The sequence below is a fragment of the Cohaesibacter marisflavi genome (genome assembly GCF_900115225.1).
GTDB classification, from domain to species: domain Bacteria; phylum Pseudomonadota; class Alphaproteobacteria; order Rhizobiales; family Cohaesibacteraceae; genus Cohaesibacter; species Cohaesibacter marisflavi.
The window spans coordinates 57672-114966 of sequence record NZ_FOVR01000001.1 but is presented as its reverse complement, the minus strand read 5'-3'; the positions used below and the strand labels follow the sequence as shown (position 1 = coordinate 114966).

General features: G+C 54.4%; 56 protein-coding genes (2 of these 56 only partly in view). 23 read left to right on the top strand and 33 right to left on the bottom strand.

Features of this window, described 5'->3' with window-relative positions; translation table 11 throughout:
* Window positions 1-161 carry the 5' portion of a Na(+)-translocating NADH-quinone reductase subunit A gene (locus BM258_RS00540; protein ID WP_090067789.1) on the bottom strand. 1189 nt of this gene lie to the left of the window's left edge, so only the first 161 of its 1350 coding nucleotides appear in the window; its start codon is at window positions 159-161; its stop codon lies off the left edge, out of view.
* Between the two features lie 333 nt (window positions 162-494).
* Here BM258_RS00540 and BM258_RS00535 point away from each other — a divergent pair, with 333 nt between their 5' ends.
* Together BM258_RS00535 and nqrM are read left to right on the top strand one after the other, a co-directional pair.
* Window positions 495-1532, top strand: a complete 1038-nt coding sequence (locus tag BM258_RS00535) for an FAD:protein FMN transferase (RefSeq protein WP_210186607.1) — start codon at window positions 495-497, stop codon at window positions 1530-1532.
* Window positions 1533-1584: 52 nt separating this feature from the next.
* Window positions 1585-1845 (top strand): (Na+)-NQR maturation NqrM, encoded by a 261-nt coding sequence (nqrM, locus tag BM258_RS00530; protein WP_090067788.1) that lies wholly within the window; start codon window positions 1585-1587, stop codon window positions 1843-1845.
* A 99-nt stretch (window positions 1846-1944) separates the two neighbouring features.
* On the opposite strand, the gene BM258_RS00525 is transcribed toward nqrM, so the two are convergent.
* Window positions 1945-2181 (bottom strand): tautomerase family protein, encoded by a 237-nt coding sequence (locus BM258_RS00525; protein ID WP_090067786.1) that lies wholly within the window; start codon window positions 2179-2181, stop codon window positions 1945-1947.
* 229 nt (window positions 2182-2410) lie between these two features.
* On the bottom strand, window positions 2411-2602 hold the full coding sequence (locus BM258_RS00520) for a hypothetical protein (RefSeq protein WP_090067784.1): 192 nt from the start codon (window positions 2600-2602) through the stop codon (window positions 2411-2413).
* A 108-nt stretch (window positions 2603-2710) separates the two neighbouring features.
* On the opposite strand from BM258_RS00520, the gene BM258_RS00515 reads away from it, so the two are divergent.
* A complete protein-coding gene (locus BM258_RS00515) occupies window positions 2711-4114 on the top strand; it encodes an MATE family efflux transporter (protein ID WP_090067782.1) in 1404 nt (467 codons plus the stop codon).
* On the opposite strand, the gene BM258_RS00510 is transcribed toward BM258_RS00515, so the two are convergent.
* The gene (locus tag BM258_RS00510) at window positions 4096-4710 is read right to left on the bottom strand and encodes a DJ-1/PfpI family protein (protein WP_210186606.1); all 615 of its coding nucleotides are present in this window, start codon (window positions 4708-4710) and stop codon (window positions 4096-4098) included. The genes BM258_RS00515 and BM258_RS00510 overlap by 19 nt on opposite strands.
* 135 nt (window positions 4711-4845) lie before the next feature.
* On the opposite strand from BM258_RS00510, the gene BM258_RS00505 reads away from it, so the two are divergent.
* Complete coding sequence (locus tag BM258_RS00505; RefSeq protein WP_090067780.1) at window positions 4846-5739, top strand: DMT family transporter; 894 nt, start codon at window positions 4846-4848, stop codon at window positions 5737-5739.
* Window positions 5740-6258: 519 nt separating this feature from the next.
* Window positions 6259-7890, top strand: a complete 1632-nt coding sequence (locus BM258_RS00500; RefSeq protein ID WP_090067777.1) for an alpha-D-glucose phosphate-specific phosphoglucomutase — start codon at window positions 6259-6261, stop codon at window positions 7888-7890.
* A gap of 120 nt (window positions 7891-8010) precedes the next feature.
* Here the strand turns inward: BM258_RS00500 and BM258_RS24910 are convergent, their stop codons facing one another.
* Both BM258_RS24910 and BM258_RS00490 read right to left on the bottom strand, forming a co-directional pair.
* Window positions 8011-9171: a methyl-accepting chemotaxis protein gene (locus tag BM258_RS24910; protein ID WP_280141739.1), complete on the bottom strand. Its 1161-nt coding sequence runs from the start codon at window positions 9169-9171 to the stop codon at window positions 8011-8013.
* 51 nt (window positions 9172-9222) lie between these two features.
* Window positions 9223-9774 carry a PAS domain-containing protein gene (locus BM258_RS00490; protein ID WP_090067774.1) on the bottom strand — a complete coding sequence of 184 codons (552 nt, stop codon included), beginning with the start codon at window positions 9772-9774 and terminating at the stop codon, window positions 9223-9225.
* A gap of 496 nt (window positions 9775-10270) precedes the next feature.
* Here BM258_RS00490 and BM258_RS00485 point away from each other — a divergent pair, with 496 nt between their 5' ends.
* Window positions 10271-11182 carry an MBL fold metallo-hydrolase gene (locus BM258_RS00485; protein WP_090067772.1) on the top strand — a complete coding sequence of 304 codons (912 nt, stop codon included), beginning with the start codon at window positions 10271-10273 and terminating at the stop codon, window positions 11180-11182.
* Window positions 11183-11212: 30 nt separating this feature from the next.
* Here BM258_RS00485 and BM258_RS00480 read toward each other — a convergent pair whose 3' ends face one another.
* Window positions 11213-12094 carry a DUF1499 domain-containing protein gene (locus tag BM258_RS00480; protein WP_090067770.1) on the bottom strand — a complete coding sequence of 294 codons (882 nt, stop codon included), beginning with the start codon at window positions 12092-12094 and terminating at the stop codon, window positions 11213-11215.
* 181 nt (window positions 12095-12275) lie between these two features.
* Entirely contained in the window at window positions 12276-12866 is a 591-nt protein-coding gene (locus BM258_RS00475) for a flavodoxin family protein (protein ID WP_090068869.1), read from the bottom strand.
* Window positions 12867-13056: 190 nt separating this feature from the next.
* Between BM258_RS00475 and BM258_RS00470 the strand changes: the two genes are divergently transcribed.
* From BM258_RS00470 to BM258_RS00440, 7 genes are all read left to right on the top strand, one after another.
* Window positions 13057-14034, top strand: coding sequence for a LysR family transcriptional regulator (locus BM258_RS00470; RefSeq protein ID WP_175527849.1), 978 nt, complete (start codon window positions 13057-13059; stop codon window positions 14032-14034).
* A 41-nt stretch (window positions 14035-14075) separates the two neighbouring features.
* Window positions 14076-14597 (top strand): GNAT family N-acetyltransferase, encoded by a 522-nt coding sequence (locus tag BM258_RS00465; protein WP_090067765.1) that lies wholly within the window; start codon window positions 14076-14078, stop codon window positions 14595-14597.
* 549 nt (window positions 14598-15146) lie between these two features.
* Window positions 15147-17048: a sensor domain-containing protein gene (locus tag BM258_RS00460; RefSeq protein ID WP_175527848.1), complete on the top strand. Its 1902-nt coding sequence runs from the start codon at window positions 15147-15149 to the stop codon at window positions 17046-17048.
* A 497-nt stretch (window positions 17049-17545) separates the two neighbouring features.
* The gene (locus BM258_RS00455) at window positions 17546-18283 is read left to right on the top strand and encodes a helix-turn-helix transcriptional regulator (RefSeq protein ID WP_090067760.1); all 738 of its coding nucleotides are present in this window, start codon (window positions 17546-17548) and stop codon (window positions 18281-18283) included.
* A gap of 141 nt (window positions 18284-18424) precedes the next feature.
* Entirely contained in the window at window positions 18425-19078 is a 654-nt protein-coding gene (locus tag BM258_RS00450; RefSeq protein ID WP_090067758.1) for an acyl-homoserine-lactone synthase, read from the top strand.
* Window positions 19079-19112: 34 nt separating this feature from the next.
* Window positions 19113-19301 (top strand): hypothetical protein, encoded by a 189-nt coding sequence (locus BM258_RS00445; RefSeq protein WP_090067756.1) that lies wholly within the window; start codon window positions 19113-19115, stop codon window positions 19299-19301.
* Window positions 19302-20004: 703 nt separating this feature from the next.
* Window positions 20005-21276 (top strand): ABC transporter substrate-binding protein, encoded by a 1272-nt coding sequence (locus tag BM258_RS00440; protein WP_090067754.1) that lies wholly within the window; start codon window positions 20005-20007, stop codon window positions 21274-21276.
* Window positions 21277-21418: 142 nt separating this feature from the next.
* On the opposite strand, the gene BM258_RS00435 is transcribed toward BM258_RS00440, so the two are convergent.
* Both BM258_RS00435 and BM258_RS00430 read right to left on the bottom strand, forming a co-directional pair.
* A complete protein-coding gene (locus BM258_RS00435; protein WP_090067752.1) occupies window positions 21419-22294 on the bottom strand; it encodes a PHP domain-containing protein in 876 nt (291 codons plus the stop codon).
* Between the two features lie 157 nt (window positions 22295-22451).
* On the bottom strand, window positions 22452-23045 hold the full coding sequence (locus tag BM258_RS00430; RefSeq protein WP_175527847.1) for a CDP-alcohol phosphatidyltransferase family protein: 594 nt from the start codon (window positions 23043-23045) through the stop codon (window positions 22452-22454).
* A gap of 428 nt (window positions 23046-23473) precedes the next feature.
* Here BM258_RS00430 and BM258_RS00425 point away from each other — a divergent pair, with 428 nt between their 5' ends.
* A complete protein-coding gene (locus tag BM258_RS00425; protein ID WP_244544542.1) occupies window positions 23474-24085 on the top strand; it encodes a DUF2062 domain-containing protein in 612 nt (203 codons plus the stop codon).
* A gap of 138 nt (window positions 24086-24223) precedes the next feature.
* On the opposite strand, the gene BM258_RS00420 is transcribed toward BM258_RS00425, so the two are convergent.
* The 12 genes from BM258_RS00420 to BM258_RS00360 form a co-directional block, all read right to left on the bottom strand.
* Entirely contained in the window at window positions 24224-25213 is a 990-nt protein-coding gene (locus tag BM258_RS00420) for a lactate/malate family dehydrogenase (protein WP_090067748.1), read from the bottom strand.
* 397 nt (window positions 25214-25610) lie between these two features.
* Window positions 25611-26357 (bottom strand): SDR family NAD(P)-dependent oxidoreductase, encoded by a 747-nt coding sequence (locus BM258_RS00410; protein WP_090067744.1) that lies wholly within the window; start codon window positions 26355-26357, stop codon window positions 25611-25613.
* Window positions 26358-26438: 81 nt separating this feature from the next.
* Complete coding sequence (locus BM258_RS00405; RefSeq protein ID WP_090067742.1) at window positions 26439-27743, bottom strand: aspartate aminotransferase family protein; 1305 nt, start codon at window positions 27741-27743, stop codon at window positions 26439-26441.
* The gene (locus tag BM258_RS00400; protein ID WP_090067740.1) at window positions 27743-28798 is read right to left on the bottom strand and encodes a phosphotransferase; all 1056 of its coding nucleotides are present in this window, start codon (window positions 28796-28798) and stop codon (window positions 27743-27745) included. Before BM258_RS00400 ends, BM258_RS00405 begins: the two co-directional genes overlap by 1 nt.
* A 144-nt stretch (window positions 28799-28942) precedes the next feature.
* Window positions 28943-29605, bottom strand: coding sequence for a GntR family transcriptional regulator (locus tag BM258_RS00395; RefSeq protein ID WP_090067738.1), 663 nt, complete (start codon window positions 29603-29605; stop codon window positions 28943-28945).
* A 304-nt stretch (window positions 29606-29909) separates the two neighbouring features.
* Window positions 29910-30716 (bottom strand): ABC transporter permease, encoded by an 807-nt coding sequence (locus BM258_RS00390; protein WP_090067736.1) that lies wholly within the window; start codon window positions 30714-30716, stop codon window positions 29910-29912.
* A complete protein-coding gene (locus tag BM258_RS00385) occupies window positions 30716-31891 on the bottom strand; it encodes an ABC transporter permease (protein ID WP_090067734.1) in 1176 nt (391 codons plus the stop codon). Before BM258_RS00385 ends, BM258_RS00390 begins: the two co-directional genes overlap by 1 nt.
* Window positions 31888-32961, bottom strand: coding sequence for an ABC transporter ATP-binding protein (locus tag BM258_RS00380; protein ID WP_090067732.1), 1074 nt, complete (start codon window positions 32959-32961; stop codon window positions 31888-31890). The genes BM258_RS00385 and BM258_RS00380 overlap by 4 nt, the downstream gene beginning before the upstream one ends.
* A gap of 178 nt (window positions 32962-33139) precedes the next feature.
* Window positions 33140-34177 (bottom strand): ABC transporter substrate-binding protein, encoded by a 1038-nt coding sequence (locus BM258_RS00375; RefSeq protein ID WP_090067730.1) that lies wholly within the window; start codon window positions 34175-34177, stop codon window positions 33140-33142.
* Between the two features lie 94 nt (window positions 34178-34271).
* The gene (locus BM258_RS00370; protein ID WP_090067728.1) at window positions 34272-35621 is read right to left on the bottom strand and encodes an aspartate aminotransferase family protein; all 1350 of its coding nucleotides are present in this window, start codon (window positions 35619-35621) and stop codon (window positions 34272-34274) included.
* Window positions 35622-36163: 542 nt separating this feature from the next.
* A complete protein-coding gene (locus tag BM258_RS00365) occupies window positions 36164-36595 on the bottom strand; it encodes a RidA family protein (RefSeq protein WP_090067726.1) in 432 nt (143 codons plus the stop codon).
* Complete coding sequence (locus BM258_RS00360; protein WP_090067724.1) at window positions 36592-37809, bottom strand: pyridoxal phosphate-dependent aminotransferase; 1218 nt, start codon at window positions 37807-37809, stop codon at window positions 36592-36594. Before BM258_RS00360 ends, BM258_RS00365 begins: the two co-directional genes overlap by 4 nt.
* 441 nt (window positions 37810-38250) lie before the next feature.
* On the opposite strand from BM258_RS00360, the gene BM258_RS00355 reads away from it, so the two are divergent.
* The 5 genes from BM258_RS00355 (at window position 38251) to BM258_RS00335 (ending at window position 42683) form a co-directional block, all read left to right on the top strand.
* Window positions 38251-39231, top strand: coding sequence for a TRAP transporter substrate-binding protein (locus tag BM258_RS00355; protein WP_090067722.1), 981 nt, complete (start codon window positions 38251-38253; stop codon window positions 39229-39231).
* A gap of 116 nt (window positions 39232-39347) precedes the next feature.
* A complete protein-coding gene (locus tag BM258_RS00350) occupies window positions 39348-39890 on the top strand; it encodes a TRAP transporter small permease subunit (RefSeq protein WP_090067721.1) in 543 nt (180 codons plus the stop codon).
* Window positions 39890-41194: a TRAP transporter large permease gene (locus tag BM258_RS00345; RefSeq protein WP_090067720.1), complete on the top strand. Its 1305-nt coding sequence runs from the start codon at window positions 39890-39892 to the stop codon at window positions 41192-41194. The genes BM258_RS00350 and BM258_RS00345 overlap by 1 nt, the downstream gene beginning before the upstream one ends.
* A gap of 136 nt (window positions 41195-41330) precedes the next feature.
* Window positions 41331-41978 carry a GntR family transcriptional regulator gene (locus BM258_RS00340; RefSeq protein WP_090067718.1) on the top strand — a complete coding sequence of 216 codons (648 nt, stop codon included), beginning with the start codon at window positions 41331-41333 and terminating at the stop codon, window positions 41976-41978.
* A gap of 63 nt (window positions 41979-42041) precedes the next feature.
* A complete protein-coding gene (locus BM258_RS00335) occupies window positions 42042-42683 on the top strand; it encodes a GntR family transcriptional regulator (protein WP_090067715.1) in 642 nt (213 codons plus the stop codon).
* A gap of 74 nt (window positions 42684-42757) precedes the next feature.
* Here BM258_RS00335 and BM258_RS00330 read toward each other — a convergent pair whose 3' ends face one another.
* The 5 genes from BM258_RS00330 to pxpB form a co-directional block, all read right to left on the bottom strand.
* Window positions 42758-43909 (bottom strand): M24 family metallopeptidase, encoded by a 1152-nt coding sequence (locus BM258_RS00330; RefSeq protein ID WP_090067713.1) that lies wholly within the window; start codon window positions 43907-43909, stop codon window positions 42758-42760.
* Window positions 43910-44063: 154 nt separating this feature from the next.
* Window positions 44064-45299 carry a Zn-dependent hydrolase gene (locus tag BM258_RS00325; RefSeq protein ID WP_090067711.1) on the bottom strand — a complete coding sequence of 412 codons (1236 nt, stop codon included), beginning with the start codon at window positions 45297-45299 and terminating at the stop codon, window positions 44064-44066.
* Window positions 45300-45365: 66 nt separating this feature from the next.
* The gene (locus BM258_RS00320) at window positions 45366-46304 is read right to left on the bottom strand and encodes a hydroxyacid dehydrogenase (RefSeq protein WP_090067709.1); all 939 of its coding nucleotides are present in this window, start codon (window positions 46302-46304) and stop codon (window positions 45366-45368) included.
* Between the two features lie 126 nt (window positions 46305-46430).
* The gene (locus tag BM258_RS00315; RefSeq protein WP_090067707.1) at window positions 46431-47381 is read right to left on the bottom strand and encodes a 5-oxoprolinase subunit C family protein; all 951 of its coding nucleotides are present in this window, start codon (window positions 47379-47381) and stop codon (window positions 46431-46433) included.
* Complete coding sequence (pxpB, locus tag BM258_RS00310) at window positions 47378-48157, bottom strand: 5-oxoprolinase subunit PxpB (protein WP_090067705.1); 780 nt, start codon at window positions 48155-48157, stop codon at window positions 47378-47380. The genes BM258_RS00315 and pxpB overlap by 4 nt, the downstream gene beginning before the upstream one ends.
* Window positions 48158-48384: 227 nt before the next feature.
* Here pxpB and BM258_RS00305 point away from each other — a divergent pair, with 227 nt between their 5' ends.
* Window positions 48385-49158: a LamB/YcsF family protein gene (locus BM258_RS00305; protein WP_090067703.1), complete on the top strand. Its 774-nt coding sequence runs from the start codon at window positions 48385-48387 to the stop codon at window positions 49156-49158.
* Window positions 49159-49186: 28 nt separating this feature from the next.
* Window positions 49187-50041: a D-amino-acid transaminase gene (locus tag BM258_RS00300; RefSeq protein WP_090067701.1), complete on the top strand. Its 855-nt coding sequence runs from the start codon at window positions 49187-49189 to the stop codon at window positions 50039-50041.
* A 76-nt stretch (window positions 50042-50117) separates the two neighbouring features.
* Here BM258_RS00300 and BM258_RS00295 read toward each other — a convergent pair whose 3' ends face one another.
* A complete protein-coding gene (locus tag BM258_RS00295) occupies window positions 50118-51299 on the bottom strand; it encodes an amino acid aminotransferase (protein ID WP_090067699.1) in 1182 nt (393 codons plus the stop codon).
* Between the two features lie 373 nt (window positions 51300-51672).
* Here BM258_RS00295 and BM258_RS00290 point away from each other — a divergent pair, with 373 nt between their 5' ends.
* Complete coding sequence (locus tag BM258_RS00290; protein WP_090067697.1) at window positions 51673-52704, top strand: sodium:calcium antiporter; 1032 nt, start codon at window positions 51673-51675, stop codon at window positions 52702-52704.
* A gap of 118 nt (window positions 52705-52822) precedes the next feature.
* On the top strand, window positions 52823-53323 hold the full coding sequence (locus BM258_RS00285; RefSeq protein WP_090067695.1) for an MgtC/SapB family protein: 501 nt from the start codon (window positions 52823-52825) through the stop codon (window positions 53321-53323).
* Between the two features lie 72 nt (window positions 53324-53395).
* Here BM258_RS00285 and BM258_RS00280 read toward each other — a convergent pair whose 3' ends face one another.
* From BM258_RS00280 to BM258_RS00260, 5 genes are all read right to left on the bottom strand, one after another.
* Window positions 53396-54502, bottom strand: coding sequence for an alpha/beta hydrolase (locus BM258_RS00280; protein WP_090067693.1), 1107 nt, complete (start codon window positions 54500-54502; stop codon window positions 53396-53398).
* A gap of 208 nt (window positions 54503-54710) precedes the next feature.
* A complete protein-coding gene (locus tag BM258_RS00275; protein WP_090067691.1) occupies window positions 54711-55346 on the bottom strand; it encodes a cysteine hydrolase family protein in 636 nt (211 codons plus the stop codon).
* On the bottom strand, window positions 55343-56095 hold the full coding sequence (locus BM258_RS00270; RefSeq protein ID WP_090067689.1) for an N-formylglutamate amidohydrolase: 753 nt from the start codon (window positions 56093-56095) through the stop codon (window positions 55343-55345). Before BM258_RS00270 ends, BM258_RS00275 begins: the two co-directional genes overlap by 4 nt.
* 15 nt (window positions 56096-56110) lie before the next feature.
* Window positions 56111-57004 (bottom strand): branched-chain amino acid ABC transporter permease, encoded by an 894-nt coding sequence (locus BM258_RS00265; RefSeq protein ID WP_090067687.1) that lies wholly within the window; start codon window positions 57002-57004, stop codon window positions 56111-56113.
* A 2-nt stretch (window positions 57005-57006) separates the two neighbouring features.
* On the bottom strand, window positions 57007-57295 hold the 3' portion of the coding sequence (locus BM258_RS00260; protein ID WP_210186636.1) for an ABC transporter ATP-binding protein. It continues 416 nt past the right edge of the window; only the last 289 of its 705 coding nucleotides appear in the window; the start codon falls outside the window, past its right edge; the stop codon is at window positions 57007-57009.

Below are 57295 nucleotides of genomic sequence, written 5' to 3'. Positions count from 1 at the left end.
TGCCCCTTCTTGACCTTGTCTCCTTCCGCGACCAGCATCTTGGGCTTCAGGCCGATGAAGTCCCGACCATTCACAGCCACCTTCGTTATCTTTGGCCCCTCATGAATGGTCTGGACAGGAGCGCCTGTTATCGGCAGATCCAATCCTTTTTTTAGCTTCATAGCATACCTTGACTGAATGAGTTTTTCCGGCGCCCCTCGCGCCAACATACGGTGTTGTCCTAACAACACCACCCCTTTGCTAACGAGGGAAATCAAACAATTCAAGTTAATTTGCGCCCAGATGGTTGGCTTTTGCCATTGGTAGCAATTTGAATGGATAAAATGAAATAAATTTCCCCCGATCGTCACCATTCTAATCCTGCAAAGTGATTAAAAAGACCTTGACTTCAGTCAAAGAAGAGCCCAACTAACGCCACATGCCGCTTATTTAGGCGGAACCAGAAGTTCAGTCCCAGCGTCTGCAGCACGTTTTACCTGCATTGAGGCCCTCCATTGCGCTTGTTTTTCCGTCTCATCCCCGTTGTTATTGGTCTATTCGCTCTTGCCGGATGTGATCTTTTTTCCGAACAAACTGACGAATATCTGCTTCGTGGCAACACGATGGGCACCAGTTACACCATCAAGGCTCTGCATGCGCGCGGAAAAGTGGACGAAGAGGCCCTTTATTATGACATAAAGGCAACACTGGACGCCGCCAACGAGGCAATGTCGAACTGGAAAGACGAGTCGGAAATCTCCATCTTTAACATCAGTTCTTCGACTGACTGGCTAAGTACTTCTGACAGTTTTCATGAAGTTTTGCAGGAAGCTCAGACCATTCACGAATTGAGTGGGGGGCGATTCGATATTACGGTTTCGCCACTTGTCGATCTTTGGGGCTTCGGTCCGGAGGATAATGACAACCCGCCAACGGATGCACAAATCAGAGCTGCCATGGCTGACGTCGGCCAGAGCACCCTTCTGGATGTCAAATCCGATCCGCCGATGGTGCGCAAGAACAAACCGGGTGTAACCATCACGCTGGGCGCAATTGCCAAGGGATATAGCGCAGATTTGATCGGGCGCACTCTTGCGAAGCATGGCATTAAGAATTATCTCGTAGAGATAGGCGGTGACCTTATGGTTCATGGCCTTAACAGCATGGGCGAGCCTTGGCAGATCGGCATTGAAAAGCCTGACGAAGCCGGACGGTCCGTGCAACTTGTTCTTCCCGTTAGCGATATGGGTATCGCAACGTCGGGGGACTATCGCAATTTCTACTTCAATGATGAGGGGCAGCGCATGTCTCACATCATCGACCCGCTAACCGGGAGACCGGTTACGCACAATCTCGCTTCGGTCACTGTGCTGGCTCCAGATGGCATGCGCGCCGACGGAATGGCAACGGCGCTTTTGGTGCTAGGCGAGAAGGACGGTCGCGCTCTGGCTGACAAGTTGGACATTCCGGCCTATTTCATTCGCCGCGAAGAAAGCGGATTTGTGACATCGAGCAGCAAGGCCTTTGATGCTCTGATGGCGGCGAAAAAATGATCAACAACCTGCCCCGTGCTCAGGTGAGCCGGGTGGCACGGAGGGTATTTAGATGGCAACCTATCTTATCGTATTTGGAGCCTTTTTGGTAATTGTTGTTGGCATGTCCATTGGCGTCATGTTCAAGCGCAAACCGATTGCCGGCTCCTGTGGCGGCCTCAACGCAATTTCCGATGCGGATCATTGCCTGATCTGTGGCTCCGCCGTTGATAAGGACAGCCCGCTCAAGGAGCGCCTGCATGGGGAATGCCCTCGCAAGAAAGCGGCCCGCGAAAAAGCCGAACGCGAAGCGGCCATGAGCGCTGCGGAATAAATCAGCTCCGCACTTCAAGCATTATGTGAAAAAGGCACGCAATTTGCGTGCCTTTTTCACATCTGCCCTCCGGCAGACCTATACGATGTCCGCCTGTACTCAGGCAGAGACAATTTCATAACCCGGTTCCTTGAGCAAAGCCCCGGCGCGGGGCTGTACGTCATAATAATAGACCCGATCGACCCAGTCTGATGGCGTGAATTCAAGGAAGTCGATAGAAAGCTGCTCTTCGGGAACATCGAAAAGCTCTTTCATGGTACGGGTCATCTGATCAACAAATGCTTTCTTTTTCTCATCAGAACAGGTCTGTGCGATTTTAAGTGTCATATGAGGCATGATAGGTCTCTTCTGGTTTGCTGGATTTTTATCCATGTTTATGCCGCAAACCTAATCCCCGCGAGAATGGATACAATCCTGCCTGCAGTCCTACCACTCATGAATTGGGGCCATAAACCAGCACCATAATGAGGGCAGGTATATTCTGGATGACATGCTCAGAGTGGCGCCTTTTAATGCAATGCGAGACGACAGGCCACCGAGAGATAAAATAGCAGGAAACCGGCCTTCAGTGAGGCACAAAGGGAATGAAGGCCAGTGCCAGAAAGCAGAAAGTCGCCACGATTCCCGAGAGCCAGCAGTTGCGCTTCCAATGTGGCCCGGCTGCTTTCCAGTTATCGCGAAAAACTTTGCCTGACAGAACGAAAATGACAAGAACGGCGATCCCCAGATAGGGGCTGGAAATTACAAGATTGGACACGAGCAATCGCTTTCAGGATTTGGGGTCTTCTTCATTGGCATTGCGGGCAATTTAGCCTAATGTCCGCGCAACGCCAACCATTCGCAAATAGAAGATTTTATTATCCCCGTGTCAGCTACCCCTTCGCCCAAGTCTGCCTTGCTCGATCGCGAAACGCCGTCCATTCTCAAGTTGGCGGGTTTTCTGTCTCTGTCCGGGCTGTTTTCCACCTCGGCAATTCTGATTGACGCCAACATGGTGGGGCCGATTGGCGATGAAACGCTGGCAGGCCTTGGCCTGTGTGCGGGCCTGTATGGCGTCTTCATGGCGCTTTTGTTCGGACTGGGGTCGGGCGCGCAGATTCTGCTGACACGCGCTTTTGGTGCGGGGGATATGCACCTCTATTACAAGAGGCTCCTGCGCATGATGGCGCTGGGGCTTGGCCACAGCATCATTCTGGTTCTGCTCTTTCGCTTCAACATCAATTTTCTTGTTGACTGGCTGGCAACGACGTCCGGCATCGGCTTTGCCGCCAAGCGCTATCTTGCGCTCATGGTTTATGCCCTTCCCCTCAGCTTTGCGGCCTATCTCTTGACCATCAGTTTCGATGTACGGCGACAGGCACCGCGCGAATTGCGTGGCTTTGCCATCGAGTTGCCGCTCAATGTCATTCTCAATGCACTTCTGATCTACGGCTGGTTCGGTGCTCCTGAGTTGGGAATCAAGGGAGCGGCCATCGCCACCCTTGTCAGTCAAAGCGCGCGTCTCATCTATCTGATAGTGCTGACAGTACGCGACATGCGCGTGGCACTGCGGGACAAGGGCCCAGCAGAAACGTCAGGGAGCACAGACTATGACCGTGAAGCACTGCTGCCGCGTTCGGTTTTGATACCGGTCATGCTGAATGTGGCCGCGCTCATTGTGGGGGCCCAAGCCTATCAGTTGCTATTTGCCCAACAGCCCTATCTAACCTTTGCGGCTCTGGCACTGATGACACCGTGGTTATCCGTTGCCAATGTGCTCGGGCGTGCGGTTGCCATGTCGGCCACCCTTACCTGCGCGGATCTGGAGCCAGGCAGTCCGGAATTGCGCAAGGCGATCCGTTCGATTCTGACAGCCCTGCGCTTGCTGGCACCACGCCTTGCGCTGTTGTTTGTTGGCGTCACGCTGCTCGCAGACGCTCTCTCCTGGCATATCTCCGATTGGGTTCGAATCAATTTCCTGTTGCTGATCCCTTATGGAGGCTTGCTGGTTCTGGTGCGCACGGCATCAGTTACCATCGGCGCCATATTGCGTGCGACAGACCGGCCCAAATGGGTGTTCTGGGTACAGGTCGGGCTGCAATGGGGCTTCGGAGTGCCGCTCTTGCTCATCTGCACCCATGTCTTTGAGCTGTCGCTCTATATCGTCTACGGCATTCTCATTCTGGAAGAGGCGATGCGGCTCGGCATTATGGCGCTAAGGCTCAAAAGGCGTGCCTTTACCGAGGACCACAGCCCCAAAAGCGACAGCCCTCAGGTCAGAGCCGAATAAGGCGGAACCGGATCATATTGCATGGCCTTTTGCACGGCGCGCGCAAAGTCGGGGCCATACCACAAGCCCACGAGCCAGAGGCTCATATCGATACCGGCAGACACACCAGCACTGGTCACCAAATTGCCATCACGGATATAGCGATATTCCCCACGCACATCAGGCTTCTCAGGTCGCGCCTTGACCAGATCTAAAGCGCCGTGATGGGTTGTGATTTTCTTACCCTTGGTCAGACCGGCGGCGGTGAGCAGCAGTGATCCGGTGCATACGCTGGTTACCCATTGTGCCTCTTCACCGATTTCTGCAATCCAGTTGATAATGGCCGGATTATTCACCTCGCGTCGAGTCCCCTGCCCGCCGGGCACAAGAATCACATCGAGCCCATCCGTCTCGGCCATTGTCTTGTCCGGCAGCACTCGCATGCCTTTGGCGCAAGTGACTGGCTCGGCATCTGGCGCGATGAGCGCCATTTCGAAGAGAGCCTCTTCACCTCTAGCAACGCGAACGGCGTTGGCCATGGTGAACACCTCCCACGGCCCGACAAAATCGAGCTCTTCAACATCCTCGAATATCAATATCCCGATTTTCATACCCATAAGCGCCGCCTTGTCACTTCCATCACGAGAAAAACAGGCCCACTATGGAGCGTCTTTTTCCTTCCACGCAAGATCAAAATATGCGAAGGAGAAATCCTTCCTTGCAGTCTTCCTTTTTTATAAAAAGCACAATTCATGAAAAACAGTAATATTGCCGCCTATGCTCCCTTGGCCCTTGCAACCCTGTGCTGGGGTGGGAATGTTGTGATTGGGCGCGCCGTTCGGGGCGATTTGCCTCCGCTTGGCTTGTCCTTCTGGCGCTGGTTCTTCTGCTGCCTCATTCTTTTGTTTTTCACCGCTCGCAAGTTACCCGCCAACTGGCCGGTCATACGCAAACACTGGAAGCTGTTACTTGCCATGTCCGCCACGGGCATTGCCGCTTTCAACCCGCTGCAATATCAGGCCCTGCACAGCACCACGGCCATCAACTCGACGCTGATTCTGGCCACCTGCCCTGCCATCATGGCATTACTCTCGGTATTCATCCTCAAGGACAAACTCGGCTTTGCGCAAATTGCCGGAATTCTGATCTCCTTTTTCGGAGTCATCTTCGTCATCACCTCCGGTGAGCTGACAACCCTGTTCCATCTCACATTCACTGTCGGCGACATCTGGATGGTCGGGGCAGCTATTGTCTGGGCGCTTTATTCGATCACGGTCAAGTTACGCCCGGTAACGCTGGATCCGCTGGTCATGCTGATGGTGATTACCGGTCTCGGCGCGGCGATCCTCTTTCCGCTCTATATCTGGGAAACCCTCACCTATCAGCCAGTTACGATCACGCCAACGAATTTGGCCGCTATCGTCTATGTGACATTCATTGCCTCGCTTCTGGCCTATTTCAGCTGGAACAAGGGCGTTGGCCTCATCGGCCCTTCAAAGGCGGGTGTATTCATTCACCTGATGCCGGTCTGGGTGGCGATTCTCGCCTTCTTCCTGCTGGGCGAGCGCCTGCAGGAATATCATCTGGTGGGCATTGCCTTTATTGCTATTGGCATTGTGCTGAACAGTCGACGCGCGCGTGTGTGAATTCCTTGCATAACTGCATAGACAGCGCCATACCGCATAATATATAGTCTTCAAGCTACAAAACAATATTTCCGTTTGTTTTGACTTAGGTCGAGTGTGCTGCGGTTCCACGGATCCTCGTAAACTCCCCTTTCCCTTATTCAGCCGCCAAAGGTACAGTGTTGCACTTTAGTGCGCCCTGTTGCCTGCTGGTTTCGGTTCTATTGCCTGAGGCGACCAATCAAAAATCAGGCAACCTTTTTAATCGGGGGGCATGTGTGCTACCGTGCAACTATCATTGCCGATCAGGGGCAACATTGAGACTCTCGACTAAAGAAGTGTTCATTCTTTTGAAAACAACCCATTTTTCGGACTTCGTAAAAAGGACGTTATATTAAATAGTTAAACAGATCACCTGAGTCCATTTTTACGACACAAAACTTGAAAATGCAGATTTGCTATCCGCATTTGATCCATGTCTATGTTTATTGGTCAGATACACCAGTAATGTTCTGGTAACTTTGACCTGGAGGCTTCAATATGAAAATATCGACCATTTCCTGCGAACCTATTTCAGGCCAGAAACCGGGAACATCTGGACTCAGAAAGAAAACACGGGTCTTCATGGAACCCGGCTATCTTGAAAACTTCATCCAATCCGTTTTCAATGCTATTGGTGGCGCTGAAGGCAAGACCTTTGTTGTTGGCGGTGACGGACGTTATTTCAATCGCAGGGCAATTCAGGTCATTCTTTGCATGGCCGCAGCCAATGGCGCAGCCAAGGTGATCGTTGGCCAGCATGGCCTGCTTTCCACGCCAGCCGCATCCAACCTCATTCGCAAATACAAGACAGACGGTGGCCTGATTCTTTCAGCCAGCCACAATCCGGGCGGCATTGATGCCGATTTCGGGGTCAAATATAATGTGTCCAACGGTGGCCCAGCTCCTGAAAATGTCACCGAGGCAATCTATGAGCAGACCTGCTCGTTGACGTCTTACAAGATCCTGCAGAATGAAATGGTCGATCTGGGCTCCATCGGTAGCAAGAAGCTTGGCGAAATGGACGTCGATGTCATTGATCCGGTCAAGGACTATAAGGACTTGATGGCCTCTCTGTTCGATTTCGTTTCCATTCGCAACCTGATTGCGGGCGGCTTCACCATCGTGTTTGATGCAATGCATGCTGTGACCGGCCCTTACGCCAAGGCCATTTTCGAGGGTGCCCTCGGAGCGCCAGAAGGCACCGTGCTCAATGCCGAGCCGAGCGAAGATTTCGGCGGCGGACATCCAGACCCCAACCCGGTCTGGGCGAAAAGCCTGATGGATCTGATGATGTCGGAAAAGGCCCCATGTCTGGGCGCTGCGTCCGATGGCGATGGCGACCGCAACATGATTGTCGGGCGCGGCATCTATGTCACCCCATCTGACAGTCTTGCCGTTCTGGCAGCAAACGCCCATATGGCTCCGGCTTATCGGCATGGGCTTGCCGGTGTGGCACGCTCCATGCCGACCAGTGCTGCTTGCGACCGCGTGGCGGCCAAGCAGGGCATCAAATGTTTTGAAACGCCAACGGGCTGGAAATTCTTCGGCAACCTTTTGGATGCTGACATGGCTACGATTTGCGGCGAGGAAAGCGCAGGCACCGGCTCTAACCATGTGCGCGAGAAAGACGGGCTTTGGGCCGTTCTCCTCTGGCTCAATATTCTGGCCGAACGCCGTCAACCGGTAAAAACCATTCTCGAAGGGCATTGGGCCAAATATGGTCGCGACTATTACAGCCGCTACGACTATGAGGCCATCCCCATGGATGCAGCCAACCAGTTGATGGATGATCTGCGCGGTCAACTTGATAAACTCGCTGGTAAAACACTTGGCTCTCTCACGATTAAGAATGCCGACGAATTCTCTTATAATGACCCAGTGGATGGATCCGTCAGCAGTGGTCAAGGCATTCGCGTCTGGTTTGAGGGCAATGCGCGTGTTGTCTTCCGCCTATCCGGTACGGGCACAGACGGCGCCACCTTGCGCGTCTATCTGGAACAATATGTGGACACACACGGCAACCACAGCATGCCACCGGAACAGGCTCTCAAGCCGCTGGTCGAATCCATGTTGGAACTGACAGATCTGAAGGGACGCATCGGCCGCACAGAACCCAATGTGATCACCTGATCTCAAGAGAAACGGCGAGCAGCCCTTTTGGTGCTCAAGACGAACAAGATTCAAAATATAAAGGCGGCTCCCGATATGGGGCCGCCTTCTTTCTATCCATGCAGATTGTCACAGGGTGGTTCACCCCACCTTGCGCACTTCCCCCATGAAGCGAACCAGTTCTTCGCGTAAGTTGGCCAGACTGCCTTCCTGTTGAACCAGATTTTCGGAAACTGCCAGCACTTCCTTGGCGGTTTCTTCCGTAATCGTCGTTGCTTCCTTGACTTCGGAAACACCACGGCTGACATCCTGCGTGCCGACCGCGGCTTCTTCGATGTTTGATGAAATTTCCCGTGTTGATGCACTTTGCTGCTCGACGGCGGCCGCAATGGCGGTGGAAATTTCGCTCACCCGTTCAATCGTCTTGGAGATATCATCATTCGCACGCACCGCGCGTTCTGTCGCCTGTTGCAGCCCGCTGATCTGGCCCGAAATCTGCTCCGTTGCCTCGGCGGTCTGGGCTGACAAATTCTTGACTTCCTGCGCCACAATGGCAAAGCCCTTGCCAGCTTCTCCGGCACGCGCAGCCTCAATGGTGGCGTTCAGAGCCAGCAGGTTGGTTTGCGCGGCGATATCGGAAATAAGGGAGACGACTTCGCTGATCTGCTGGGAAGCTGTTGCCAGACTGGAGATCTCGCCACTCATATCATGCGATTTCTCAACAGACTGACGTGCGATGCTACTGCTATTGACCACCTGCGAGTTGATTTCCGCGATGGCATCGGTGAGCTGCTCGACAGCTTCTGAAACAGACTGCATGTTGGCTGAGGCCTGCTCGGCCCCGGACGCCACGATCAGAGATTGTTCCTGTGCGCCATGAGAGGCGGTAGACACTTTCTTTGATGCCCCCTGCAGATTGGAAATCATGCCGGTCATGCTTTCGACGATGTGGTCCAGCTCATGTTCGAATCTGGTACCCATTTCATCAAACTGGTCGTGGCGTTGCTTGATCTTCCATGTTGCACGGTTGATACTTTCAGCCGCACGCTTAAAATCACCCACCATGCCTTTTTCAGCGATCAGGCGAAAATGCTGGTTGCGCGACACATAGTCCAAACAGGCTTTTGATTCCCGGATGTAAGCGTCGGAGCGATCGATCATCTGATTGATCGCATGCATCAACTGGCCCATTTCTCCCTTGTCATCGATATTCGTGATGCGCACGGAAAAATCGCCATCTGCGACCGCCTTACAAACCTCCATCGCCTTTCTGATGGAAGCGGACTTCTTAACAAAAACCATCTGGTTTCTCCTCCGGAACATTAAACCGCTTGATAATGATATTCTCACCTATCAGCGGTAGCCCCGCCTCTTTTTCTGCCCCAAAGTTGCGATAAACTCATCATACTGAAGGCCCTTTTCAGCCAAAAGCGAATCGATGACCTGCATGCCGGCTTTCAGTCCATCCTTTCGGTTGGTAACCGATTTCTCAGCGGTGCGTATCTTCTCATAGAGCGGGATCACATGATTCTGAAGTATTTCCTGATCTGGCACTCGCCGATTGGAATGGAACCCGCTGACCTTGCCCTCATTGTTCCAACTGGGGGTCACATGTGCATAAACCCAGTAGTGATCGCCGTTTTTACAGCGATTATTGACATATGCAAAGATCTCGTGGCCGCTCTCGATGGAATCCCAGAGAAGTTTGAAGATGGTCCTTGGCATATAGGGATGGCGGATCAGATTATGCGGTTTGCCCAGGACTTCTTTTTCTTTGTATCCGGAAATATCGAGGAATATCTTGTTTGCATAAGTCAGGCGCCCCGATAAATCGGTCTTGCTGACGATGATGTCGTCATCACCAAAGAATCTTTCTACACCAGTTACTGACTGCTCAACAGACATGGGTCAGAAGCCTTTTTACTATAGTAATACTGTACAAATCCGACAATATTGCCCAATTTATTCAATAGGCAATATTAGCATGGTTAGTTTCACTTAAAGCCGGTTAATATTGACTAAACGGTAGAAATTAATTGATTTACCTATATTTTTAGCCATTTCTCGACATTAATGCGTGGAAAACTATGTAATTCAACGTAGCAAACAAAGGGTTACGCAAGCCTTTCTTGCAACGAAAGTTACTTCACAATTCCCTAATTTCCACAGGATTAGAGTATAAGAATCCATTTACACTTCATAATAATCATATTTGCTCAAAAACATTTCTTCTATACTATTCTTTTTTCCTATTCTTGCATGCGATCCTCTGGCTGTCATATAAGTGTTAAAACACGTCGGGATGGCCGAAAACCTTTGGTATTCTTGATATTTTGTCTTTGCGCCGAAGTAGGCTCATACCAGCCAAGCCGCTTGCAGCACATCCAGCAGGATCTCATAAATGGCAGACCTTAAATTCGACAGGGATTTCTCTCCTGCTTACGGTACAGCCGTAACGCTTGCCCCCGATGTCAGGCGTGTGACCTGCAACAACCCTGGCCCTTTCACCTTCATGGGCACCAACAGCTATATTGTTGGACATGGAAAGGTTGCGATCATCGACCCAGGCCCGGCCGATCGGCAGCATATCGATGCCCTGATGCAAGCCACAGCCGGAGAAACGATCACACATATTCTCATTACGCATAGCCATGCGGACCATTCACCCGGAGCCCGTCTTCTCAAGGAACGGTGTGGTGCCCCTGTCTATGCGGAAGGTATCCATCGCCCCACACGCCCTCTTCACAGGGATGAAGCCAATCCGCTCGATGCGGAAGGCGATGCCAATCTGGACATCGATCGGTTTTTGGGCGATGGAGATCTTGTGCAGGGCGATGACTGGGCGCTGGAAGTGGTGCACACACCAGGGCACACGGTCAATCATCTCGCCTTTGGCTTTACGGATGACAGCGGCTTATTTTGCGGCGACCATGCCATGGCTTGGTCGACTTCAATCGTCGCGCCGCCAGATGGCTCCATGGCGTCTTACATGCATAGCATCAGCAAGCTGATGCTGCGACAGGATCGGCACTACTGGCCTGGACATGGTGGCGTTATTACCAACCCGCATGCCTTCCTTGCCGGTCTCAAATCTCACCGGGAAAAGCGCGAGCAAGCCCTTATTGCACGCCTTCAAGCCGGCGAGAACACCATCCCGGACATGGTCACCACAGTTTACAAAGATGTTGATCCGTCATTGCATGGGGCCGCAGCGCTCTCCATGTTTGCACAAATGGAATATCTCGTAGCGCGGGGAATCGTGCGGTGTATGGATGCAGAAGCGACCCTTTCAGCCCGCTATCAGTTGGTGTAATCCTGTCAGAGGTCTTGAGATTTGGGCCCACTAGCCCGTGGCGCTCTGACCCAAATTCTCCGGTTTGGGGCGAGGAATGGGCCCCCTTTGCAGGCGACGCAATCGTTCAATTTCTTCCAACTTGAGTTCATAGCGCTGCGCATTGGTGTCCAAGCGGCTTTCAATGCCTGCGATGAAGCCCAGAATTCTGCGTGCATTCATGCCAAAGTCGCGAGGGCCCCACAGTGAGGCGGAACGCATATCAAGTCTGGTTTCATCTTCTCCGGCGGGACTGAGGCGGATGCTCACCACATAGCGCAATCCGGTAAAGACGGACCGTGTGTAGGCTTCGTAATATGCGCTACCGTCTTCTTCCTTCTGTTCTTCCGCACGCAATATCTGCCATTCATTCTTTGCCAATTCATCAGCTACCGCCAATTGCATGAGTGCGACTGACTGTGCGTAGCTTTGGCTTTTAAGAGCAGGATAAGCCAGCGCCTGCCGCTCTCGCATATCCAGCGAAGCCACGGACAAGGCATTGTCGGAATCGCCCCGCATTTGCCAGGCAGCAACAAATTCGGGTGGATCGAGTGGATTGGTGGAAAGATCGGAAAAAGGCGGCAGCGTGAAATAGAAATAGCCAAAAACCAGCGAGGGCAAAAGCACCACCAGACTGCGCAAAAATGCCCCCCACAGTGCCCGGCCTCCCTTTTGACCATCAAACCAGATGGCGTGGAAAGCAACCCAGCTTGTCAGAATGGACAACAGCGCCAGACAGACCGACGCTGCAAAACAATAAAGAGCGATCGAAGGATGCAAACCGCCAAACCGCATGAGCAGAAAGGACAGAATGGCCACGGGAATGGAGAGTCTGGCAAACCAGAGCGCCCGATGAGCAAGCCGGGAGGTTTTGAATTTATAAATTCCTGCCATAGCTTACCGCTTCAGCCCTATTCGTAATTGTGCCAAGCCACACCAATCTGCCGCAGCTTAGAACCGATTTGAGGCAATCTCAATTGCCCCAATCGTCAATCACAAGAAAAAAGCAGGGAGCCAGAGGCGTCCCTGCTTGATTGCTTTTCATTTTTCGCCTTTTGGCTGGTCAAGCTTCGTCTTAGCCAGCAAGGCCATTCCAGCGCTTTGCAGCCTCTGCAATGCGAGCACCATAAAGCTCGGCGGTGCGATGGTCTGCTGCCGGAGGCGCAACATCAGCTCCCTGGTCTGCATTGGCCTGCGCCATCAGTCCCAGAGTGGAGCCAAGACGGTTCACATCTTCAACGGATCCCTGAGAGCTATTATTGCCAGGCAGGGTGCCGGTAGAAATCCACTGCATGCCATGCTGGGCGGAAAACACAGCAAGCTGGATCAGCGTGTTCAGCTTGTCGCCAGACTGCGACGCAGAACAGGTAAAGCCACCGGCCAGTTTATCCTTCCAGCCCATGGAAGCCCAGACTTTCGAGCTTGCATCCATGAAGGTTTTGAATTGTGCGGAAACAGAACCCATGTAGGTCGGGCTACCGAAAATGATGGCGTCCGCATCTGCCAGTGCTTCCCAATTCAGGTTTTCATCATCGGCCTTGATCTGCTGAACCGACACGCCGTCAACGGCCTCGGCACCTTTGGCAACAGATTTGGCTACAGCTTCAGTATGTCCGTATCCGCTGTGATACAAGACGACGACGGACGCTTCGCGGACATCGGTCATTTTCATAATTTTCCTTTTTTTCTTGCCCATTATCATGGGAATCTTGAAATTGGCTCACCACGTCAAAAAAACAGACGATTAGTTTGATCTCGCCGAAAATAAGAATTGTTAAAATGTTTTCAAATGCATTATATTAATAGCTATGATGAAGAATATCGATTACTTATCGCTCGACGGACGCTCGCTCTACATGATCAAACTGATCCATGAGCACCGCTCCGTAACCGAGGCGGCCAGACTTCTGGGGGTGACCCAGTCTTCGGTGAGCCACTCTCTTGACCGGCTGCGCAGCATGCTGGGTGACCCGCTGTTTCTGAAGGTAGGGCGCGCCATGGTGCCAACGGAGCGGGTCGAGACGATGATGGGCGATATCGATTCCGTTCTTAAGGGCATCGAGTCTCTTTATAGTCAGGCCGTTTTCGACCCCCAGAACTCCAGCGACCGCTTTTCCATTGTCTGTAATGACTATGAGCATGACTTGCTGGTGCCGGCAATTTTCGAACGGCTCAAGCAGGAAGCCCCCCATTGTTCGCTCAAGACTTATCAACTGAACATGGCCATCCGGAATCCGCTCGAAACGGGCTTCACCGATCTGGAGCTCTGCCCCTATGCGCCGGAGGACTCGACTGATCTGGTTGTCAGCAAGTTGTGCGGAGACCGCATGCTGACCTATTACGACCCCACCGTGCGGGAAGCACCACAGGGGTTGGATGATTTTTGCAGCGCCGACCATGCGATCCTCTCATGGGATAGCAACGAAAGCACGTCCGTCGACAAGGCCCTTGCCGAAGTTGGGCGCTCTCGCAACGTATCCTATCTGGGACCGAACTTTTCTTCCGCCGCCATGGTTGTGCGCGGAACCAACATGCTGGCCACAGCGCCTTCGCGCCTCGCAGACTCGATCTTCCGTGGCCTCGCATGGGTTGACCCTCCCCTTGAGCTGGCGCCGAGCGAGTTTTTCATGGTCTGGCACATTCGCAATCGCCATTCTCCACGACACAAGTGGTTCCGCGAGTTGATCAAGACAGTTGCTCGCGACCTGCCTCAAACGAGCGAAGCCTGCCAAAAAGCACTCCAGCGTATCAAGCTAGAGAATGAAGCCAGATTGGTAGCGGATACAAAAGCGAAAGCCCAATCGCCCCGCGCATCATCCGACGCGTTGGCATAAAGGCAAGCTTTGCTGTTTGCCAGTTTGATACGGCCCGTTCAATGCAGCCACAAATATCGCTTCGCCCAGCAGTCCGTTCAGACTTTCCAGCCATCGCCGCGCTGCAGGCGGAGAGCTGGGCGGTGGCCTATCGGTCTTTTCTGCCTCCACATTATATACGCGACCGTCTGACGGCAGATATCTCCGACAGTTGGAAGAAATGCAGACCCAGCGCCCGGGATCTTGTGCTGTTGGCGATCAACACCGAAACTGCGGCGCTTGTCGGCTTCATTTCCGTATGGTGCCGCCCCTCCCCCTTTATTGATCACCTTCATTGTCGCCCATCATGCACCGGCCTTGGCATCGGCTCGCAGCTTTTGGAGGCCGCATTGACGCAGTTGGCCGGGCGAGGCGAGCAGACTGCCAGTCTCTCCGTCCTGATTGGCAATGACGGTGCGCGTCGCTTTTATCTGCGCCATGGCGCCCTGCCTGGCGCCAGAAAGCGGGAGACCCTGTTTGGATATCCCGTAAATGTGGAATATTTGGCGTGGGACGGGCTTCAAACGATTAAACTGGCATTTTGAATGTGTATTTCCCATTTATAGTTTCTGCTCTCTTAAGAAAAGAGGGATCAGGCGGCCTTTCAAGCAAGCCTGCATAAAATAATCAATTTGATAACCATGACCATAGAAGCGATCAATTTGATTTATTGATAGTTTTTACAGGTTGAGCCAAGAGGAAAAGCAGAGAAAGCCTCTCGTTTTTCGATATATGTTATTTGTCAATTGCAACTTAAATTATTATTTACTGATGATATCGTTTAATTGCATCAACCAATAGAGGGTAGAGGCGCGCCCAAACTATGCTGTGTTTGATCTCTTCGATTTCAAATATAGGGCGCAGATAAAAACGCAATCACTGAAACACGGTGATGCAGGCAGACAATAAAGAACCGTTGGAAAATACTCATGACTCGAGTCCCCCAGAAATTTACCGAGAAAGCAGTATTCAGTGCGTCAGATGCAATGCAACTGTCTATCCCTTTGTGGGTTCTTGATATTGAAACCTTGCGTCTTCTTTGGGCAAATGACTCTGCTTGCAAACTTTGGCAGGCCGAGAGCACCCAAGAGCTTATGAACCGCGACCTAAGCCCGGATATCAGCGCGACCGTTGTCGAACGTTTGCAGCAATATCTGGAAGCATCCCGCAAGTCCGGCCAGTCCTTTCGCGAACTTTGGACGCTCTATCCGGAAGGCAAGCCCTGCCCGTACCACATTCACATTTGCGCCCATGAACTGCCGGACGGCCGGTTTGGCCTGAGGTTCGAGGCCACAGCTGACGTCAATCGCGTGCCAGAACAGATTAGAAGTGCAGAAGCGCTCAATCATATTCCGGTTTGCATCTCGCTTTTCAATATGGGCGGTCAGTCTCTTTACAAGAATCCGGCAGCGCTTGAAACCTATGGCGACGCGTCGCTGAATTTGCGCGGGCGCTTTGTCAAAAAGTCCGATTATGATCGTTTTATCCGCAATATCAAAAAGGGTCGGTCGATCTCCAAGATATGCGAAGTCAAGACAAAGGACGGCAAACGCTGGCACGAAATCACGGGCATGACCTGTTTTGATGGCCCGACCGGACAGCCTGCTTTCATTCTCACCGAATCCGACGTGACGGAACTCAAGGAAAAGGAAAGCCGCGTTCGCTATCTTGCCCATTATGACATGTTGACCGGATTACATAACCGCAACTATGTCAACTCCCACTATCCGGATATGATCGAAGGCGCATTTCGCGACAATGAACGGCTTGTCTTCATGGTTATCGGCCTTGATCATTTCAAGTCGATCAATGAAACGCTGGGGCACCCGTCCGGGGATGCTCTGCTGAAGCATGTTTCTTCCCTGCTGCAACTTTCTCTGAGCGAAACCGAACAGATCGCTCGCCTTGGCGGCGACGAGTTTGTCATCGTCAAACCCTACGCGTCGACATCAGACCTTGATAACCGCTGTCAGATGATTCTGGCCTCCATCAATGCTGAGTGCCGCGTGGGTGATCATATTCTGAGCGCCAATGCCAGTATCGGCCTCGCCCTGTTCCCCGAACATGGCAAGGATCTGCCGACACTTTTGCGTCATTGTGATCTTGCCTTGCATGAAGCCAAGGATAGTGGCCGCAACACCTACCGTTTCTACCGCCCAGCGCTGCAGCACGCAGCCCTTGCCAAGCGTGCGCTTGAGAAGGATCTTGCGCGCGCCGTGGAGAACAAGGAATTTTGCCTTTACTATCAGCCTCGGGTCGATTGCCAGACTCAGAAGGTTGTCAGTGCAGAGGCCCTCATGCGCTGGCAACATCCAGAGAAGGGGCTGGTATTTCCCGGAGAATTTATCGGAGCGCTGGAAGATACAGGCCTGATCCATCGGGCTGGCGACTGGATTGCCGATCGCGCCGGACGGGACCAGAGAAAGCTTGCGGACATGGGTTATGACATTCCCATATCCATCAACATTTCGCCAAAACAGTTTGAACGGCCAGATTTTGTCAATCGGCTAACCGCAGGATTGGCCAAGACAGGCTGTCCGAATGACAGACTGGAAATCGAAATCACCGAAAGCATGCTCATGGGTGTCGGGTTTGACGCCAAGGCCATTCTGATGGATCTGTGCCGCGCAGGTTTCTCCATCGCGGTTGATGATTTCGGTACCGGCTATTCCAACCTCGCCTATATTCAGGACTATCCCATCTCCAGCCTGAAGGTGGATCGCTCCTTCGTCAATATGATCGAAGATCAGAGCTCGGTGATCAATCTGATCCTCTCGCTCTGCCGTCTGATCGGTATTTCCGCCGTTGCGGAAGGCGTGGAAACGATCGATCAATTGGCCTGGTTGCGCATGAACCACTGCGATCAGTATCAGGGCTTTCTCTATTCGCGACCCGTTCCTCTGGAATCGCTTATCGAGCTATTGACATCGCGCCATCAGCGCAAGATGAGGTCCCGTTTGCCGGAAACTCTGGATGCAGAAGTCATCTGGGCCTGAGTTTTTCTGCGGCCCATGCTCTTCTCTTGAGTTTGTTCACAGGTAAAACGCGCCATCGATCAAGCGATCAACTCTACCTTTCAGCGGTAATGCGCTTGCAAAAGGCTTCAGATTTCAACCTCTGGGGCCTTTTGCACATCGGGGCATAGGAACATTCCTGGCGCAGCAGTCTCTTAAGCTTTCACTACGCTCAAGCACTTTCCTTCCCATTAACGGTCTGAATGGCCTCATTTGAATGAAATAATGGCTAATTTCAGCGCATTGTAGGCTGTTTTCTATCAGTTAAGAGAGCATTAACTCAAAAATTTCACACAAATTCCAATGCTACCTATAGATGCATTCAAAAAATACAGAGAATAGCTAAAGTATATCGTGCATTAAAAATAATTTACTCTCAATGATTGCTATTTGTATAGTTACCTCGCACATATGTACGAGAGGACTTGCGCGGATAAATCGATTTTGCGATTACTTAGGAAAGCAATTGAGAGCGGACCATGAGCGAAACTTCCGACAGATTTCTTCTGCTGCGCGAAACCATCTTCAGAGAAATCAAAGAGGCCGAGAATGTCGAGAAGGCAGTTTTCGAACTGCGTGACGGCTATCGCCTTGGTCATGTGACCTACCATATGGCACAAACCGTGACTGCGGACATGCAGATCGACGCGCCCTTTGTACGCACGACCTACCCACCGGACTGGATCGCTATCTACCTGACCAGAAGCTATGTCACCATAGACCCTGTGGTCAAAGAAGGCCTCAGACGCAGCTTGCCGTTCGACTGGTCAGAGATTGAACCGACTGAAGAAGCCATGGAAATGATGACCGAATTTCAGGTCCACGGCATGGGAGAGTACGGTTATTCTATCCCGATCACCGATAAGGTGGGACGGCGGGCTTTGTTGTCGGTGAACTCCAGAGCGGGAGAGACCAACTGGTCCGGCTTCGTCAAATCATTCCGACAGGACTGGATGGAGCTTGCCCATGTTCTGCACAAAAAGGCCATCATCGAGTTGTTTGGCGATGAAGATCCTGTGCCGGTCCTGAGTCCTCGGGAGCTGGAAATCCTGCATTGGTCAGCAAAGGGCAAGGATTACAAGGAGATAGCTCTCATTGTGGGCATTTCTGAACATACCGTACGCACCTATATGCGTTCAGCCCGCTACAAGCTCAATTGTTCCAACATGTCTCAGGCCGTTGCCAAGGCCATCACCTTACATTTGATCGGCGCCTAGCCCCCTCGCACACGACGGGCCACCAGGCATGAAATCAACACATATGTGCGAAGCTATATGTGTTCATCCATTTATGCGAATTCCATCTTCATTGGTTTTGAAACATTGTAGAGCCATCAGTTTTGCCGATGGAGCTAATAGATGTTTGTGACAATTGAAGCGCATGAATATCATAAATATCCGATTTTAATGGACCGTATGTTCAAGCTGCGCAAAGAGGTTTTCTCTGACCAGCTCGACTGGGATGTTTCAGTCGATGGTGACTATGAGCGCGATATTTATGATGAGAAAATGCCAGCATATCTGGTTTGGTGCAACGATGACCGCACAGAGCTATATGGCTCTATGCGTTTGATGCCGACGACTGGCCCTACTCTTCTTTATGATGTTTTCAGAAGAACATTCCCCAATCAGGTCTCCCTTTCTGCCCCGGGCATTTGGGAAGGCACCCGTATGTGTATCGACCAGGAAGCCATCAACGCGGTCTATCCCTCGATGGAAGCCAGCCGTGCATTCAGCCTGCTGTTCCTTGCGCTTTGCGAATGTGCACTTGATCATGGCATTCACACCATGGTGTCCAACTACGAACCCCAGATGAAGCTGGTCTATCGCCGCGCTGGCGTTAAGGTTCAGGAGTTGGGACGCGCAGACGGATATGGCAAACGCCCTGTTTGCTGTGGTGTGTTTGAAGTTTCTGAGCCGGTTCTTGCTGCTATGCGGACAAAATTGGCGGTCTCATCTACGCTTTACCACAAAAACGGGGTTCATAACGACCCTCTTGAAGTTGCGGCTTAGAGCTGAAGAGCTTGGCTAAAAAGGAGATTTTAGCATGGATGGGCAATTTCACTACTCATCGGCTCAAATCAAGAATGAGATTGAAACCGATCTGAGACGAGCCATGCTTGGTTCAAATGCGATAGGTAATCCCATGTTGTCCTATTTTTTAAGGATGGCAATTGATGAATTACTTAAAAGCGACAATGGTTTTGTCAACAACATGGAGCAGAAGACAGCATAAGTTCAGAATTCAGATAAGCAGCAAACAATAACCCCAATGAATAAACACATTTGGATACCAATGTCCCCAGGTATTCACTTGTTTCATGTAGCTCGGTGCTACTGACAACTTGAGGCGCCACTTTTCCCAAGTGGCGCTTTTTTTCTAAGATCTGACAAGACCTTCACTTGCGAAAAGTACGGACTGTGGCGATCAGTCCCACTGGATCCCCTCCATCCGAGGACATTCGCATAGAGTAGATGACGGCCAGTCTGTCAGAGTAAACGCACCTCCCTTCCCTCATAGAGAACGCATTCGCGCTGGCAGGTCTCTTCCGGACCAACTCGCATGGAGAGAATCGTAGATTTTCAGGCCCATGAAATTACCGGTTCGTCCATGTTAATGCCCCCGATCTTTTGTATAATTTTATCAAGAATTTGAATAAGGGTTGGAGCCCGTCTCACAGCCCTGTCCGAGGAAGCATATGGCAAGGCACACCACTCCTGTTGATCGAATTCAGATCATGAAACAGGCAGGGTATCAAGGAGAGGACGGTTGAGATCATCCGACGGGTGAAACGAGGATCAACCGGATATGTCGCGCCATCAAGGACAGTTCATTCGCGTTACGACAATGCCGGTTGCGAGGACCCCAGTTCGGGTCAGCCGGCTTTTGGAAATACATCTTACTTGTATATCTTAGGGAGGTTCCTGTGAAATTGAAGATGACGATTTTGGCCACACTCATGGCCGCTACCAGTCTTTCCGTTGCCAATGCTGCCGATTTGCGCATGTCATGGTGGGGAGGCAACAGCCGCCACGAAGCCACGCAAGAAGCGCTGAAATATTGCGGCGAGAAGCTGGGTCATACCATTGCTCCGGAATTCACCAGCTGGAATGGCCATCTGGCCAAAGTCACCGTACAGCTTGCCGGTGGCACCGAAGCCGACATCATGCAGATCAACTGGCCTTGGCTGCCCCTGTTCACCAAAGATGGCACCGGCTTTGCTGATCTGAATGATTATAAAGACATCATCGATCTTTCCCAGTGGTCCGAGAGCGAACTCGCTGCCACCTCCGTAAAGGGACACTTGCAGGGCCTGCCGCTGTCCATTACCGGTCGTGTACCCTGGTTCAACAAAACCACCTTTGACAAGGCTGGCCTGCCTCTACCGAAAAGCTGGGATGACCTGCTTGCTGCTGCCAAGGTCTTCCAGGAAAAGCTGGGCGATGGCTACTATCCTTATGAAGCGACCGGCCTCACGTCCCATGGTCTTGACGCCCGTGGCCTGATCCGCGCCTATATCGTTCAGAAGAAGGGTGTCACCATGATTGACCCTGACACTCTGGCGTTGAACTTCACCAAAGAAGATTTCGTCGATGGCCTGAATTTGTACAAGACATTCTCCGATGAAAAAGTCATCGTGCCTTGGAAAACCGTGGCAGCGGCCGGTGCCAACGTGCCTCTGCACGAAGATCCGAAATGGGCCGACGGCCGCATTGCCGGGACCTATCAGTGGGACACCACCTATCACAAGATCGCAGACCCGATGAAGGAAGGTCAGGAGCTGGTGCCAGCCCCGATTCTCAAGAATGCAGATGCCACCAACGACGGTGTCTTCCGCAAACCTTCCATGCTGTTCTCAATTTCCAAAAACTCGGAAAACCCGAAAGCTGCAGCTGAAGTCGTCAACTGCCTGCTGACAGATACGGGTGCAACTGACATACTGGGCACCACTCGTGGTATCCCTGCTTCCAAGGTAGCCTTCAAGCATCTGATGGACAAAGGCGCAATCGAGCCGATCCTTCTGAAGGCCCACAATCTGGTTCTGGACGCGTCGGGTCCGGCCATTTCCGCCTATTTTGACCATCCGAAAGTGGAAGAAGCCTTTGGCGACGCCATCGAAATGTTCGCCTATGGCGAGCTGACGGCCGAGGAAGCCGCTGACGAGATCGTCATGGGCATAAATGAAGCTCTTGAAAAAGAGAGAAAATAAGCACGGTCAGAAGTTCGTGGGGGCGCTTAAGAGCGCCCCGCCTGCCTGATAGCAGAGGGGAGAGGCTCGGTGTTTCGGCATCGGGTCTTTTCTTTTGTGGGAAGCAGCAGGCCGGCATGATCGCTCTGGCCCAGCCGGTGGCTTAGCCAAGAATGCGGCTGCGAGCCCGCTTGGCAAGCGATGAACGCGTACCGTCGCCATTGTTGGTGAGCTTGTAATCCTGCTTTTGCATATATTCGATGCTGGAAGTCAACAGGCTGCGCGAAATCTTGCCCACGGCGCGGAATTCGGCAATCGTCCGCAAGATCGGCTTGAGATCCTGCCGCATGGTTAGAGCCTGAAAGACACTCTCGTCATACCCTTTGACAAGAGAGCTGAAAAGATTGATGTCCCGAGGACGATGCGCATCAGAGCCATAACTGCGCCCCACGCCAAGCGGCATGAGTTCCTCAGGGAATTGCGTGGTCTTTTCCACCTGATCCTTGAATTTGGTGCGCGGCAACGCGTCCAGCGGCACTTCCAGAAACGATCCATTGGATATTTCAATATAGTCAAAATGCGAAAGCAACTGGCAGGCCCTGTCAAACCCGATACCGCTCACGATACCAGTGCCGCTCGGCGAGAACGGATGCGGTAGAATGGTCACGCAGTCAGGAGATTGCAGGCTTACGGCATCATGAATGGACCATGAGAAGGCCGGGAACGCCTTGAGAGCACTCACCAGAGCGGCGCGGCTTTCAAACAGCTGAATGACCTCGACCCCTTCGCGCGAGATATTCTCAACGCCCGGCACAGTGGTCAAGTCAAGCTCGTAATGCCCAACCATCTCGCACAGAAAGTCATAGGCTTCCAGCGGCTGCTTATAGGCATGCTCGGTCGAGCATAGCCCATCCAGATGCGCGGCATAGCGAGAAAGCTGAGTGGCAATGCGGCGACGCTTCGCATGAGGACGCCGAAATACGTTCGCATGAAAATGCGTATCAATCGCAAAGCTCTTGTCTGGCTCATACAACCCCATATGGGAGTGCCTCTCCTCTCCGCGCAGGCCAAATGCTGGCCGACCTCCTTGATAAGTGTATCAAGAGGCAAGCTTACAAGCCAGCCTTTTGACTAACACATTAGCGTTAATCGGCAGGGTTTTTATCAAGGGGCCACCTGAGCACGGGCCGTGTTGTTCAGGGCTTGCGCTTGAGCACCTGTCTGAAAAGAATGACGAAATAGACCAGATAGTAGGCCAGAAAAATGATGGCAAATATGTTGATTGGCAAATTGCTCTGGGCATAAAGCGAGCAGATATAGACGATGAAATAGAGATATTTCACCCTCAGCACATAGGGCATGGGCACTAAGAGCAAATTGCAGATCACCATCAGATAGATTGTGTGGCTATAGAAGAAGGCAAACATGACGTTGGCCAGTATGCTGGCATCCAGCCACCATATGGCGCCCAACGCCACCAGAACCACACCAAACTGATCTGCAAAGATATCAACCAGTGAGCCACCATGACTGTCAGCTCGGGTCTGCCGCGCCAATGGTCCGTCCACCGCATCCATCAGGACATAGAGCAGAAATCCACCAGCAGCCACCTCCCAAAGCGCAGCAGGCATAGCCACAGCAAAGGACGCGAACAAGACGCCAACCAAGCTGATTGCAGTGGGCGTCACTCCCTTGCGCGCCAGAAATCGAACGAGCGGGCGGAATATCAGATCCCTTTTGGCGGCAAAAGCGGCCTGTTTTTCCGCTTCCCCCTTGTTGAAATAGTCCAAAATCTTACACCCGGTTTTGATCTTTCTCGTGTTCTTTATAGCAAATGCCGAAAAGATCCACTCTGATTATCCGCTAAGCTGCCCTTTAGGCTAGAAATAATCTCAGTGATACAAATTTATTCACCATTTGCCTTTCTCCTATTTAAAATGGATTGCAACAATTCCAAGAGAGGCCTAAACCCTTAACTGGAAAAATCACTGGAAACCGGCCACGAAATGGCCCTTTTCAGGCGCGATAAGACATCTTATATCTTCGGATAAAGGATGCCCCTTCTTTGAGGTGAGAAACACTTGGAAATTAGTGTTTGTCTTTAAAAGAAAATAGTGACTTTATGTGCTATGTTGCGGGCGAGCTGGCTTAAGGTGGACCAGCGCAAGGTGCTCGATGGCACATCGGTCTTACAAAAAGAAGAAAGAGACTGGAAACCGTGATTTTTGGTCGAAAGAACAAGCCCAAGTTTGCCGAGCGCATGCGCGTATTGCTGTGGCCGCGTCGTAGCTGGAAACGGTCTGGCGTCTATTATATCAAGCGGGTCTTGCGCTTGACAGGGTCTCCCTATGCCATCGCGGCCGGGGTTGCGGCTGGTGTCTTCACCTCTTTCACACCTTTTCTGGGATTTCATTTTCTCATCGCGTGGGCCATCGCCTTCTTGATCGGCGGAAACCTGCTCGCTGCTGCAGTTGGCACTGCGGTCGGCAACCCGCTGACATTTCCGTTCATCTGGAGCGCGACCTATTCCACGGGTTGTATGATACTGGGACAGCCGATCATGCATCACAAGATTCATGCACTGCAGCATGGGCTCTTGTCGCAGTCGCTCTCGGCTATTCTGCCAACAATAAAGATCATGGCCGTGGGTGCCTTGCCAGTTGGCATCGCGGTGGCGCTGATCTTTTATTATCTGACCAGACACGCCGCCCGGTCCTATCAGCATCGCCGCAAGGCGCATCTGGCGCGCAAAGCCTTTGAGGCTGGACGTTGGCGCAAGGAACTGGCCGAGCATACAACGGATATCACCTCCAAGGCCACAAGCAGCTAAATCAGATCATTGCTGCCGCTAATCAGGCAATTTGCGTCTGCGTTCAGCCGACTGAAGGGCTCAGCCAGCAGCTGCCCGCAGGCGATCACGGACGGCGCGCCGTCCGCAATGCTTTTTTCTATTAAAAAATCGGTCGGATTATTTCGCTTTGTCCGGCCCCGTTTTGGCATCCACCATTGTGGCCTGAATGAAAGCGATTGTTTCCTGCAGCTTTTGCTTTTCCCATTCATTCAGATCAACAGGCAATTGCTTGATGATCCCTTCCCGACCGATGACACACGGCATGCTGAGGGCCACGTCGCCATCATGACCATATTGGCCGCGCAACGTGGTTGATGCGGGATAGATGCTGCGCTCATCCAGCAAAACAGCCTTTGCCATAGTGATGGCAGATTGGGCAACTCCAGCATTGGTCCAGCCCTTGCCGTTGAGCACTTCATAGGCGGCTGAGACAATGCTTGTCTTCACGACATCCGGATCTTGAATATTGCTGGAGGGCGCCAGATAGTCATCAATGGCATCAAACGGAATGCCGCCCACAGTCACATGGCTCAGCACCGGAAAAGCAGTGCTGCCATGTTCACCCATCATGTAGCCGGAAATCGACTTGGGATCGACCTGATAGGTGTCGGCGATCAGCTTCCGCAAGCGGGCTGAATCCAGCATTGTGCCGGTTCCGAAAACGCGGCCCTTGGGATATCCGAATTCGTTTTCCGCAATATACACCATGGTGTCGAGCGGATTGGTGATCAGGATGACGATGGCGTCCTTGGTATATTTGGTGATGCCCGTCATCACCTCGCGAATGACCTCGCAGTTGGTCTTGGTCAGAAGCGTGCGATCAGGTTCGGCCTTGGGGTTATCCGGATCTGGAATAACGCTCGGACCAGCAGCCACAACAATCACGTCAGCATCAGCGCATTGTTCATAGCCGCCAGCCTTGACATCCACATTGTTCATATAGGTCAGGGCCGTTGCCTGTGCCTGATCCAGCGCTTCGCCATAGGCAACATTTTCCAGAATGTCGATCACGCCGATTTCGGCGAACAGGCCTGTCTTCATGGCGTCTGCCAGCACGTAAGAGCCAACATGGCCTACGCCGACAACAACCAGTTTATTCTTGTTCATCACAGTACTCTCTTTTGGGCACATATTGAGCGGCGAGGCCGCCACGTCCCTTGCTTTTTATCTTCCAAGCAGAGTGCTGTCCTGCCTCCTTCGGGCATCGCGGCGAAGCTTTGTTCGTCATGGCGAAAAGTGTGCGGTTTGCCTTTGCGCAGGCCAACCTGACTGGGCTCAAGACACATGGTCTCAGGGCTCGCCCCGATGAGGCAGGAGAACACTCCGATCAGGAAGATAAGACTGAATCCGGGAGGATCTGTCCAACGATAACCGAAAAGACCGTGCTTCTCCAGCCATGGCCCGGTTCCTTCCCCTGATTAACAGCCCGAAAGGAGCTGTGCCCCACCCTCGCAACATGTAGCGAAAGCCGGGGCACACAATCTGCACATTAGGGATGGCTCATTCAGACATGCTGGCCGCCATTGACGTGAATTTCGGTGCCGGAAACATAGGAGCTGGCATCCGAGCACAGATAGAAGACGGTTTCAGCCACCTCGGAAGGCTCGCCCAGACGCCGCAGCGGAATGGTCTCGACCATCTTCTCGGTGCCCGGTGACAGGATCGAGGTGTCGATTTCTCCCGGTGCGATGGCGTTCACCCGAATACCGTGCGGACCAAAATCGGCGGCCATTTCGCGGGTCAATGTAGACAGCGCCGCCTTTGACGTTGCGTAGGCCGTGCCAGCAAAGGGATGCACGCGCATGCCCGCAATGGACGTAACATTGACGATGGAGCCCTTCGCGGCACGCAGCTCTTCGATCAAGCCGTTTGCGAGCATGATGGGCGCAACAAAATTGACCGTGAAAACGGTGTGCCACAAGTGCGGCGGAGTCCGGAGACTATCGAGCCGCTGGCCATTTTCGTCCTTAGGGCTGATGGCCGCATTGTTGATCAGCGCATGCAGCCTACCGCCTTCCGATTCCAGGCGTTCCTTGACGACGCCGATTGCCCTGCCGATGCTTGCCAGGTCACTGAGGTCCACCTGAATGTGGTTCTCCTTGCCCATCGGCCAGGGGCATTTTTCATCAAAGGGCTGTCGGGAACAACTGAGCACCCGCCACCCTGCATCAGAGAAGCGCTTTACAGTGGCGTGACCGATGCCACGGCTGGCGCCGGTAATCAAAAGGGTTTTTCTCTCGTTCGAACTCATATCTGGTTCTTTCCAATGGAAGCTGCGTACTTGTGCACTATCGTTTTTATTGAAATGGGAACGGGCAAACCGCCCCTCAGGCTAGATATCCTTGATGGCCTCTCGCAATCCGCTCATGAAGAAGTCAAGCGCATCGGCACCAAATGCCAGCGGCGGGCGGATTTTGAGCACATCACCGCCCGGGCCGGACGCACTGATGAGAATGCGCTTTTTCTTCAGCGCATTGACGAGGCGGGCAGTCCGCCCCCTTGGATCATCTCCGGCAATCTGCACACCGATAAACAAGCCACTGCCGCGGATATCGCAAATGACATCCCCTTCTCTGGCAAGACTTTCCAGATCGGCACGGAAGGCGCTACCGGTTTCTAGCGTCTTATTCAGCAGACCTTCATCACGAATGATATCCCAAACGGCCTGCGCCGTGGCAATGGCCGTGGTGTTGCCGCCGAACGTGTTGAAATAGCGGGTGCGTTCACCAAACTCGGCCACGACATCAGGCCGCACGACCAATGCTGCAACAGGATAGCCATTGCCCATTGGCTTGCCCATGGAGACCATATCCGGCACTACACCATGCCGAATGAAGCCCCACATTTCCTCGCCCGTGCGGGCAAAACCGGGCTGCACCTCGTCGGCCACAAACAGCCCACCGGCTGCCCGAAAGGCGTCAACCGCGGGTTTGAGGAAACCCTTGGGGTGGCTGAAAATGCCGTCGGAAGAAAAGATGGTGTCGACATAGAGAGCTGCGGGTTTGATGCCTCGTTCTGCCATGGTGGCAAGCGCCTTTTCCACGTTGGCACGCATGATTTCGCCTTCCTGCTCGCCATGCTGACCGGTCGGGGCGGGAATGGTGAAGACATTTTCATCTTTGGGGGCGCCTGCGCCCAGAGAAGGAGACATGGCTGCCAATGCGATGGTGACGCCGTGGTAGGCATTCTCCGTCACGATGACGCCGGTACCGCCGGTTTTTACCCGGGCAATGCGCAGTGCCAGGTCGTTGGCTTCCGAGCCTGTGCAAGTGAACATGATGTGAGACAGGGGATCGGGAAAACTCGCCAGAAAATCTTCTGCAAAATCGACAATGTTATTCTGCAAATAACGTGTGTGGGTGGTTAGCATAGAGGCCTGCCTGGCCATGGCTTCCACCACGCGCGGATGGCAATGGCCCACACAGGCAACATTGTTGTAGGCGTCAAGATAGGCTGTGCCCTCTTCATCATAGAGCCACACCCCTTCCCCACGCACCGGATGGAAGGGCTCTTCATAAAACAGGCGATAGGCTGGCCCAAGCGTGTCGGTGCGGCGTTGCAAAAGAGCTTCATCGCCCGCAGACAGGATTGCCTGCCCCGGCACGAAGGCATTCGCCATGGACTGGTCTTGCGGCATCAGGACATCTCCTTGTGTGGTTTGGCCTCGGCTCTATCAGCCAGAGCCTCATAGAGCCCATTTGTATCCAGATTGGTCAGATGCCTGATCCCATTGGAAGCCAACGCCAGATTGCGCGTGATATAGGCCCTGTTTTCCGGATAACGTTGGGCACGCCAATTGGCGACCGTGATGATAGTGGCAAAGCGGGCTGCGACAAAATCAGCAGACAACTCAACCTCGGCAGGGGTCAGAGGACAAATGCTGTGCCAGCGGGCAAGGAACCGTATGAGGGATGCTCCGACATCGGAAAAGTCGAGCTGATAGCCCGCAGCGATCGCCAGTTCGCAAATGCGGGGCGAACGCACCATGTCGCCAAAATCCAGCACGCCGATTTCCAGATCAGTCTCATCTTCGGCCACCAGATTTTGCGGATTGAGATCTCCGTGAATGACCTGCCATGGCAAGTTATCAAGACGTGGCGCTATTCTTTCATCAAATGCATCAATCACCGTTTCGACCAGTCCCCGCTGTTCTGCCTCTTCGATAAGGGGCAACATGGAGCGCAGGGTTCCGGCATTCTTGATGTCCCAGATCAGATAGTGATCAGCTCCGGGATGCGCGAACTCTTTAAGGGCATTGACCAGTTTCGCACCCGCAGTGGCAACCGCAATTGCCAGATTGGGCGATTTGGGAAGCGTTGAGCTGAGGCTTCCTTCAACATAGCTTAGAAGCCGCGCACGGGAGCCGTTTTCCAGCTCCTGCCACAGCTCTCCCGAAAGCGTCGGCACGGCCCGTGGCACGCGCAGGGATGGCGCCGTTTTTTCCAGATGCAGCAGAGCCTTGGTCTGGAAATCGGTTTGCTCTTCCGGTTCCATCTCATTGGTGAATTTGAGCACATAACCTTTGCCGTCATCCGCGCGGAGCAGGAAATTGACATCGCGCTCAGAGGTCAACTGCTTGAGGCTACCGGTGAGACCGAAGGTCGTTTTGGCAATCGCGCAAGCCTCCTGCTGTGAAATCGCGGGTGGAGGCGTCGTCAGAAGCGATCCGATATCTGGGTCTACAGTGGTCATTGGCCGGTCTTCTCCAATTATTGTGTCTTTATAAAGAGCGCTGTGATGATGGCCATCAGGTGTTGGATTGCCAGTAAGGGTAAGTTGTTTGGATAGAAACGGGTTCGAGTGGCAGAAATTTCACCCCCGATACGCGCCTCTTGATCATGTGCCATCCGACACCTTGTCGAGCATACGTACCAGCGGAGCGCCTCCCAGAGTCAGGTCGCGCTCAACAGCAATGGCGACGGCCTCGACATCCTTGTTGCGCACCGCTTCGAGAACCTCGTAATGGTGATCGATCATTGCCCGTCCGGCTTCGAGATAGCCATGAGCAATCAGAGGACTGGTTTGCAGCCAAAGGCGGCGCAGCACTCCATAAAGCACCGGCATGGCTGACATTTCGACCAGCTTGAAATGGAATTGCTGATTGAGAGCCGCGCCGCGAACGCCATCGCCTTCGGCCATGGCTTCTTCATTCTCGGCGATCAGGCTTTCAAGCGCGGTGACATCGGACAGGGTGGCATATTGCGCGGCGGCCTTGGCGCTCATGACTTCCAGTGGCAAACGAATTTTGCGGATTTCCTCATAGCGCGCGCGGCTGAGAGTCGTGACATGGATAGAGCGCGGCGAGCTGTAGATAACGGCCTCGTCATAGTGCAAACGCAAAATGGCATCACGCACTGGCGTGACGCTGGTCTGCATCTCTTCAGCCAGCTCCCGGATTTTCAAGCGCTTGCCCGGAAGATAGTGCCCTTTGAGCAGAGCCTCGCACAGCCTGTCATAGACCATATCAGAGAGCTTTTTGCCTTCTTGTTGCGATTGCATATACAAACTCAATCCAGTTACAGTGTTTCACGTAGTATGGAGGCCGCACTTTTGGCGATCTGCGTCGCGAACTATGGCGAGCTCCATTTATGATGCATCGAAATCATATCTTGATGCATCATCTTAATCAAACAAAATTGTCTCCTCGCCCTCGCCGATCTGCGACTCGCCAAGGCGCCCTTTTCTCAGGCAAGAACCGGATGCTTCATACGCACCAGTTGGGCCCCTGCCCTTGTTGATTTTCAACACGAAAAAGAATGGGCGTGGCGCGCCGGAGGCATGCCCCCCCGAGGCGCCACAGCCCTTATGAAATGCCAGGCCCGACGCTCTTCTGCATCGCGCCACCGGTGCGCATACGCACCAGCATGATCAGACAGGCAACAAGAATGGTGCCAACAATGAAGACAAAGGCCGCGGCTGCAATGGCCGGAGACACATTCTCGCGAATGGTGGAGAACATCTGTCTGGCCAGCGTGCGCTGGTGAGGCCCTGCAATGAAGAGCGTCAGGATCACCTCATCAAGCGATGTCGCAAAGGCCATCACAGCCCCAGACAGAATGCCGGACAGGCTGAGCGGCAGGGTCGTCGTGCGCAAAACCGTGGAGGGCGACGCCCCAAGGCTGGCGGCGGCCAACTCGACGCGAGGGTCGATACCCGCCAATGAGCCTGACACGCTGACATACACGAACGGCATAGCGATCACCGTATGCGCCACGATCACACCCAGATAGGAGTTGGCGATGCCCACATGGACGAAGAAGACCTGCATACCCACACCAAGCACCACAGCGGGTACCACCATTGGCAGCAGGAAGAAGGTCTTGAGCACTCCTGCAAACAGCGAAGAATAACGCCGCAGCCCTAGCGCAGCCAACGTGCCAAGGGTGGTTGCAAGCACAGTCGTGCCGCCACCGATGATCAGACTGTTGGCGATGGAGCGGCGCCAGACCGGCTCGGTCACCAGCTCAGTCAACCAGCGCATGGACCATTCCGGCACCGGATAAGTGAGCAGCGCACTAGAGGTGAAGGCCAGCGGCAGAATGGCTGCCAGTGGCGCAATCAGAAACAGCATCACAAGAATGCCAAAGGCTTTTTTGACTGTTGGGAACATTACGCGACTCCCTTCTTTTCAGCCGAAAGACGTCCATAGACGACATAGAGCAACAAGGTGATCGAGAGCAGAACCAGACCGAGCGCGCCAGCCATTCCCCAGTTCGCCGATTCCGTTGCATAGAAGGCAATCACGGAGGAAATCATCTGGTCGGACGGGCCGCCGATGAGAGCCGGTGTGATGTAGTAGCCAATCGAAGACATGAAAACCAACAGCGAGCCAGAGGCAATGCCCCTTGCCGAGAGAGGCAACATGACTTTCAGGAAGGCAACGATCGGGTGTGCTCCTAGCGAAGACGCCGCCTGCATGAGATTACCCGGCATGGACAAAAGCACGCTATAGATCGGTAGCACCATGAAGGGCAGCAATACATGCGTCATGGCGATGATGACACCTGTGCGTTCGAAAATTAGCGGGATGGGCTGATCGGTAATCCCCAGAGCCTGAAGGGCTGAGTTGATAAGGCCGTTATTCTGCAAAATGATGAACCACGCCGTGGTGCGTACCAGAAGCGAAGTCCAGAGCGGCAGCAACACTGCGGCCAGCAACACGTTGCGCAACCAGCCAGAGGTGGAAGCGATGACCATGGCGAACGGCAACCCAATTGCCAGACAGGACAGCATCACCGACAGGCTGATGACGAATGTCCGCGCCAGAATGGTTCTGTTGGCCGAGGCATCTTCGGGCAAAGCCACAATCTGATTATGTTTATCTCGGCCATAATCAAGCGCTGCAAGCAGATAACGGTCAGTATAGGGCGAAGATGCCTGAGCAATGGTGTGCCACCATGCCACCTCGTTCCAGCGCTTGTCGACTTCGCCCAGATTGATCGGGCCATCGGTTTTTCGAATGGCGCGGCGCGTCTTGCGCATGAGCGTTCTGAAGCCGGATTTGGCGCTGTTGAGACGCCGCACGACCGCGCCCATTTCCTGCCGATCCGTCGTAGCACGAATGTCGGCGACAAGTGCGTCCTGCAGGGCAGCAGGAACCGGTGCCTTGCCGTTCCATTGGGCGGCGATGGCGCTAGTCTGGCTCAGGGTGTTGTGAACGACGGGGTCTGATACGGACTGTTTGAGCATGGCGATGATCGGCCAGACAAAAAACAGGGCCAGAAACAGCACCAGCGGAAGCACAAGCGCCGAGGCTTTGAGATGTGGGCCTAGTCTTGCAGTCATGGCAGGATCACCCGTGCATTCTGAGGCCGAAAGCCGATGAAGACCTCATCGCCGGGATCATGCGGCGGCAAATGACGGCCAAGGCGTGCCACCAGCTTTGTGCCATCCACCTCGATATCGGCTCGCAGGTGATCCCCCTGATAGACCACATCGCTGATGCGCGCGGGCATGGCATTCTCCAGCCCTTCGGCACTATCGCCCAGCTCGATATGTTCCGGCCGCAAGGAGAGCAACACTTCTGTTCCGCGGAACAGGGTCACAGGGCTGGTCACTTCCAGATCCTTGCCCGTTTTAGTGGTCACCGAACAGCGGGAATGGTCTCCCTCGCGATATTTGACGGGAATAAGATTGGTTTCGCCAATAAACTCGGCGACAAAATGCGTGTTTGGTCGGTCATAGATATCCTGTGGCGTACCGATCTGTTCGATTTTGCCATGGTTGAACACAGCAATGCGGTCGCTCATCGTCAAGGCTTCGGACTGATCGTGGGTGACGAAGACGATCGTCAGGCCCAGATCCCGGTGCAGACGGCGAATGTCATATTGCATTTGCTCGCGCAGATTTTTGTCGAGTGCGCCAAGGGGCTCATCCATCAAGACCACATTGGGCTCAAAGACCAGTGTACGGGCCAGCGCCACACGCTGCTGCTGACCACCGGACAGCTGGCTGGGGAGTTTTTCGGATTGGTCGGGCAACTGCACCATCTCCAGCACGCGATTGACCCGCTCTGCAATCTCGGCCTTGGCGACGCCTCTCCTCTTGAGCGGAAAGGCAATATTCTCAGCCACAGACAGATGGGGGAACAGGGCGTAATTCTGGAACACAACCCCCATATTGCGCTTGTAAGGCGGAGTCCGGTTCAACACGGAGCCTCCGAGCAGAATATCCCCTGCGGTGGGATCTTCAAAGCCAGCCAGCATCATGAGCAAGGTTGTCTTGCCCGATCCGGATGGACCAAGGAGCGAGACAAACTCGCCCTTGTTGATGGTCAGATCGAGATGGTCAACAACGGTCAGGGACCCGAAGACTTTGCTGACTTTTCGGAATTCAATATATGGCTGCTCGGTCATTTTTCTTCCTGCAACGTATGACAAGACAGTCTCGGGACAAGCCGGTCTATCCTACGCCTGAGATCACAAGGCAAACGCACCCGTTCGGGAAAGCTCTCGCCTCTCGTGAACAAACGGATGAGAATGCGTGGAGGAAGCGCATGAAGCGGGGCTGTGCTCCATGCGCTTGCCTTTTGCCTTACTGGGCGAGCCAGGCGTTAAAGCGCTGGTTCAGGGCTTCGGAATTATCGATCCAGAAATCGATATTCAGCGAGAGCGCCTCTTCCAGGTTTTCCGGCGTGGTCGGCACATCGGCCTTATACTCATCCGGCACCATGCTGGAGGCTTCCTTGTTGGTCAGCCCGTAGGCGATATATTCAGGCAGTTTTGCCATGTTTTCCGGCTGGCTGGCAAAGGCGATGAAATCCTGAGCAAGCTCCTTGTTTTCGGCATCCTTGAGGATCACCCAGCTGTCGACAGCATAGATGGAGCCAGGCCATACGATCTTGAAATTCTTGCCTTCGGTCTTGTTGATGCTGGTGATACGGCCATTGTAGGACGCGGCCATGGCCACTTCGCCAGACGCGAGGAATTGCAATGGCTGAGCGCCGGATTCCCACCAGACCAGATCCGGTTTCAACTCATCCAGCTTGGCAAAGGCCCGGTCGATGCCTTCCGGGGTGGAGAGAACATCATAGAGCTCATCAGCCGGAACACCATCTGCCAAGAGAGCAAACTCGAGGGTGTATTTGGCGCCTTTGCGCAGAGCACGTTTGCCCGGGAATTTCTTCACATCCCAGAAGTCAGCCCAGTTTTTGGGGCCATCACTGAGCTTGCTGCCATCATATGCCAGAGCCAGAGACCAGACGATGGTGCCCACGCCGCAATCACTGACAGCGGCGGGCATGAAGGCATCTTCGCCCCCCATCTTGTCCCAGTCGATCATTTCGAAGATACCGTCATCGCAGCCAAGGGCCAGCTCTTCGGCTTCTACCTGCACGGCATCCCAGTTGGGAGCACCGGCCTTTACCTTGGCCTGAAGCACGCCATAGCCACCATCCCAGCTTTCATCCAGAACCGGCTTGCCGACCTTTTCAGAGAATGGTTTGAAATAGATATCCTGTTGCGCAGTCTGGTAGCTACCGCCCCAGCTTGTGATGGTCAGGTCGCGGGCCTGAGACGCGCTTGACATGGCGCCAAGAGCAAGAACAGACGCCAATAGTGCCCATTTTTTCATGATTTTGTTTCTCCGGTAGGTTGATTGCTTTAAAAAACGCCGGGTTGTCCCGATCTATCTTTAAGGGTGAAATCCTGGGCTGCCGAAGAGGCGCTTAACGCGTCTCGGCAACCTTGTTCAGCGCACGCAGGACGATTGCGAACATTTCTTCAATTTGCTCTGCGGTGATGATCAGTGGTGGGCAGAAGCAGATGGCTTCGCCAATGTTGCGGATGATGCAGCCTTCTTCCTGAATGGCTTCTGCCACAGCCAGTGCTGCCGCTCCGGCCCCTTCCTGCTCCCAAGGGGTCAGCTCAAGTGCCCCGATGAGGCCGATGCCGCGAGAGGAATCCACGAGCGGATGCTCGGCCAGTTTTGCAAGGCCATCAAGGAAAGTCTTTTCGAGGCGGGCCGCATTACCAACCAGATCGCGCTCGATGATGATTTTTACATTCTCAAGGCCAACGGCGGTCGCCACCGGATGCCCCGAGGCTGTGAAACCATGGGCGAATACACCGATCTTGTCGGATTCATCGGCAATCGGCTGGTAGAAATTGTCATTCATCATGATGGCCGACAGAGGCATGTAGGATGATGACAGCTGTTTGGAAATGACCAGCACATCGGGTTTGATGTCATAGGTTTCGCAGGCGAACATCTTGCCGGTACGGCCAAAGCCACAGATCACCTCGTCGGCTACCAGCAGAATATCATATTTTTTCAGGATGACCTGAACGCCTTCCCAATAGCCCTTTGGCGGTGTGAGCACGCCACCTGCGCCCATGACCGGCTCGCCCCAGAAGGCAGCGATGGTTTCCGGCCCTTCCTTGACAATCAGGTCTTCCAGATCCTTCAGCATGCGAGCGGTGAAGGCCTCTTCGCTCTCGCCGTCTTCACCGAAATGGGGGAAGGACGGGCAGGATGTATGGACCATGCGATCAAGCGGCAAGTCGAAGCTTGTGTGGTTTGCCGGAATGCCGGTGATGGAGCCCGCAGCAATCGTCACGCCGTGATAGCCCTTGATGCGTCCGATGATCTTTTTCTTCTCCGGCTTGCCCAATGCGTTGGAGCGATACCAGACCATCTTGGCCACGAGATCGTTGGCCTCTGACCCCGACGAGGTGAAATGCACCTTGGACATAGGAACCGGCGCGATGCTGATGAGCAGCTCTGCCAGATCAACCGACGGACCGTTGGTTTTGTAGTTGAAGGAGTGATAGTAAGGCAGCTTTTGCAGCTGAGCGGCGGCCGCTTCAACCAGCCGCTTTTCACCAAAGCCAACAGCGACAGACCAAAGACCGGCCAGCCCTTCGATATAGCGTTTGCCGGTGTTGTCGTAGACATAAACGCCATCGCCGCTTTCAATGACGAGGCCGCCCTTTTCTTCGAACTTGCGCAAATTAACGGCTGGGTGCATGTGGTAGGCGATATCGCGTGCTTCAACTGAATTGGGCGTAATGCTCATGATGCAGATTCCTGATATTCTTTAGTCGACTGATCGTACGAAGGGACCGATAGGCTTCTGAGGGGAGATCCCGCTCGGTACATCATCCAATGTGGATGTCCGCGAATGCGTTAATTGCATGCCCGAATGGACGTGTCTGGAGGGTTTGGTCGGGGCGATGGTCTTTTTGCTGCGATATATTCAATTGGAATTATGATGCATCATGACTATGATTTGATGCATTCGTCTTTTCAAGATCAAATATCCATCGGTTTTCTCGCGCTCCGCGCCGGACGCAAAAATGAATATTAATTCAACATTATCAATTGCTTACAAACAAATTGAAAGATCCATAGACTTTCGCATGATAAAATTCGGTCGAAGCGATGGCTAATTTTTGATCAAAGCCGGATAGTATATTCAAGCCTGTTCAGACTCAGCCTGACGCAGTGAAGCCCCCAAAATAAAAACCCGCGGCCCCAGGCAAAGGATGCCAAGGCAGCGGGCTCATATGATCTTGGCCCGCATCGCAAATGAACGACGCGGAGGCTCATGGTCGATAGTCAACCGATCGCAACGACCAGCTGGATCTCGACCGGCGCATTGCCGGGCAAGGTGGCGACACCTACGGCTGCGCGGCTGCCGATTCCCTGAGGGCCGAGCGTTTCGGCCAGATAGGCAGACGCGAAATCGGCCAGTTTGGAATGGGCGGCAAAGCCCTCCTCTGCGGCGATGAACACGGTCATGCTCAGAATGGCGGCGACCGCTTCGCCCCCAGCAAGCTGGTTGCGGGCAGCGACCAGTGCGTTGGAGCACGCCAGAATCACGGCATCCTTATAGCTCTCGATCGGCTCTTGCGCCTTGACCGGCCCTTCAAGCTGCAGCACGCCAGCCTTGCGCGGCGTCATACCTGAGGTGAAGACAAGATCTCCATGGCGTTTGGCGGCGAGATAGTTGCCCTGCGGGATCGGCGCATCTGTTGTTGGACGGGTCATGTGCGATACCTTTCTACGAGCGTTGCCAGACGTTCAACCGCGGCAACTGAAGCAGCGTGATCCTGAGAAAAGTTAAGGCGGATGCTGTTGGCCGTATGGGGGCTGAATTCGGTGCCGGGTGTGACGACGACGCCTGCCTGAACCCGCAGGATTTTCACGAAATCCGCAGGAGAGACAGACAGATCTGGCAACGCAGGGAACAGGTAGCTGCCAGCCTGTGGCGTACGGGCGCTAACGCCTTCTATGGCGCGGAAAAGCTTGAGCAAATCGTCACGGATAGCTTCATGCTGGGCGATACGGTCATCCATCCAGCCGGCGGGCTCATGGAACCAGCCACGCAAGATGGCCTGACTGTAGCCAGCAGCCCGCAGGCTGACGATCGCCTGAAGCTTCTCCATACGCGTGATGATTTTGCTTGAGCCATAAGCAACCCCAAGGCGGAAACCGGAAAGGGATTCGGTCTTGGATGGCCCCATGATGGTGATGACATTTTCCGGATCAATCGGCTCGGCGCGCAAATGGGTGTAGGCGACATTGCTGTAGCGCAAGCGTGAATAGAGCTGGTCGACAATCACCGTTGCACCATAGCGCTCAGCCAATGCGGCAATGCTTGCAATCTCTTCCTTTGAATAGACGACACCAGCCGGGTTGTTCGGGTTAGAAAAGAGGAACAGCTTGGCCCCTGCCTTGAACGCCTCTTCCAGTTCACCGAGATCCAGCCCTGCAGTGCCCTCTTCTGCCTTGGCATAATGCAGCTGCACCGGCATCATTTCTCCATCGAAGAACTGAACCAGCTTGCGGTTGGCAAAATAGTCCGGCTGCACGATGGCAACCTTGTCGCCGCGGCCAACCGTAGCAGCCATGGCCAGAAACAGCGCTCCTTGCGTGCCCGGCGTAATGATAAGGCCGTCAGCAGCATCAACCGGCGCACCGGTGAAGGCAGCCAAATCGGTCGCGACCTGCTCTCGGATACCAATATCACCGCGATATTCGGTGTAGGCCTGCGCCGCGCCCTTGCCAAATCCCTCTGCGAACAGCTCAAAAGAGCCCGGTGTGGGCTCGTGGGCATCCACATCCCCGTGAGAAAAATCGACGGGTCGCCCTTCCAGTGCGTCTCCCCGCATCAGGTCTCCAAGACCATCCACCCCCTGCCGGACTTCCTGTCCCGGAGCATTGTCTGTGCCGAGCATCCTGAATTTTGTTTCCAACGACATGCAAAGCTTCCTTTTGTTTTGCCTCTCCCCAAAAGGGAATTTGTTTCAATGGCTTCCTGTGCATTGCACGCAAGCATGCGGCCCTTTGAATGCACGGCGCGCCTGACCGGACGAAGCCAGAGAGCCAACTGCAGGCCATTTTAGTTTGACCCCACAAAATGGCCTTCTTCTTGCTAGGCAATATACAGAGCAAATTCAAACGCCTCAGTTTAGCGCCAAAAGCGCAGAAACATGCTGGTTTCATTCTTAGACTAATGGACCTTTTTTCACGGTCGGCCCAAAAAATCAGCTCAAATATTGTGCACCCTCTTGCGCTGCCTAATTTTCCATCGTATGGTCGTCCTTGTTTTGACATACAGGTGGCATACCGAAATTGCAAGTCGATTTCTGCCATATAAGAATAACGCAATCGCTACACCGAACGATGAGGGTTACATACCGATGAAATCAGCATTCCGCGCAATTCTCGCAGCTGGCACCATTGCATTTGCTGCTCAAGCTTACGCAGAAACCAACTGGGATATGTCTGTGGTCTGGCCGCAGGGCAACTTCCATACCCAGGACGCCATCACATTTGCAGACACGGTCAAGGAAGTGACCGACGGTGAAGTCGTTATCACCGTGCATGCGGGCGGTTCTCTTGGCATCAAGGGCCCAGAAGGCATGGCCGCTGTTCGTGATGGTCTGGTTCCGATCGCCGACATCCTGATGAGCCAGCAGGTTGGCGAAGCACCGGTTCTGGGTATCGAAAGTCTGCCTTACCTCGCTCCGACCATGTCCGACCTTGCGCTGCTGCACAAATATTTCCGCCCGAAAATTGAAGAAGTAGCCGAATCCATGAACCAGAAGCTGCTCTACATGGTTCCATGGCCCGGTCAGGCTGTTTACACCAAGAACCCGATCAAGACGATCGAGGATCTGGACGGTGTCAAACTGCGCGTTGTTGACGCAAACGGCCAAAACTTCTTTACCGCACTGGGCGCAGCTCCCCTTCAGATGCCTTGGGGTGAAGTGGTTCCTTCCCTCGCAGCAGGCACCATTGAAGGTGTGACCACCTCTTCCTCCTCAGGCGTTGACGGGTCCTTCTGGGAATTCATGGGCAACATGAGCACCTTTAACTGGCAGGCATCCAGCAACCTGGTCACCGTTAACCTTGATGCATGGAACGATCTTTCCGAAGAGCATCAGGAAGCCATTGAAAAGGCTGCCATCAAGCTCGAAGGCGATTTCTGGAAAGCAAGCCGTGCAGAAGATCAGAAGAAGATCGCTGTTCTGGAAGAAAACGGCATGTCCGTTACCGCTCCTTCTGCCGAGCTAAAAGCCGAGCTGATCAAACGCGCCCAGCCGCTGTGGGAAGAGTTCAAGGAACGTGTTCCTGAAGCTGCTGACTATATCGACGCCTATCTGGCCGTTCGTAACTGATCAAACGGGCCGCCCCTTCCCTCGTTCGGGGCGGCCTTTACACTTTTTTTGCCAGACACGAGACCTGTGTTCACACTACAGACTATTCTGGCTAACGCCGTTTGCAGGTACATACCATGCCAGTGTCCGAGGATCGGAAATTTTCGGCAATCACAAACCCGATCGATCAAATTAGCAGTTACTCCTGCATAATTGGTGGCGTTTGTCTGGTTGCCATTTTTGCACTCATCGCCGCAGAAATCACCGCTCGCAACTTTCTTGGCACCAGCCTCCCCTTTAGCTGGGATTTTGCGGCCTATATGATGGGGGCCTGTATCTTTCTCTCAGCAGGCGCAACCCTGAAAGCTGGTGGCCACGTCCGCGTTACCGCCCTTCATGATTATCTTCCCCCCAAAGGCCAGCAAGTTCTCGATGCCGTTGCCTGCCTGATCGGGCTGGCCATCGCGTTGGTTATTCTCTATGCGGTCAGCGATATGGCCATGCTCTCGCTCAAGAGAGGCTCGACCTCCTCTTCTGTCGTTCGAACTCCTTTGTGGATTCCTCAAGGCTTCATGGTTGTTGGCGCCCTGGTTTTCACACTTCAGATGTTCGCGCAGGTGCTCCGCACAGTGGGCGGCGAAACCCTACATAATGATGCAGATATCGAGGACCAGCTGTAATGGGTAAACTAACTCTCACTCTTGTCGGCCTGCTTGCCCTGCTTCTGGGCGCCGGTGTCTGGGTTGGCCTCGGCCTAATCGGCACGGGCATCCTGACGATGTCGATTTTCAAATCAAGCTTCCCAATTACAAAACTGTTGGCCCAGCAGATCTGGAACTCCGCCGTCAGCATGGAAATGCTGGCTCTGCCGCTGTTCATTCTCATGGCTGAAATCCTGTTCCGCACCCGCCTTTCTGAATCCCTGTTCAGCGGGCTTGCGCCATGGACCCGTCGTCTGCCAGGCAGAATGAGCCATATCACGGTTCTGGCCTGCACCCTGTTTGCCGCCGTTTCCGGCTCTTCTGCCGCGACCACCGCAACGGTAGGCCGCATCACGGCAACCGAGCTGCTCGGACGTGGCTATGATCGCCAAATGGTAATCGGCAGCCTTGCCGGAGCCGGGACGCTCGGCTTCCTCATTCCCCCATCGGTGATCATGATCATCTATGGCGTGTTAGCCGAGGAATCGATCCTCAAGCTGTTCATGGCTGGCATCATTCCGGGCGGCTGTCTCGCAGCAACCTATATGGGTTATCTGGCCATTCGCTCAACGCTCAACCCTTCGATGGTTGGTGAGGCTACGCCTTCCACGAGCTGGAAAGAAAAGTTCGAAGCCCTGATCGGCCTTGGGCCCGTGTTGCTGCTCATCCTTTCCGTCATCGGCTCCATGTATGGCGGCATCGCGTCCCCCACCGAAGCTGCTGGCGTCGGCGTGGCTGGCTCCATTCTGATCGGCCTTTTCCAACGCTCGATCAACGCGAAGAATCTGGCTGAGGCCGTCTATCATGCCGCACAGACCGTCTCGATGATCGGTTTTATCATTGTCGGGGCGATGTTCCTATCGGTATCGCTGGGCTATCTGGGGCTGCCGTCCTTTATCGCAGGCTACATCCAGTCTCTGCAACTCTCGCCGCTTGTGTTGATTTTGGTGCTGCTGCTGTTCTATGCGATTCTTGGCTGCATCATGGAAGGCATGTCCGCGATCGTGATGACCTTGCCGATAACCCTGCCGCTGGTACTGGCGGCGGGATATGACAAGGTCTGGTACGGGGTGTTCCTTGTTTTAGTTGTGGAAATGGCTCAGATCACACCTCCGGTTGGCTTCAATCTTATTGTGATCCAACGCCTGACAGGCGACAAGATCGGCACCATCGCACGCGCGGCGATGCCATTCTTCTTGATTATGGCAGCGTTTGTGCTCACGATTGCTGTATTCCCCGGAATCGTAACCTGGTTGCCGAACAGCCTTTCGGGCAGCAACTAAGGCCCTGCAATTCATGGCGGTTAGCGTGGGAGCTGTCTCTCTTCGCTAACCGTTTTTCGTTTAACACACGTTCGAGACATCCTCGGAAGTCATCGGATCGACTTGAACCACCAAAAGAAGGCACCGTCAAACCTCCATGACCGAACCGCTGGCAAAGCGTGCATACACGCAAATTATCGAGATGATATTCTCAGGCGAGCTGGAGGTCGGCGATGCACTGCAGGAAGCCAAGCTGGGTGAACAGCTGGATATGTCACGCACCCCCGTGCGAGAAGCCATCAACCGCATTCAAGCCGAAGGGCTGGCCAAAAAGAGCGGTCGCTTTTTGCGCGTGCGGCTGCTCTCGCCTGCCGAGGTGGAAGAGATTTTTTTCCTGCGCGGCGAGCTGGAAGTCTATTCCGCACGCATGGCGCTCAATCTGCCCAAGTCAACGCTGGAAGACATGCAATCACGCATTGAGGCCCTTTTGCAGGCCGGGCCCGGCGAAGGCGAAGAGCATTGGCAGGTGGATGAAGATTTCCACGGCATGCTCACCAGAGCCACACACAACCAGACCCTGATCAGCACGGTGAATGACCTGCGTCTGCGGACCTGCATGTTCGATCATACGCGAGTGCGGGGCCGGTTTCTGAAAGGCAATCAGGAACATCTGACCATCCTGCAGGCGCTTGAAGACGGCGACGAGGAGCAGGTCAAGGCGCGCATGGCACAGCATATAGACAATGCCAAACAGGCTATTCTTGAACGACTGGCAGGCTTTAGCGCAGCCGCGCCGGAAGCCTGAACACAGCATGGAGCGACGTCGGATCACCTCAAAGCGAGGACATCAAAACCATCGGACACGGGTATGAGTGAAAAAGAAACGCTGGCACAACAGGCCTATAACGCGATCAAGCAGAAGATATTGTCCCAGCAATATCAGCCCGAAGAGGTCTTGACCGAACGCGGGCTCGCGGCAGAGCTTGGCATTTCCAGAACGCCACTCCGCTCGGCTATTTCCCGCATCGAGAAAGAAGGCGTTGTCTATAGGCTTGACAATGGCGCCCTGCTTGTGCGCCGTGTTTCGGTGGAGCAGTTGCTTGAGATCGTACAGGTGCGCCGCATTCTGGAAGGAGCCGCCGCCGCCCGTGCCGCTGAAAACGGCATGACCGGTGCTCTCAAAGCGTCTCGTGACGTCATGGCGCATTGCCTTGACCCTGACACCAACATGGCTTTCGATGACTTCTGGGAGCTGGATGATGACTTCCACAATGCGGTCATTGATGCAGCAAATCTGCCCATGCTCAGCGGTATGATCCAGAAACTACGCGTTACGGCCCGGCGCTGCACCATCACGCGGGTGCATGATCAGTTTGCCGCGCAGGCGCAGGATCATCTGGCTGTCATTGCTGGCATCGAGGCGGGCGCTCCGGATGAGGCTCGGGCTGCCATGGAGCATCATTTCGACAATGTGCGCGTTCGTTTTCTGGACTGGCTGTCTCGGGTCTGAGACACGCTCTCACCATTGCCTCTGACACGCGGGTCACGCCCGCGCTTCCTCACTTTCGTCACTTCATCATTTTATCACTTGATGCAGATCTGTCGCGGCAAGTCCGACAGGATATCGATGCCGCTTTGCGTCACAATCACGGTTTCAGAGGCCCCTACTGTCCACTCGCCATAGGAGCGCAGGGTGGCAGGCAGATGGAAAACCATGCCGGGCTGGATTTCCTGCTTGATGCCCGTAAAGAGGCTCAAAATGCCCCCCTCGCCCCAGTCCGGTGCGAAGGCAACGCCCATGGAATAGCCGATGCGTTTGCGGAAGGCTGCCGTGTATCCATGATCATCAATGACCTTTTGCGCGGCCAAATGCGGTTCGGCGCAAGACACGCCGGGTTTGATGGCCTCTAGAGCACGCTCAAGCGCCAGAAGAGCGCAATCCATCATGCGCTGACCTTCTTGGCTTGGCTGCCCGATCCAGACCGTGCGCATAAGCGCGGAATGATAGCGCAGATGGCTGGCCGCCAGCTCAAGGAAAAGTGGGTCGCCCGCTTCCAAAGTCCGTCTGCGCCATGTCATATGGGGCAAACCACTGCGCGGGCCGGAGGAGACCAAAGGCTCCATGGCCATAGTCTCCGAGCCTTGCCGCACAGCTTCGGCCAACATGGCAGCAGCAACAGCATTCTCGTCCGCGCCCGCAGCGCATGCGTCGATACCGGCCGCAAGACCCGCCTCTGCATATCGTGCTGCATGACGGATTGCGTCCAATTCAGCAGGTGACTTGATCATGCGCAGAGGCGCAATAAGGCCGGAGCCGTCGGACAATTTCCCCGTTGGCAAAGAAGCCTCGATCTGGCTTGCCATTTTGGGGGAGACAAACCAGCCATCCATCTCCATGGCCACCTTTGCAAAGTGCCGTTTGGAAAGGATGCTTCCGAGCAAGGCAATCGGGTCTTCGCCATCCTGATAGGCTACGATGTCTTCCAGCCAGCAATTGGCAATGGACCCACTCAATTCCAACTGGCGCACCAGCAACGTGGGGGCACCAGTGGCTGGAAGGAGTAGCGTTTGAAAGGCAAAGTAGCCTGCCGTCTGGCGTCCCGTCAGCCAGTAGATATTTTCAGGACTGGTGACCAGAAGCACGTCATGACCGGCGGCCTCAACCGCCGCCTGCGCGCGCGCCTGTCTTTGCGCAAATTCTGCTTCGGAAAAGGCGGCTTCACGTCCGCGCACCATTTTGAATTGGTCTGTCAAAATCTTGCTTTCTAGTCTCTTATGAGCGCCCGTCTGGCGTAACGGAGTCTTATATCGGCCTCGACACATCGAGGATTGCTGTTCCGCAATGATCCAAATCGACCGGGAGCCGATGCCTGTCAGCTCCCGATCTTCATCACTCGCTCCATGCCTTATGGAGCACGCTCACCGCAGTAATCAGATCTTCGGGGTCCATGGCTTCGTCTGGATTGTGGCTGCCGTTCCAGTTGCGGATGAACACCATCAGCGATTCCCAACCGGCCAGTGCGAAGGCAGCGGCATCATGGCCACCACCGGACAGCATACGGCGCGGCGCAATGCCAAGCGCCTTGGCAGCCACTTCCACCTCATCGCCCAACTGAGTGGACAAAGGGGTCGGCGTGCTGCGCGACTGTGTGCCCAGCTTAAAGGTTACGCCGCGCTTGGCTTCGATCTTGGCAATTTCTTCCTTGAGCAAGGCATCCATGCGATCAAGTGCACCGTCATCGACACTGCGCAGATCGATGCAGAATTCGAGACGCCCGGGCACTTTGGCAAAGGCATGTTCCGGTGTTGCGGCATCAATCCGGCCAACGGTCACCGCGATGTCCTTGCCCTCGTCCAGCATTTCGCCCCACAAAACGTCGAGCCGCATAACAAGTTCGGACAGCGCAAAGACCACATCGGCACGCGTTTCGCGAGGAGCGCCGCCCGAATGGGCCCATGTGCCCTTGATCACGGCGTTGCGATAGCGCAAACCGCCGCGAATGGCAGAGACAATGCCAAAAGGTTCCTTTGCATCATCGAGAACCGGGCCTTGTTCGATATGAAATTCCACAAAGCGTGCTGGCTGAAGACCCGCCCCGTCGAGCACCTTGTCCGGATCACCGCCAAGCTCTCGCATATGATCGGCAAGGCTTTTGCCGGTGTCGGCCCGTTTGGCCTCTAGATCCTCGGGGTCAAGCCGCCCCAAAAGGCCACGCGAGCCAATGAAGGACACCGGGAACCACACGCTTTCCTCAGCGCGGGTAACAGTCACCACAATGTCGGTCTTGGGCTTCTGGCCAGACTTTACAAAGGCGGCGACCAGCGCCATGGCACCGGCAACGCCTGCCTGTCCATCATAGGCGCCGCCCATGGGAACAGTATCCAGATGAGAGCCGATATGCAGCGGCGTGGCCGTGCGATCAATGCCCGGCAACCGGGCGAACATATTGAGCCCTGCATCGCGCGTCACCGTCATTCCAAGAGCTTCGGCTTCTTCAGCCACGATATCGTGAGCCTTGCTTTCCAATTCACTATAGGAAGGGCGCGTAAAGCCCGGACCGGGATCGGAAAGGGCGTTGATCCTGTCCAGCAAGCGGTTCACGGTTTCTCGAATGACGTCGTTCATGGGGTTCTCTTCTGGGCCTCTCTTACGGGAGGCTTTTCTTCTGGAAGGCTTGTTTGATTGGAAGTTTCAAAGTTTGGGCTCGTTCACCGCCGTTTCGGGGCGTTCACCTGACAGAGCCTTGAGCAGATGACCGACCGACCCAATGGCCATGCGCTTCATGGCTTCGGTGGTTGTTCCCCCCAAATGCGGAGTGAAGATCACGTGACCGGTTTCAGCCAATGGCCCTGTCGGCGCATCATGGGAATAGACATCCAGCGCGGCAGCGGAAATCTGACCGGACAGGATCGCTTCGGCGAGATCGGATTCATTGACCAGTCCGGCGCGGGCGGTGTTGATCAGCACAGCTCCGGGCTTGGTTTTGGCCAGAGAGGCCTTGCAGATCATGTTGGCAGTCTCGGGCCGCATGGGCGTATGCAGCGAGATGACATCGGCTTTGGCCAGCCCTTCCTCCAAACTGGTGACGCGCTCGAAGCCATCCACTTGTGGAGCGCGCGGAGAATAGACCAGAATGGTCATGTCAAAGGCAGCCTTGAGCATATGGCCAAGACCACGTCCGATGGTGCCCCACCCGACGATCAGAGCCGTCTTGCCCGTCAGTTCGGTGTAGGTTTCACGTTCACGAATGCCTTTTTCTCCGGCCCGTTCAGCCCGGTTGGCTTCAGGAATATGGCGCAGGCATGAGAGGATCAGGCCAACGGCCAGTTCAGAAACAGAGCGGGAATTCTGCCCCGGTGTATTGCAAACAAGGATGCCCTTTTCGCTCGCGGCTTCCTTATTGACCGCATCATGACCGGCCCCGTGAACGATGATGACCTTGAGCTTGTCGCTGGCCACCGCAGCTTCTGCGGAGAAGCCCGCATCGCGGGTGATCACGGCATCACAACCGGGGATCATCTTGATCACCGTCTCCATATCTGGAGATGGGCACATCACGGGTTCAATGCCGGCGTCGCGCAGCATGGCATGGCCAATCTCATGGATCGGCTGAATGATCAGGCACTTCATTTCTTCATTTTCTTTCCATAAGGCGCATTTGATCTTGTTTGCTGGTTTCTTCAAATGCGGATGACGGAATGGACGAAGTCTCCGGCCCCTGCCGCTCCCCACGAGCAGCAGAGGCCGGAGATGACTTCATCCTGCGGGGTCAGGTTTTTTGGCAAGCGCGGCCAGACTGGCCTTGATCGCTTGCCGATCGGCGATCAGCAGATCTTCGGCTTCTTCTGCTGAAATGGAAACAAAACGGACAGACGCACCAGTGGGCGTCTGGGCAAATTTGGGTAGATCAACAGTGGCGACCGTGGCGATTTTGGGATAGCCACCTGTCGTCTGGCGCTCAGCCATCAGCACCAGAGGCTGGCCCGAGCCGGGCACCTGCATGGAGCCAAAGACCGTGCCATCGGAAACGATGTCATGGCCTCGTGCGGCCTTCAGTTGCGGCCCTTCGAGCGATTGCGCCATGCGGTCACGCTTGGCCGAGATTGTGAAGGGTTGGCCGAGAAAGATCTGCCAGGCTTCATCATCGAAATAGTCGGCCTGCGGGCCGGGCACGACGCGAATGACATCGCCATTGAAAATGCGTGGATGGCTTTGCACCATCAAGGGTGCCGCAATTGCTTCACCAAGCTCGATGATGTCGTCTTTCTGCAGGCAGCGGCCATCCAGCCCGCCAAGGCCGGTGCGAATGTGAGTGGAGCGCGACCCGAGAGTTTCAGGCACATTCAATCCACCGGAAATGGCGAGATAGCCCCAGACAGCCCCCTTCATGGCGCCGATTGTCAACTGCGATTGTGGCTGCAGCCAGTGGCTTTCCCATGGGGAAACCGTCATGCCATCGATTTTCACATCCACCATGCCACCGGTCACGGCAATCCGCACCGGACTGGATGCCACAAAGGTGCCACCGAACATGGCAAATTCAATGGCGCTGCACTCTTCTGCGTTGCCCACCAGCGCGTTGGCCAGACGGAAAGATGGTGTGTCCATCGGGCCGCAGCGGGAGACGCCGGCATGCAGCATGCCCGGACGGCCAAGATCTTGCACGGTCATCATAGGGCCGGGATTTTTGATCTGAATGACATTCATTTGATGCTGGCCTCCACTCCGGTTTCACCACGCGCAACGGCGGCGTCCAGCTCCAGAGCCTCTTCGCGCTCGATGGGACGGAAAGTCACTGTATCTCCAGCCTGAAGAAGGAAGGGCTCTTCGCGCGTCGGGTCAAACAATTTGAGAGGCGTGCGCCCCAGAAAGCGCCAGCCGCTCGGGCAGGCAACAGAGTTGATGTTGCCCTGCTTGCCCCCGATGCCGATGGAGCCAGCCTGAATATGCTGGCGCGGCTCTTTAAGGCGCGGCGTATGAAGGATTTCCGGCAAACCGCCCAGATAGGCAAAGCCCGGAGCAAAGCCGATCATATACACGCGATATTCAGCTAAGGAATGCAGCGAGATGATCTCTTCAGGGGTTACCCCTTTCATCTCGGCCATGACTTCCAGATCGAGCCCAGCCTCATGGCCATAGAGCACGGGAATGGAAAAATGGCGCGTCTGGGCATCGGACACGACGAGCTTGTCGAGCCGCCCTTGCAGAGCCTCAATCAGTTTCTGACCGCGAATGACAGCCGGATCATAAAGGACCAACAGCGAACGATAGGTCGGAATCACTTCCTCGATCCCCTCGATGGGGCGTTTGGAAAGATCCTCGGCCAGAACGATCACCTGCTGATTGGCCTTTTCATCGATCTCGCTGGCGAGTTCAACGGCTATGGCGCTGTCACCACATGGAAGGAATCGCGCTGTCAGTTGCCCGCGCTGCCCCGAAGCAGCGGAGCCTTTGCGCAATTTATCAAACAGTTTCAATTTCATTTTCCGTGTCATTATGTTCTTGCCATTTCAGTATACCAATTGTATGTCAGGAGTAAATGATAAAAAACAGACCTCCGGGAATGAAGTGTCTGCGTGTTGATTATGCTCGCCCGAGCATGCGGTTTCTGAGGGGACTCGCTGCCCTTTGGATCGAAGTTTATGCGCTTTGCCCTTCGCCCAACAGTCTGAATTTTCCAGATGGTGCCAGTTGGTGAAAGGACAGTGACATGACAACGATCGATCTCAATTGCGACATGGGCGAAAGCTTCGGCGCCTACACCATAGGCGATGATGCAGCCATGTTCGAGCTGATCAATACCGCAAATATCGCATGTGGATTTCATGCGGGCGACCCGGTTGTCATTCGCGATACCATTCTAGCTGCCAAGGCGAAGGGGGTGGCCATCGGGGCCCATCCTTCCTTCATGGATCTGTATGGTTTTGGCCGCCGCCGGATCTATGGCGAAAAGCCCAAGGATCTGGAAGCGCAACTGATCTATCAGATTGCCGCCGTAAAGGGCATGTCCGAAGCACTGGGCTGGCCGATTACCCATGTCAAAACCCACGGCTCGCTGGGCAACATCGCCGCTGAAGACCCAGAACTTGCCGCCATCTGCGCTTCTGCCATCAAGGCGGTAGACCCGCATCTCACCTTTGTCACCCTGCCCTATTCGGAAACCATGAAGGCCGCCGAAGCGGCGGGCCTTGATGTGGCCTGCGAAGTGTTTGCCGACAGAAGCTATGATGACAATGGCATGCTGACCTCGCGCCAGAAGGAAGGCTCGGTCATTCATGACCTCAAACAGAGCACCGATCAGGTTCTCAGCATGGTCAAGGAGGGCTTCATCCCCACAGTTGGAGGCAAAAAGCTGCCTGTGGAGGCGGCAACGGTCTGCATTCATGGCGACACCCCGGGAGCGGTAGCCGTCGCACGCGCCTTGCGTGATGCTCTGGCGCAAGAAGGCATTTCCTTCGCTCCCTTTAAAACCCCGCAAGTATAATAAATCCAGCAATCCAAAGGAGAGACCCGTGTCTCGCACTGTTTATCTCAATGGCAAATGGCTTGATGAAGCCGATGCCAAAATTTCCATTTTTGATCGTGGCTACACCTTTGCCGATGCCATTTATGAAGTGACCGCAATCGTGGGCGGTAAGCTCATCGACTATCCTGGCCATTCGGCGCGCATGCAGCGCTCTCTTGGCGAGCTGGGCATGGTTTGCCCGCTTGATGCAGACGAACTGCTCGCCGTACATCGCGAAATCGTGGCGCGAAACAATGTCGAAGAAGGCATGATCTATCTGCAGATTTCCCGTGGCGTCGATGATCGGGACTTCGTTTATCCCAAAGAAATGAAGCCGACCTTCTCCATGTTCACACAGACCAAGAAAGTGCTGGAAAATCCATACGTCAAGTCCGGTATTTCCGTGATTTCCCTGCCAGACTGGCGCTGGGAACGTCGTGACATCAAGACCGTACAGCTGCTCTATCCGACCATGGCGAAAACGCAGGCCTCCCGTCAGGGCGCCGATGATGCATGGTTGCTGGAAGACGGGTTTGTTACCGAAGCCAGCTCGGCAACCGCTCACATCGTCAAAAAGGATGGCACGCTGGTCACCCGCGACCTGTCCCATGTGATCCTACCTGGCATTACGCGCGCCAGTACGCTGGATCTCGCCCGGGAAGCTGGCATCAAGGTTGAAGAACGCCCCTTCACCCTTGAAGAAGCCAAGGAAGCGGCAGAGGCCTTCAACACCTCGGCAACGAATTTCGTGTTGCCTGTGGTCAGCATTGATGGCCAGAAAATCGGTGACGGCACGCCCGGCCCGATCACCAAGAAACTGCGCGACATCTATGTCGAAAGCCGTCTGGCAACAGCCATCTAAAGACAGCGACACAGAAAACAAAAGAGCAGGGCTTTGCACAAAACCCTGCTCTTTTTTGTCATTTCGCGCTTCGGGCTTACAAAGCCTTGAGCACGCCTTCTGCAACCAACGCATCGATGATCGGCTTCACGTCCGCAGGCTGCATGCCCGCCAGATTCATGCGACCAGAGTCTGCAAAATAGATCGCGTAGTGTTCGCGCAGCTTCTTTGCGGTTTCGGCGGACATATTGAGAGTGGAGAATAGACCGCCCTGCTCTTTTATGAAGGCCAGGTCCGGATGAGCGTTGGCCAAAGCGGCTCGATTGCCATTCACCCGTTCACCCATTTCCTTGAGTTCGGCACGCCAGATGGCGGTCAGTTCTTTGCTCTCAAGAATGGTGCGCACCACGGCCCCCCCATGATCTGGGGGCATCCCCCAGCCCGGAGCGGCGCAAGCACTTGCGTTGCTGGCAGCAATCTTCAGTTCGCGGGGATTGCGGCTCATCATGTAGAGCGCGCCGACACGATCACGATAAAGACCGAAATTCTTGTCACAGGAATAGGAAATGAAGGCTTCATCTACAGCTGAAAGCACGAGCTGAAGGGCCTTGGCATCTTCTTCAAGACCACTTCCAAGGCCCTGATAGGCCAAGTCAAGAAATGGCACCAGCTTGCGTTCAGCCAAAAGCTGAGCAATTTCCTGCCACTGCTCAGTGGTGAAATTTGCGCCGGTTGGATTGTGACAACACCCATGCAGCAGAAAGACATCGCCTTCGCGGGTAGAGGTCAGCGCTTCGCGCACCTTGTCGAACAGGATGGTCTGGGTTGCCAGATCAAAGAAGGGATATTCGACCACTTCTTGCCCGGAATGGGAGAAGAACAGATTATGGTTCGGCCACCCCGGGGTTCCCGTCCAGACCCGCACATCAGGACTGGCGGTCGCGATAACATCAGCGGCCAGCCTGATGGCGCCACAGCCACCGGGTGTTTGCAAACCTGCCGTTTGGTCAATCAGGTCACTGCCAGCACCAAAAATGATCGGCTTGAGTGCTTCAACAAACCCCATGTCCCCTTCACGACCAAGATAGCGCTTGCTATCCTGCGTTTCCCAAAGGCGCTTTTCGGCCGCCTTTACAGCGCGCATGACGGGCGTGTGCCCCGTTGCATCACGATAAACGCCAACGCCAAGGTCAATCTTGTGCGGGCGCGGATCTGCCTGATAGGCAATCAGCAGCCCCAACAGGCTTACAGGTGGCTGTTCCTGCATTTTTTCAAACATGTCTTACCTCGTGGTGATCTTTTCTTTTTGTCGTCTCTAGTTGCGCCGATTATGGCCCAAAGGCAAAAGCTTTTTACCGATTTGTGCCAACCGGTTTGAAATTTGTCTCCAAGCTTGGAAAACTCACGTCCATGGCTGAGACAGATCGAAAGCGTTTGGCCCTATATCAGGCAATTTCATACCACTTGCTGAAAGCTGATTAATAAAGGGGAACAATCAGGCGACCGCACAGTTAACAATAAAGAGCTAGAATAAGGACTTCCGCAATGCCCTCTGAACCGTCAGCCCTCTTTGTGATCTCGCACAGCGACACCTCTGCCAGTACGATCAACATGTTGCTTCGTTTGCCTCTGTTTGGCCGGGCGGTTGCGGCATGATGGCAGAGCTCTCTTTTCCCTTCATTCTGGCCATTATGGTGGCGGCGACTGTGATTATTCTTTTCTGCGGCCTACGCATGACGACGCTTGCCGACCAGATCGCAGACAAGACGGGCCTTGGCGAAGCCCTGATAGGCGGTGTTCTGCTCGGAGCGGCAACGTCTCTTTCGGGCACAATCGTTTCCCTCACCTCGGCGCTGGATGGGCGTGCCTCTTTGGCTTTTGCCAACAGCATTGGCGGCATCGCAGCCCAGACAGCCTTTCTGGCGGTAGGGGATCTTATCTATCGCAAGGCCAATTTGGAGCATGCCTCCGCTGAAATAACCAACATGTTTCAGGCCGGCCTGTTGATGCTCCTGCTCGCCATTCCCTTTCTGGCTTCCACCACACCGGAACTCACTCTTATCGGTATGCATCCGCTATCGCTCGCCATTCCCGTTATTTATGGTTTTGGGCTGCTGGCCACGCGCTGGGTGAAGGATAATCCCATGTGGGAGCCGGTGCATACGGAGCTGACGCGCTTTGACGAGCCCGACGACGAAGGCCCCGAGGCGAAAAGCGCAACGCGTCTCATTCTGGCATTCGTCGTGATGGCGATCCTTCTCTCCATTGCGGGCTGGGCCATTGCCCGCTCCGGCGCGGTTCTCTCTGATAGGATCGGCCTTTCGGAAACGCTCGTTGGCGCTCTGATGACCGCAGTCATAACATCACTGCCCGAACTGGTTACAACGCTGGCCGCCGTGCGACGCGGCGCGCTCCAACTCGCAGTGGGAGGCATCATCGGAGGCAACACCTTCGACACCCTGTTCTTGACCATCGCAGATGCCGGATATCGTGACGGCTCGCTCTATCACGCCATAAGTGATGCGGATTTGTTCTGGAATGCTGTGGCTTTGGTGATGACGGCTATCCTCATGCTTGGCCTTTTGTTGCGCCAGAAGGAAGGCACGGCGAAAATCGGTTTTGAAAGCGTCGCGCTGTTTCTGGTTTTTGGCGCAGCCGTAGCATTGCAATCCATCTTGGGGTAGCAGACGCTGGCTGGTTGTATGCCTACCTTACTTCTGCACGGTCTCCCCTTCTCCCGATCATCTTTCGGTAACCGGCATACGGTTTCTTTTCTCAAGAAAAAGCAAATGGAACAAGACAATGAATACCGACATTTTATATTGGGCCAATGAGAGTTGGCTGGGCATGGACGTAATAGCAATCCGCTTGACAATTGCCCTGTTGCTGGGCGCCGTTGTCGGTTTCGAGAGAGAATGGCGTCACAATGCAGCCGGTCTGCGCACCCATATCCTGGTCAGTCTCGCCTCCGCTCTCATGGCCATTTTGTCCATTGACATTGCCCATATGCCAGCCTTTCAGGGCGATGCGATCCGGATAGATCCGTTCCGCCTGATCGAGGCCGTCACCTCCGGCGTGGCCTTTCTGGCTGCGGGACTGATTGTGTTTAGTCGCGGGCGCGTGCGCAACCTCACCACAGGCGCAGGTATGTGGATGGCCGGAGCCATAGGGTTGGCAACCGGATTCGGCTTCTGGCAGGTCGCCATTCTAACGACAGTACTGGCCTTTGTCGTACTGGGTCTGTTGGGACTGGTGAAAGGGAAACTGCACGATGATATCGAGACGGAAAGCGAGAGCAGTTAGCTCTCCAAAAGGGATGGAGAGAAAGGGGACGGAATGTCTGCCAAGGATGGCAGACATTCCTCTATGGCTCAATTACGCGAGATTTTTGTCAAAGAAGGACTGAAGCTTGTCGAATGGAATGATGTCCACCTGATCATAGAGGTCGCAATGGTCAGCTCCGTCGATGATCATCAACTCTTTCGGATCTGCCGCAGACGCATAGGCATCATCGCTGAAATATTTTGAATGCGCTTCCGAGCCAGCAATCAGTAGCATTGGGCGCGGAGAGATTTCGTCAACATAGGTCAACAGCGGCATGTTCATGAAGGACAGCGGGTTGGTGACCGTCCAGCCAGCATTGGAGTTAACAGAACGCGGATGGTAGCCACGGTCGGTTTTATAGTAACCATAATACATGGTGATCACCGGATCATCGATGCCTTCGAGCGTGTCGGGCAGGCCTCCGGCCAGTGCAGCTTCGCCTGATTTGGCGTCTTCCCAGCGCTGGTAGCTCATGCTTTTCATGGCTTCGGCGCGCTGTTCTGGTGTCATCGCATCATAATAGCCTTTGGCCATGACGCGCGACATATCATACATGCTGGCCGTTGCCACGGCCTTGACGCGTTTGTCCGCTGCCACTGCATTCAGAGCCATGCCACCAAAGCCACAGATACCGATGATGCCGATACGCTCCTGATCAACAGCTTCATGCAAACCAAGGAAATCAACTGCAGCCATGAAGTCTTCGGTGTTGATGTCCGGGGAAGCAACGCTCAAGTCTGCGCCCTGACTTTCGCCCACGAAGGAAGGGTCAAACGCAACCGTAACAAAACCGCGCTCGGCCATGGTCTGAGCATATAGACCTGCGGCTTGCTCCTTCACTGCGCCAAACGGACCAGCGACAGCGAGCGCAGGCAGTTTGTCGCCCGAACGCTCTTTCGGGATATAGAGATCGCCAGCCAGAGTGATGCCATAGCGGTTCGTAAAGGTCACCTTCTTGTGATCAACGGCGTCGCTCTTTTCAAAGGTCTTGTCCCACTCATCCGTGAGATTGAGACTTTTTGCCTTGGCCATGGCGGGAGCGGCTACGAGAGATGCTGCTGCGATGGTCGCAGAGCTGACGCCAGCCAGTTTAAGCAGATTGCGGCGGCCCGCATCCGGTGTTTCAATGGCAACTTCCTGTCCGGTCTTGTTCGTCATGTCATGTTCTCCTAAGGGCATGTTGGTGAATGTCCACGTCCTATGTGTGGATCGCGGGAGAAATTGATTAGACGGACCTTTTCAATAGCGGCAATGAGGCAGATTCATGAATTGCCTTGCCCCTGAATAGCAGGCTGTATGCCGAGAAAATCAGGGAAAGAAAAGGCCCCGTCGGGGCCTTCTCATCGCAGATCTGAGAGCGATATCTCTATCCCAGTTCTTCAAGCAACTGGGCTGTCGTGATCTGTCTGCAGTAGCCCTTGATCGCCTTGAGAGAATTGTCGTGGCGCTCTTGAGTGAGCGTCAGGCAAGCATCAGTCACTTCGGTCACCAAATAGCCAAGATCGCAGGCATCACGAATGGCACTCTCCACGCACTGGTCTGTCAGCATGCCGCAGATGACCAGCTGTTTGACGCCTAGATTGCGCAGGATATAGTCGATATGGGTAGACACGAAGACCGATGACGAGCTTTTGGGCAGCACGATTTCATCACCCTGCGGCGCAATCTCGTCGATCACCTTGCCATCCCAAGAGCCCTTGGGCACATTGAAACCGGTAATTTTGTAATCAAGCGAGCGATCCCGTCCGTCAAAGGTCAGGCTTTCGATGGTGGTATACATCACCTCGATGCCCTTCTCCCGGCATTTGGCCTGAAGAGCCTGCATGTTGGGCACGATTTCGGTTTCGGCCTTTTCAAAGAACCAGCCGCATTTTTCCTCCAGTTCCTGCTCGCTGAGATGCGCAAACTCTCCGCCCTTGCGGCTGCAACTGAAATTCTGCACGTCTACAAACAACAGCGCAGAGACGGAAGGATCAAGGGGTATGTCACGGGTCAAAGTCATGCAGGAACCTCTTCAAGAAAATGCCTAAAGGATGCAGCAAGAATATCGGCCCATTTTTCCTGACCGTCCTTGTCTGAAATATGATCGTTGCGCACCTCGATAAGAGCATGCGGCAGGCCTCTTGCTTCCCCATGGCGGGGGACGAACCAATCAGACAGGCCGCTCACCTGATAGGGCTCGTTGAAACCGATGGTCATCCAAGGGTAGGCCTTCTCAAGGAAGGCGGCAAGCCTGCGAGATGTGTCGTCATGGGAGCCAAACAGAAACCCGATATCCCATGGGCGCGGCACGCCCTGCATGACGGGTGTGAAGCTGTGAATGGAAAGCGCAGCCTTGTAGCGGCCACTATCGAGCAGGCGCGACACTTGCCCCTGATAGGGCGTAAAAATCTCGTCCACGCGGGCCTGCTTGTTATCCGCATCCACATTGGCCGGAATGGTCACCTTATCGCTGACTTCGGGCACGGAATCCGGGGCTTCGGGCGGGCGATTGCAGTCGATGACCAGACGGCTGTAATACTGCAGAATGGCGGTGGCATTGAGGCGCTCGGAGAGCAGACGCGTGAGCGCCGCGGCACCGATGTCCCAGCCAATATGCATGTCCAGCTGCTCACGGCTGAGGCCAAGATCGCCCAGAGCTTTGGGAATCCCCTGCCCGGCATGCTCGCAGGCTAACAGGATGGGGCATGTCCCTTCGGGATTGAGAATGAGGGACGGCGAAGGATCGCCAGCTTGCAACAATTGCGTCATGAAAGGGAACCTTGATTACACTTTCTCAGCCTTCAGGCTGGCGGCAGGGATTAGTCCATTCGGACGGAATAGCATGATGAAGACGACGATGCCCAGCCCAATCGGCTCTCGGAACTCCTGCATGTCAGACGGCAGGAAGGCCGCCAGATAGATCTCTATGAAACCGAGCACGAAGCCACCGGCTACAGCGCCCCGCAGAGAGCCCAATCCGCCGAGAATGGCAGCGATGAAAGCTTTCAGCACCGGTGCAAAGCCCATCAGCGGGTCAACCGACGCGCGCTGGGAAACCCAGAGCACAGCGGCCACTCCGGCCAACAGGCCAGAGAGAGCAAAGGCGGCGGAAATCACCGTGTTGGCGCGAATGCCCATCAGCCGGGCGACGGCAAAATCTTCTGCCGCAGCACGCATGGCGATACCGTGTTTCTGTTTGCGCATGAACCAGTCGAGAAAGGCCAGCATGACGATGGTCGCCACAATCGCGGCGATCTTGTTCACCCCGATGACCAGTCCGAAAAGGCTGATGCTATCGGAGAGAAGCTGCGGCAGCAGCACTGGCTGAGACCGCGCGGCGATAAAGTTCTGGAACAGCACTTGCAGTACCATGGACACCGCAAAAGAGGTGACCAGCATGGTCTCCCCCGAGGCGTTGCGCACGGGCCTAAAGGCAATCATTTCCATCAACACGGCGGCCAACATGGCCGCACCAATGGCCAGTGCTGCGGCAATAGCAAAGGGCACGCCTGCCAGGCCGCAATACATCAACACATACCCCGCAATGGTCATCAATTCGCCATGGGCAAAGTTGATCAGCCCCATTATGGAGAAGACAACGGCCAGCCCCAGTGCAAGCAGGGCATAGGTGCCCCCCAACGCGATGGCATTGACAGTTTGTTGCAGCAAAAGTTCCATTGTCATGCTCCAAGGAATGTATCTTCAAGGCCGCCCTCGGACATCAGATCCGAAGCAGCTCCGGCGCCGACAACCTGACCGCCAGACAGAATATAGCCTCGGTCGGCGATCTCGAGGCTCTTGGCGACATTCTGCTCGACAAGCGCAATGGTCACCTTCTGATCTCTGAGGATGGTGATCAGTTCAAACACCTGCTCGACGATCAACGGCGCAAGGCCGAGGGATGGCTCATCAAGCAGCAACAGGCGCGGGCCGCTCATCAGAGCGCGCCCGACCGCGAGCATTTGCTGC

What these genes read in the sequence shown, in the direction of transcription:
- BM258_RS00390 (WP_090067736.1), bottom strand. Translation starts at nt 30,716, where the DNA reads ATGTTCCCAACAGTCAAAAAAGCCTTTGGCATTCTTGTGATGCTGTTT.
- BM258_RS00275 (WP_090067691.1), bottom strand. Translation starts at nt 55,346, where the DNA reads ATGACTTTGACCCGTGACATACCCCTTGATCCTTCCGTCTCTGCGCTG.
- BM258_RS00365 (WP_090067726.1), bottom strand. Translation starts at nt 36,595, where the DNA reads ATGACCCGTCCAACAACAGATGCGCCGATCCCGCAGGGCAACTATCTC.
- BM258_RS00420 (WP_090067748.1), bottom strand. Translation starts at nt 25,213, where the DNA reads ATGAACAAGAATAAACTGGTTGTTGTCGGCGTAGGCCATGTTGGCTCT.
- BM258_RS00455 (WP_090067760.1), top strand. Translation starts at nt 17,546, where the DNA reads ATGAGCGAAACTTCCGACAGATTTCTTCTGCTGCGCGAAACCATCTTC.
- BM258_RS00500 (WP_090067777.1), top strand. Translation starts at nt 6,259, where the DNA reads ATGAAAATATCGACCATTTCCTGCGAACCTATTTCAGGCCAGAAACCG.
- BM258_RS00375 (WP_090067730.1), bottom strand. Translation starts at nt 34,177, where the DNA reads ATGAAAAAATGGGCACTATTGGCGTCTGTTCTTGCTCTTGGCGCCATG.
- BM258_RS00355 (WP_090067722.1), top strand. Translation starts at nt 38,251, where the DNA reads ATGAAATCAGCATTCCGCGCAATTCTCGCAGCTGGCACCATTGCATTT.
- BM258_RS00490 (WP_090067774.1), bottom strand. Translation starts at nt 9,774, where the DNA reads ATGTCTGTTGAGCAGTCAGTAACTGGTGTAGAAAGATTCTTTGGTGAT.
- BM258_RS00335 (WP_090067715.1), top strand. Translation starts at nt 42,042, where the DNA reads ATGAGTGAAAAAGAAACGCTGGCACAACAGGCCTATAACGCGATCAAG.
- BM258_RS00400 (WP_090067740.1), bottom strand. Translation starts at nt 28,798, where the DNA reads ATGACCACTGTAGACCCAGATATCGGATCGCTTCTGACGACGCCTCCA.
- BM258_RS00265 (WP_090067687.1), bottom strand. Translation starts at nt 57,004, where the DNA reads ATGGAACTTTTGCTGCAACAAACTGTCAATGCCATCGCGTTGGGGGGC.
- BM258_RS00280 (WP_090067693.1), bottom strand. Translation starts at nt 54,502, where the DNA reads ATGACGAACAAGACCGGACAGGAAGTTGCCATTGAAACACCGGATGCG.
- BM258_RS00480 (WP_090067770.1), bottom strand. Translation starts at nt 12,094, where the DNA reads ATGGCAGGAATTTATAAATTCAAAACCTCCCGGCTTGCTCATCGGGCG.
- pxpB (WP_090067705.1), bottom strand. Translation starts at nt 48,157, where the DNA reads ATGAAATTGAAACTGTTTGATAAATTGCGCAAAGGCTCCGCTGCTTCG.
- BM258_RS00395 (WP_090067738.1), bottom strand. Translation starts at nt 29,605, where the DNA reads ATGCAATCGCAACAAGAAGGCAAAAAGCTCTCTGATATGGTCTATGAC.
- BM258_RS00435 (WP_090067752.1), bottom strand. Translation starts at nt 22,294, where the DNA reads ATGGGGTTGTATGAGCCAGACAAGAGCTTTGCGATTGATACGCATTTT.
- BM258_RS00440 (WP_090067754.1), top strand. Translation starts at nt 20,005, where the DNA reads ATGACGATTTTGGCCACACTCATGGCCGCTACCAGTCTTTCCGTTGCC.
- BM258_RS00345 (WP_090067720.1), top strand. Translation starts at nt 39,890, where the DNA reads ATGGGTAAACTAACTCTCACTCTTGTCGGCCTGCTTGCCCTGCTTCTG.
- BM258_RS00410 (WP_090067744.1), bottom strand. Translation starts at nt 26,357, where the DNA reads ATGAGTTCGAACGAGAGAAAAACCCTTTTGATTACCGGCGCCAGCCGT.
- BM258_RS00465 (WP_090067765.1), top strand. Translation starts at nt 14,076, where the DNA reads ATGCAGCCACAAATATCGCTTCGCCCAGCAGTCCGTTCAGACTTTCCA.
- BM258_RS00360 (WP_090067724.1), bottom strand. Translation starts at nt 37,809, where the DNA reads ATGTCGTTGGAAACAAAATTCAGGATGCTCGGCACAGACAATGCTCCG.
- BM258_RS00315 (WP_090067707.1), bottom strand. Translation starts at nt 47,381, where the DNA reads ATGAATGTCATTCAGATCAAAAATCCCGGCCCTATGATGACCGTGCAA.
- BM258_RS00380 (WP_090067732.1), bottom strand. Translation starts at nt 32,961, where the DNA reads ATGACCGAGCAGCCATATATTGAATTCCGAAAAGTCAGCAAAGTCTTC.
- BM258_RS00295 (WP_090067699.1), bottom strand. Translation starts at nt 51,299, where the DNA reads ATGTTTGAAAAAATGCAGGAACAGCCACCTGTAAGCCTGTTGGGGCTG.
- BM258_RS00450 (WP_090067758.1), top strand. Translation starts at nt 18,425, where the DNA reads ATGTTTGTGACAATTGAAGCGCATGAATATCATAAATATCCGATTTTA.
- BM258_RS00505 (WP_090067780.1), top strand. Translation starts at nt 4,846, where the DNA reads ATGAAAAACAGTAATATTGCCGCCTATGCTCCCTTGGCCCTTGCAACC.
- BM258_RS24910 (WP_280141739.1), bottom strand. Translation starts at nt 9,171, where the DNA reads ATGGTTTTTGTTAAGAAGTCCGCTTCCATCAGAAAGGCGATGGAGGTT.
- BM258_RS00290 (WP_090067697.1), top strand. Translation starts at nt 51,673, where the DNA reads ATGATGGCAGAGCTCTCTTTTCCCTTCATTCTGGCCATTATGGTGGCG.
- BM258_RS00475 (WP_090068869.1), bottom strand. Translation starts at nt 12,866, where the DNA reads ATGACCGATGTCCGCGAAGCGTCCGTCGTCGTCTTGTATCACAGCGGA.
- BM258_RS00460 (WP_175527848.1), top strand. Translation starts at nt 15,147, where the DNA reads ATGAACCGCGACCTAAGCCCGGATATCAGCGCGACCGTTGTCGAACGT.
- BM258_RS00325 (WP_090067711.1), bottom strand. Translation starts at nt 45,299, where the DNA reads ATGAACGACGTCATTCGAGAAACCGTGAACCGCTTGCTGGACAGGATC.
- BM258_RS00470 (WP_175527849.1), top strand. Translation starts at nt 13,057, where the DNA reads ATGATCAAACTGATCCATGAGCACCGCTCCGTAACCGAGGCGGCCAGA.
- nqrM (WP_090067788.1), top strand. Translation starts at nt 1,585, where the DNA reads ATGGCAACCTATCTTATCGTATTTGGAGCCTTTTTGGTAATTGTTGTT.
- BM258_RS00525 (WP_090067786.1), bottom strand. Translation starts at nt 2,181, where the DNA reads ATGCCTCATATGACACTTAAAATCGCACAGACCTGTTCTGATGAGAAA.
- BM258_RS00270 (WP_090067689.1), bottom strand. Translation starts at nt 56,095, where the DNA reads ATGACGCAATTGTTGCAAGCTGGCGATCCTTCGCCGTCCCTCATTCTC.
- BM258_RS00305 (WP_090067703.1), top strand. Translation starts at nt 48,385, where the DNA reads ATGACAACGATCGATCTCAATTGCGACATGGGCGAAAGCTTCGGCGCC.
- BM258_RS00445 (WP_090067756.1), top strand. Translation starts at nt 19,113, where the DNA reads ATGGATGGGCAATTTCACTACTCATCGGCTCAAATCAAGAATGAGATT.
- BM258_RS00320 (WP_090067709.1), bottom strand. Translation starts at nt 46,304, where the DNA reads ATGAAGTGCCTGATCATTCAGCCGATCCATGAGATTGGCCATGCCATG.
- BM258_RS00385 (WP_090067734.1), bottom strand. Translation starts at nt 31,891, where the DNA reads ATGACTGCAAGACTAGGCCCACATCTCAAAGCCTCGGCGCTTGTGCTT.
- BM258_RS00340 (WP_090067718.1), top strand. Translation starts at nt 41,331, where the DNA reads ATGACCGAACCGCTGGCAAAGCGTGCATACACGCAAATTATCGAGATG.
- BM258_RS00330 (WP_090067713.1), bottom strand. Translation starts at nt 43,909, where the DNA reads ATGGTGCGCGGACGTGAAGCCGCCTTTTCCGAAGCAGAATTTGCGCAA.
- BM258_RS00350 (WP_090067721.1), top strand. Translation starts at nt 39,348, where the DNA reads ATGCCAGTGTCCGAGGATCGGAAATTTTCGGCAATCACAAACCCGATC.
- BM258_RS00485 (WP_090067772.1), top strand. Translation starts at nt 10,271, where the DNA reads ATGGCAGACCTTAAATTCGACAGGGATTTCTCTCCTGCTTACGGTACA.
- BM258_RS00510 (WP_210186606.1), bottom strand. Translation starts at nt 4,710, where the DNA reads ATGGGTATGAAAATCGGGATATTGATATTCGAGGATGTTGAAGAGCTC.
- BM258_RS00285 (WP_090067695.1), top strand. Translation starts at nt 52,823, where the DNA reads ATGAATACCGACATTTTATATTGGGCCAATGAGAGTTGGCTGGGCATG.
- BM258_RS00405 (WP_090067742.1), bottom strand. Translation starts at nt 27,743, where the DNA reads ATGCCGCAAGACCAGTCCATGGCGAATGCCTTCGTGCCGGGGCAGGCA.
- BM258_RS00370 (WP_090067728.1), bottom strand. Translation starts at nt 35,621, where the DNA reads ATGAGCATTACGCCCAATTCAGTTGAAGCACGCGATATCGCCTACCAC.